Annotated in this window: 52 protein-coding genes and 2 riboswitches (2 of these 54 only partly in view); of the genes, 40 read left to right on the top strand and 12 right to left on the bottom strand. The window is 55.3% G+C overall.

What is annotated here, in order from left to right; genetic code table 11:
- From TPH_RS09345 to TPH_RS09315, 7 genes are all read left to right on the top strand, one after another.
- A protein-coding gene (locus TPH_RS09345; RefSeq protein ID WP_015050954.1) for an acyl-CoA dehydratase activase-related protein crosses the window boundary here: on the top strand, nucleotides 1-627 show its 3' portion. 372 nt of this gene lie to the left of the window's left edge; the window shows 627 of its 999 coding nt (coding positions 373-999); its start codon lies off the left edge, out of view; its stop codon occupies nucleotides 625-627.
- Nucleotides 624-1,757, top strand: a complete 1,134-nt coding sequence (locus TPH_RS09340) for an acyl-CoA dehydratase activase-related protein (protein WP_015050953.1) — start codon at nucleotides 624-626, stop codon at nucleotides 1,755-1,757. The genes TPH_RS09345 and TPH_RS09340 overlap by 4 nt, the downstream gene beginning before the upstream one ends.
- Nucleotides 1,754-2,719 carry an acyl-CoA dehydratase activase gene (locus TPH_RS09335; RefSeq protein WP_015050952.1) on the top strand — a complete coding sequence of 322 codons (966 nt, stop codon included), beginning with the start codon at nucleotides 1,754-1,756 and terminating at the stop codon, nucleotides 2,717-2,719. Before TPH_RS09340 ends, TPH_RS09335 begins: the two co-directional genes overlap by 4 nt.
- 299 nt (nucleotides 2,720-3,018) lie before the next feature.
- On the top strand, nucleotides 3,019-7,593 hold the full coding sequence (locus TPH_RS09330) for an SdrD B-like domain-containing protein (protein WP_015050951.1): 4,575 nt from the start codon (nucleotides 3,019-3,021) through the stop codon (nucleotides 7,591-7,593).
- A gap of 21 nt (nucleotides 7,594-7,614) precedes the next feature.
- Nucleotides 7,615-8,613, top strand: a complete 999-nt coding sequence (locus TPH_RS09325; RefSeq protein ID WP_015050950.1) for a multicopper oxidase domain-containing protein — start codon at nucleotides 7,615-7,617, stop codon at nucleotides 8,611-8,613.
- A 59-nt stretch (nucleotides 8,614-8,672) separates the two neighbouring features.
- A complete protein-coding gene (locus TPH_RS09320) occupies nucleotides 8,673-9,827 on the top strand; it encodes a multicopper oxidase domain-containing protein (protein WP_015050949.1) in 1,155 nt (384 codons plus the stop codon).
- Nucleotides 9,828-9,850: 23 nt separating this feature from the next.
- Nucleotides 9,851-10,858, top strand: coding sequence for a cupredoxin domain-containing protein (locus TPH_RS09315; protein ID WP_015050948.1), 1,008 nt, complete (start codon nucleotides 9,851-9,853; stop codon nucleotides 10,856-10,858).
- A gap of 216 nt (nucleotides 10,859-11,074) precedes the next feature.
- Here TPH_RS09315 and nth read toward each other — a convergent pair whose 3' ends face one another.
- The 3 genes from nth to TPH_RS09300 are packed head-to-tail and all read right to left on the bottom strand — an operon-like array spanning nucleotide 11,075 to nucleotide 12,654.
- Nucleotides 11,075-11,734, bottom strand: a complete 660-nt coding sequence (gene nth / locus TPH_RS09310; protein WP_015050947.1) for an endonuclease III — start codon at nucleotides 11,732-11,734, stop codon at nucleotides 11,075-11,077.
- A gap of 14 nt (nucleotides 11,735-11,748) precedes the next feature.
- Complete coding sequence (locus tag TPH_RS09305) at nucleotides 11,749-12,213, bottom strand: nucleoside recognition domain-containing protein (protein ID WP_015050946.1); 465 nt, start codon at nucleotides 12,211-12,213, stop codon at nucleotides 11,749-11,751.
- Between the two features lie 3 nt (nucleotides 12,214-12,216).
- Entirely contained in the window at nucleotides 12,217-12,654 is a 438-nt protein-coding gene (locus TPH_RS09300) for a nucleoside recognition domain-containing protein (RefSeq protein WP_015050945.1), read from the bottom strand.
- A gap of 86 nt (nucleotides 12,655-12,740) precedes the next feature.
- Here TPH_RS09300 and TPH_RS09295 point away from each other — a divergent pair, with 86 nt between their 5' ends.
- Nucleotides 12,741-14,108: an SH3 domain-containing protein gene (locus TPH_RS09295; protein ID WP_015050944.1), complete on the top strand. Its 1,368-nt coding sequence runs from the start codon at nucleotides 12,741-12,743 to the stop codon at nucleotides 14,106-14,108.
- Between the two features lie 89 nt (nucleotides 14,109-14,197).
- Here the strand turns inward: TPH_RS09295 and TPH_RS09290 are convergent, their stop codons facing one another.
- Both TPH_RS09290 and TPH_RS09285 read right to left on the bottom strand, forming a co-directional pair.
- Complete coding sequence (locus TPH_RS09290) at nucleotides 14,198-15,970, bottom strand: Na+/H+ antiporter NhaC family protein (RefSeq protein WP_028990912.1); 1,773 nt, start codon at nucleotides 15,968-15,970, stop codon at nucleotides 14,198-14,200.
- 262 nt (nucleotides 15,971-16,232) lie between these two features.
- Nucleotides 16,233-16,411: riboswitch (Lysine riboswitch) on the bottom strand.
- 222 nt (nucleotides 16,412-16,633) lie between these two features.
- Nucleotides 16,634-17,305, bottom strand: a complete 672-nt coding sequence (locus TPH_RS09285; RefSeq protein ID WP_015050942.1) for an HAD-IA family hydrolase — start codon at nucleotides 17,303-17,305, stop codon at nucleotides 16,634-16,636.
- Nucleotides 17,306-17,380: 75 nt separating this feature from the next.
- Here TPH_RS09285 and TPH_RS09280 point away from each other — a divergent pair, with 75 nt between their 5' ends.
- A complete protein-coding gene (locus TPH_RS09280) occupies nucleotides 17,381-18,274 on the top strand; it encodes an MBL fold metallo-hydrolase (protein ID WP_015050941.1) in 894 nt (297 codons plus the stop codon).
- Here the strand turns inward: TPH_RS09280 and TPH_RS09275 are convergent.
- A complete protein-coding gene (locus TPH_RS09275; RefSeq protein WP_015050940.1) occupies nucleotides 18,271-19,101 on the bottom strand; it encodes a DegV family protein in 831 nt (276 codons plus the stop codon). The two genes, TPH_RS09280 and TPH_RS09275, sit on opposite strands and share 4 nt — an antisense overlap.
- A 193-nt stretch (nucleotides 19,102-19,294) precedes the next feature.
- Between TPH_RS09275 and upp the strand changes: the two genes are divergently transcribed.
- The 18 genes from upp (at nucleotide 19,295) to TPH_RS09190 (ending at nucleotide 36,100) form a co-directional block, all read left to right on the top strand.
- A complete protein-coding gene (gene upp, locus TPH_RS09270) occupies nucleotides 19,295-19,957 on the top strand; it encodes a uracil phosphoribosyltransferase (protein ID WP_015050939.1) in 663 nt (220 codons plus the stop codon).
- Nucleotides 19,958-20,021: 64 nt separating this feature from the next.
- On the top strand, nucleotides 20,022-20,354 hold the full coding sequence (locus TPH_RS09265; RefSeq protein ID WP_015050938.1) for a hypothetical protein: 333 nt from the start codon (nucleotides 20,022-20,024) through the stop codon (nucleotides 20,352-20,354).
- Between the two features lie 246 nt (nucleotides 20,355-20,600).
- Nucleotides 20,601-21,947, top strand: coding sequence for an alanine/glycine:cation symporter family protein (locus tag TPH_RS09260; RefSeq protein ID WP_015050937.1), 1,347 nt, complete (start codon nucleotides 20,601-20,603; stop codon nucleotides 21,945-21,947).
- A gap of 48 nt (nucleotides 21,948-21,995) precedes the next feature.
- Nucleotides 21,996-23,003 carry an aldo/keto reductase gene (locus TPH_RS09255; protein WP_015050936.1) on the top strand — a complete coding sequence of 336 codons (1,008 nt, stop codon included), beginning with the start codon at nucleotides 21,996-21,998 and terminating at the stop codon, nucleotides 23,001-23,003.
- 148 nt (nucleotides 23,004-23,151) lie between these two features.
- The gene (ychF, locus tag TPH_RS09250) at nucleotides 23,152-24,225 is read left to right on the top strand and encodes a redox-regulated ATPase YchF (RefSeq protein WP_015050935.1); all 1,074 of its coding nucleotides are present in this window, start codon (nucleotides 23,152-23,154) and stop codon (nucleotides 24,223-24,225) included.
- 153 nt (nucleotides 24,226-24,378) lie between these two features.
- Complete coding sequence (locus TPH_RS09245) at nucleotides 24,379-24,852, top strand: chemotaxis protein CheW (RefSeq protein WP_015050934.1); 474 nt, start codon at nucleotides 24,379-24,381, stop codon at nucleotides 24,850-24,852.
- A gap of 278 nt (nucleotides 24,853-25,130) precedes the next feature.
- A complete protein-coding gene (locus TPH_RS09240; protein ID WP_015050933.1) occupies nucleotides 25,131-27,065 on the top strand; it encodes an oxidoreductase in 1,935 nt (644 codons plus the stop codon).
- A 329-nt stretch (nucleotides 27,066-27,394) separates the two neighbouring features.
- Nucleotides 27,395-27,826 carry a holo-ACP synthase gene (gene acpS, locus TPH_RS09235; RefSeq protein ID WP_015050932.1) on the top strand — a complete coding sequence of 144 codons (432 nt, stop codon included), beginning with the start codon at nucleotides 27,395-27,397 and terminating at the stop codon, nucleotides 27,824-27,826.
- Nucleotides 27,804-29,390 (top strand): bifunctional ADP-dependent NAD(P)H-hydrate dehydratase/NAD(P)H-hydrate epimerase, encoded by a 1,587-nt coding sequence (locus TPH_RS09230; RefSeq protein ID WP_015050931.1) that lies wholly within the window; start codon nucleotides 27,804-27,806, stop codon nucleotides 29,388-29,390. The genes acpS and TPH_RS09230 overlap by 23 nt, the downstream gene beginning before the upstream one ends.
- Nucleotides 29,387-30,532: an alanine racemase gene (gene alr, locus TPH_RS09225; protein WP_015050930.1), complete on the top strand. Its 1,146-nt coding sequence runs from the start codon at nucleotides 29,387-29,389 to the stop codon at nucleotides 30,530-30,532. Before TPH_RS09230 ends, alr begins: the two co-directional genes overlap by 4 nt.
- Before the next feature lie 43 nt (nucleotides 30,533-30,575).
- On the top strand, nucleotides 30,576-31,052 hold the full coding sequence (tsaE, locus tag TPH_RS09220; protein WP_015050929.1) for a tRNA (adenosine(37)-N6)-threonylcarbamoyltransferase complex ATPase subunit type 1 TsaE: 477 nt from the start codon (nucleotides 30,576-30,578) through the stop codon (nucleotides 31,050-31,052).
- Complete coding sequence (gene tsaB / locus TPH_RS09215; RefSeq protein ID WP_015050928.1) at nucleotides 31,034-31,738, top strand: tRNA (adenosine(37)-N6)-threonylcarbamoyltransferase complex dimerization subunit type 1 TsaB; 705 nt, start codon at nucleotides 31,034-31,036, stop codon at nucleotides 31,736-31,738. The genes tsaE and tsaB overlap by 19 nt, the downstream gene beginning before the upstream one ends.
- Complete coding sequence (gene rimI, locus TPH_RS09210) at nucleotides 31,722-32,231, top strand: ribosomal protein S18-alanine N-acetyltransferase (RefSeq protein ID WP_236608778.1); 510 nt, start codon at nucleotides 31,722-31,724, stop codon at nucleotides 32,229-32,231. The genes tsaB and rimI overlap by 17 nt, the downstream gene beginning before the upstream one ends.
- A complete protein-coding gene (locus TPH_RS09205) occupies nucleotides 32,200-32,430 on the top strand; it encodes a DUF3006 domain-containing protein (protein WP_081578647.1) in 231 nt (76 codons plus the stop codon). Before rimI ends, TPH_RS09205 begins: the two co-directional genes overlap by 32 nt.
- 55 nt (nucleotides 32,431-32,485) lie before the next feature.
- Nucleotides 32,486-32,617, top strand: coding sequence for a hypothetical protein (locus TPH_RS16210; protein ID WP_015050925.1), 132 nt, complete (start codon nucleotides 32,486-32,488; stop codon nucleotides 32,615-32,617).
- Between the two features lie 38 nt (nucleotides 32,618-32,655).
- Nucleotides 32,656-33,678 carry a tRNA (adenosine(37)-N6)-threonylcarbamoyltransferase complex transferase subunit TsaD gene (tsaD, locus tag TPH_RS09200; protein ID WP_015050924.1) on the top strand — a complete coding sequence of 341 codons (1,023 nt, stop codon included), beginning with the start codon at nucleotides 32,656-32,658 and terminating at the stop codon, nucleotides 33,676-33,678.
- A gap of 192 nt (nucleotides 33,679-33,870) precedes the next feature.
- A complete protein-coding gene (lgt, locus tag TPH_RS09195; RefSeq protein ID WP_015050923.1) occupies nucleotides 33,871-34,644 on the top strand; it encodes a prolipoprotein diacylglyceryl transferase in 774 nt (257 codons plus the stop codon).
- Between the two features lie 112 nt (nucleotides 34,645-34,756).
- Nucleotides 34,757-36,100: a radical SAM protein gene (locus tag TPH_RS09190; RefSeq protein WP_015050922.1), complete on the top strand. Its 1,344-nt coding sequence runs from the start codon at nucleotides 34,757-34,759 to the stop codon at nucleotides 36,098-36,100.
- A 104-nt stretch (nucleotides 36,101-36,204) separates the two neighbouring features.
- On the opposite strand, the gene TPH_RS09185 is transcribed toward TPH_RS09190, so the two are convergent.
- Nucleotides 36,205-37,479: a LysM peptidoglycan-binding domain-containing protein gene (locus TPH_RS09185; RefSeq protein WP_015050921.1), complete on the bottom strand. Its 1,275-nt coding sequence runs from the start codon at nucleotides 37,477-37,479 to the stop codon at nucleotides 36,205-36,207.
- 4 nt (nucleotides 37,480-37,483) lie between these two features.
- Nucleotides 37,484-37,679, bottom strand: a riboswitch (cyclic di-AMP (ydaO/yuaA leader).
- A 203-nt stretch (nucleotides 37,680-37,882) separates the two neighbouring features.
- Here TPH_RS09185 and nuoE point away from each other — a divergent pair.
- From nuoE to TPH_RS09135, 9 genes are all read left to right on the top strand, one after another.
- Nucleotides 37,883-38,488 carry an NADH-quinone oxidoreductase subunit NuoE gene (gene nuoE, locus TPH_RS09180; RefSeq protein ID WP_236608777.1) on the top strand — a complete coding sequence of 202 codons (606 nt, stop codon included), beginning with the start codon at nucleotides 37,883-37,885 and terminating at the stop codon, nucleotides 38,486-38,488.
- A gap of 81 nt (nucleotides 38,489-38,569) precedes the next feature.
- Nucleotides 38,570-38,968 (top strand): (2Fe-2S) ferredoxin domain-containing protein, encoded by a 399-nt coding sequence (locus TPH_RS09175; protein ID WP_015050919.1) that lies wholly within the window; start codon nucleotides 38,570-38,572, stop codon nucleotides 38,966-38,968.
- Between the two features lie 28 nt (nucleotides 38,969-38,996).
- Nucleotides 38,997-40,790, top strand: coding sequence for an NADH-quinone oxidoreductase subunit NuoF (nuoF, locus tag TPH_RS09170; protein ID WP_015050918.1), 1,794 nt, complete (start codon nucleotides 38,997-38,999; stop codon nucleotides 40,788-40,790).
- A 31-nt stretch (nucleotides 40,791-40,821) separates the two neighbouring features.
- Nucleotides 40,822-43,515: a formate dehydrogenase subunit alpha gene (gene fdhF / locus TPH_RS14810; RefSeq protein WP_081578719.1), complete on the top strand. Its 2,694-nt coding sequence runs from the start codon at nucleotides 40,822-40,824 to the stop codon at nucleotides 43,513-43,515.
- Between the two features lie 351 nt (nucleotides 43,516-43,866).
- Nucleotides 43,867-44,442 carry a hypothetical protein gene (locus TPH_RS09155; protein WP_015050915.1) on the top strand — a complete coding sequence of 192 codons (576 nt, stop codon included), beginning with the start codon at nucleotides 43,867-43,869 and terminating at the stop codon, nucleotides 44,440-44,442.
- 171 nt (nucleotides 44,443-44,613) lie between these two features.
- On the top strand, nucleotides 44,614-45,090 hold the full coding sequence (locus tag TPH_RS09150) for a flavin reductase family protein (RefSeq protein WP_015050913.1): 477 nt from the start codon (nucleotides 44,614-44,616) through the stop codon (nucleotides 45,088-45,090).
- A 64-nt stretch (nucleotides 45,091-45,154) separates the two neighbouring features.
- Entirely contained in the window at nucleotides 45,155-45,550 is a 396-nt protein-coding gene (queF, locus tag TPH_RS09145) for a preQ(1) synthase (RefSeq protein WP_028990916.1), read from the top strand.
- 86 nt (nucleotides 45,551-45,636) lie between these two features.
- The gene (locus TPH_RS09140) at nucleotides 45,637-46,344 is read left to right on the top strand and encodes a tRNA (adenine(22)-N(1))-methyltransferase (protein WP_015050911.1); all 708 of its coding nucleotides are present in this window, start codon (nucleotides 45,637-45,639) and stop codon (nucleotides 46,342-46,344) included.
- Nucleotides 46,334-47,452, top strand: coding sequence for a Nif3-like dinuclear metal center hexameric protein (locus tag TPH_RS09135; RefSeq protein WP_015050910.1), 1,119 nt, complete (start codon nucleotides 46,334-46,336; stop codon nucleotides 47,450-47,452). Before TPH_RS09140 ends, TPH_RS09135 begins: the two co-directional genes overlap by 11 nt.
- A 73-nt stretch (nucleotides 47,453-47,525) precedes the next feature.
- On the opposite strand, the gene TPH_RS09130 is transcribed toward TPH_RS09135, so the two are convergent.
- On the bottom strand, nucleotides 47,526-48,608 hold the full coding sequence (locus tag TPH_RS09130; protein WP_015050909.1) for a helix-turn-helix domain-containing protein: 1,083 nt from the start codon (nucleotides 48,606-48,608) through the stop codon (nucleotides 47,526-47,528).
- Between the two features lie 608 nt (nucleotides 48,609-49,216).
- On the opposite strand from TPH_RS09130, the gene TPH_RS09125 reads away from it, so the two are divergent.
- On the top strand, nucleotides 49,217-49,453 hold the full coding sequence (locus tag TPH_RS09125) for a hypothetical protein (protein ID WP_028990918.1): 237 nt from the start codon (nucleotides 49,217-49,219) through the stop codon (nucleotides 49,451-49,453).
- 502 nt (nucleotides 49,454-49,955) lie between these two features.
- Here TPH_RS09125 and TPH_RS09120 read toward each other — a convergent pair.
- From TPH_RS09120 to TPH_RS09100, 4 genes are all read right to left on the bottom strand, one after another.
- Entirely contained in the window at nucleotides 49,956-50,750 is a 795-nt protein-coding gene (locus TPH_RS09120; RefSeq protein WP_015050907.1) for an ABC transporter ATP-binding protein, read from the bottom strand.
- Nucleotides 50,737-51,675: an ABC transporter permease gene (locus tag TPH_RS09115; protein WP_015050906.1), complete on the bottom strand. Its 939-nt coding sequence runs from the start codon at nucleotides 51,673-51,675 to the stop codon at nucleotides 50,737-50,739. Before TPH_RS09115 ends, TPH_RS09120 begins: the two co-directional genes overlap by 14 nt.
- 93 nt (nucleotides 51,676-51,768) lie before the next feature.
- Nucleotides 51,769-52,818 carry an ABC transporter substrate-binding protein gene (locus TPH_RS09110; protein WP_015050905.1) on the bottom strand — a complete coding sequence of 350 codons (1,050 nt, stop codon included), beginning with the start codon at nucleotides 52,816-52,818 and terminating at the stop codon, nucleotides 51,769-51,771.
- 354 nt (nucleotides 52,819-53,172) lie between these two features.
- Nucleotides 53,173-53,829, bottom strand: a complete 657-nt coding sequence (locus TPH_RS09100; protein ID WP_015050904.1) for a CDP-alcohol phosphatidyltransferase family protein — start codon at nucleotides 53,827-53,829, stop codon at nucleotides 53,173-53,175.
- A 1,163-nt stretch (nucleotides 53,830-54,992) separates the two neighbouring features.
- Here TPH_RS09100 and TPH_RS09095 point away from each other — a divergent pair.
- The 3 genes from TPH_RS09095 to yunB form a co-directional block, all read left to right on the top strand.
- A complete protein-coding gene (locus TPH_RS09095; protein ID WP_015050902.1) occupies nucleotides 54,993-56,144 on the top strand; it encodes an iron-containing alcohol dehydrogenase family protein in 1,152 nt (383 codons plus the stop codon).
- A gap of 201 nt (nucleotides 56,145-56,345) precedes the next feature.
- Nucleotides 56,346-57,581: a tyrosine--tRNA ligase gene (gene tyrS / locus TPH_RS09090; protein ID WP_015050901.1), complete on the top strand. Its 1,236-nt coding sequence runs from the start codon at nucleotides 56,346-56,348 to the stop codon at nucleotides 57,579-57,581.
- Between the two features lie 63 nt (nucleotides 57,582-57,644).
- Nucleotides 57,645-57,671: the beginning of a sporulation protein YunB gene (yunB, locus tag TPH_RS09085; RefSeq protein WP_015050900.1), read on the top strand. The gene runs 666 nt beyond the window's last position; the window shows 27 of its 693 coding nt (coding positions 1-27); it begins with the start codon at nucleotides 57,645-57,647; its stop codon lies beyond the right edge, outside the window.

Here is a 57,671-nt window from a genome sequence, read left to right as displayed (position 1 = left end):
CTTTTTCGCATCTGCAGGGAGCTCGGAGAGAGGTTTAGAGCCGATTTCTCCACCGTCGTTCGGGCCTACTGGCGTGCCAGGGGTGTTTTCCGGCGCTATCAGCAGCTGCTCTTACAGGGGAATATGCCGGAGAAGGCCATGGAGTACCTAGAGAAGGGGTTAAAGAAACGTCCAACTGTTGCCGCGAAGAGGGGCCGGTCGGGCATTTCTTTGGCCGTCCTGGGTTATCCCTACACCGTCTATGATCGCTTCACCAACCTTGACCTGATTAAACGCCTGGAAAGCCTCGGGGTGTCTGTGCTCACTGCCGAAATGGTACCGCCCCGTTCGCTGCTGAGGGAAGCAGGGGTAATGCCGAAGCATATGTTCTGGCACTATTCCAACCGCGCCCTGCATGCCGCCTTTTATTATCTGAACAGAGGTCTGGTCGACGGAATAGTGCACGTTACGGCATTTGCATGCGGCCCTGATGCCATGCTGGATAGGCTGCTCGAGTATGCAGCCCGGGAGCGGGGGCGGGTGCCTTTTCTTGCCGTTTCCATCGATGAGGAAACTGGGGCCGGGGGCATCCAGACCCGTCTGGAGGCTTTTGTAGATATGTTGAAAAGGAGAAGAGGGCTGGAGTGAAAATTACCTTTCCGCACATGGGCTACTCTTATATTGCTTTTAAAATGTTAATCAGCGACCTGGGTTATGAGCCGGTGATCCCGCCGGAACCCAGCAAGAGGACCTTCGACCTGGGTGTCCGGTATGCGCCGGAGTTTGCCTGCATCCCCTTCAAGGTATTGCTGGGCACCTATTTGGAAACCATTGAGATGGGGGCGGAGATGGCGATATCCTCAGGTGGCGTTGGCCCCTGCAGGGCGGGGTACTACGGCGTCATGCACCAGAAGATCCTCGATGAACTCGGGTGCAACTTCACGGTGCTGATCTTCGACCCGCCACGTTCCAATATCCTGGACTTTATCAAGAAGCTGAGGATGGTCAAGCCCCGGCGCATGTCCTGGCGCCGCTTCTGGCAGCTGATCAAAAAGGGGTATACCAAGCTTGAAGCCATTGATGAAATAGAATATCTGATGTATGAGGTCATGCCCTATGAGACCGTCAAGGGGGAGGCGGAAAAGGCCTTTAAGAAGGGGCTCTCCATGCTCGACCAGGCCTATACTCTGGAGGAGATTGAGGAGGCGCGCCACGAGGCCAGGAAGCTTATCTCCAGGGTGCCCCAGGACAGGAGCCGCGATCCCTTAAGGGTCGGGATTGTGGGGGAGATTTACGTCGTTCTGGAGCCTGCGGTGAATTTTTACATTCAGAAGCTGCTGGGTGAGAGAGGGGTTTATAGCAACCGCTCCATCTGGCTGACTTCTTACACTCAGAAGAATGTCGTCAAGGAGGGGAATGTCGGGGAACGGGATATCCATAAAGTTGCCCATCCCTATCTAGGGGTAATGATCGGCGGCCACGGCATCAACAGCATCGGGGAGACGGTGCTTTATGCCAGGGACGGCTATGACGGCGTCATTCAGCTGGCGCCCTTTTCCTGCATCCCCGAGATCGTGGCCAAAGGTATTCTCCCCCGTGTCAGCAGAGAACTGGGGATCCCCGTCATGACCATTTTTATCGATGAGCAGACGGCGGTAACCGGTGTCTTAACGAGGCTGGAGGCCTTTTTGGATTTGCTTCAGAGGAAGCGAGAGCAGAAAAAAGCTAGGGAAAAGCGACTTGCAGTAAGTTCGCCTGCTGGGAGGAATAGCTGGTGAGAGACGGATTTTTGGGGCTCGATGTGGGTTCGGTGAGCACCAACTTAGTTGTTATCGATGAACAAGATGAAGTGCTGGCCTCCCTGTATATCAGGACCAAAGGACAGCCGATCAGGGTTATCCAGGAGGGCATGGAACAGCTTAAAGACCAGGTTCCCGGTGATGTGGTGATCCGGGCTGCGGGTACGACGGGAAGCGCCAGGCATCTGGCAGGCGTTATGATCGGAGCCGATGTTATCAAAAACGAAATCACCGCCCATGCGGTGGCCACCTCCCGGTTTGTCCCCGGTGTGCAGACCATTTTGGAGATCGGAGGGCAGGACTCCAAGATTATCATTCTGCGGGACGGGATCGTCACCGACTTCGCCATGAATACGGTTTGTGCCGCCGGAACCGGCTCCTTTCTGGACCAGCAGGCGGCCCGTCTGAACATTGCCATTGAGCAGTTCGGGGAACTGGCGCTGAAATCGGAGAACCCGGTGCGGATCGCCGGGAGGTGCGCCGTTTTTGCCGAGTCCGACATGATCCACAAGCAGCAGCTCGGCCACAGCGTGGAGGATATTATTGCCGGCCTCTGCGAGGCGCTGGTGCGCAACTACCTGAACAATGTCGGCAAGGGTAAGGAAATCCTCCCTCCTATCGCCTTCCAGGGGGGTGTCGCCGCTAACGCCGGGATGAAGCGAGCGTTTGAGAAGGCCCTCCAGCAGGAGGTGATCGTTCCCAAGTATTTTTCCGTGATGGGCGCCCTGGGGGCGGCAATCCTGGCCCGGGAGGCGGTGCAGCGCACGGGCGGCGCTACGAAGTTCAAGGGGTTCGAGGTGACCGATTTCAAATTCCAGGCGCGCAGCTTTATCTGCAAGGGCTGCCCCAACATGTGCGAAGTGGTGCAGTTCTATCAGAACGGCGAAGTGATCGCCCGATGGGGCGGTCGGTGTGGGAAGTGGGAGGCCAAAGTGGGCTGAGGAGCCAGGCGCTCTATCTGCGATGCAGAAGAAATCAATTTTGACGCTGAAAACCGACCTTCAAAGGCGGGGTCCCTCAATCCCCGCCTGTTTGATTTATTTTACCATCCTCTAATGGGTTCTTCTAAGACCATCTTCCAGCTACTCGAATTACCTCGGCGTATTTCCTGATAAGTATTTCGGCTGGTACCGTTTAACGCTTTGATTCATATATTATAGAAAATTTTTTTCTTTGGTCCAGGACAGTTTAGGCAAAGAGAATCGTTAATTAATAAACAGTTGAGGAGGCTGTTATTAAGGTGAACGGTCCTCATGACGGAAATGTGGATAACGGCAAACTTACTGTTATAGCCAGAGATGTTATCACCGGTGTCCCCGTTTTAACATTCAAATACATTGTCAACGAAAACAACGTCGGCGATCCCCAGGTCGAACTTCCTGAAGAAGAACGTGATCCGAGTTTGTTTCCTTCATTAAGACCGGGGGCCAGTCACAGTCCGGTGGTTGCTGTGGGAGAAGCTTCGGATACCTCACAACCGGTGGTGTCACTCCCCAACGGCCGATACCTGGTTTCTGTATTGGCTCCAGGTTACAAGTTGGGCGGTAATTGGGTGACAACGACCGGTACCGACAAAACTGTGGAAATTAAATTGCATCCCAATCCTTTACCCCTTTCCAGAATAAGGGTGCATGTCTTTCACGACAACAGGCCGGTTAACGGAGAGGACGACGTGCCGCTGGAAAGTGGGTTGGAAGGGTTCAGAGTAATAATTACAGATGCAGTCGGTGAGGTGACTGTAGACTATTTCGGTAACCCGCTTGGTACGGAGTATGAACGGGATGCCTCGGGCAACTTGATTCTTGACCCCGGTACAGGTAAACCCGTTCCTGTTCCGGGTACAGGGGGAAAAATCCTTACTGATAGTAACGGGGACGCTCTGATCGACAACCTTCCTCCCGGAAAATACGGGGTGCAGGCCATTCCGCCGGACGGCACGGATTGGATCCAAACGACTACCATTGAAGGGACTCATACAATAGATGTCTGGATAGAGGAAGGTAATGACGGTTACAGCCCCAGGGAGGGTTTCCGGATGCCCTTGGTATGGATAGGGTTTGTCAGGCCGATGGAATTCGGCCCGCCACGCCCCTGGGAGACAGGGAGAATTACCGGCAGGGTGCGCACCATCATTGAATTCATCCCTCCTTTCAGACCGCTGACTCTGGGGGATCCCGTGGACCGCCCCTGGATAGCGCTCAGCGACATCGGAGCGAACGACCAGCAGGTTTATACCGGGCGCGGGGACGGCAACGGCAACTTTACCATCGAGAACGTTCCACCGGGGCTTTATCAAATGGCTATCTGGGATGAACCTCTGGATCATATTATCTCTTTTCGCACTGTTCAGGTGGGCCGCGGTGAAACGGTCGCTATGGGTGATATCGGTATACCCAGATGGTTCGGGTATATCAAGGGCACCGTATTTAACGACAGCAACGGGAACGGAGTCCGTGACCCCGGGGAAAGTGGTGTCCCTAGTGTTGAGGTTGGCACCCGTTTTAAAGACGGCAGTATTCAGTACCGGACGATAACGGATATGCACGGGGATTATAGCTTAGATGAGGTTTTTGAATTGGAACGATTTGCTGTGGCAGAGGTGGGTTTTACCCGTCTGGGATATACCGGGGCAACAGCTACGCCCGATTACGGCATCCCGGTGCCTGATCCTGTGAACCCCGCCGTTTTGTGCCGTGATGCACGCGGTAATTACGTCAGGTGTTCTCAGACCTACACAGATGTTTTAACCCTGGCCGAGCTGACATGGGCGGCCAAAACCAACCGTATTGACTGGGGCAAACGGGTTTACAAAAAGGGAGAGAACGGGGGTATTTCCGGCATGGTTTATTATGCCACCATGCGCAACGAGACCGACCCCAGGTATGCAATCGCCGAAGATTACGAACCCGGGATTCCGAACGTAACCCTTAACCTTTACGCAGCAATTACGGATTCGGACGGCAAAGTGGTTCAGGGAAACCTTATCAACACCGTTACTACAGAGGCCTGGGAACACCCCACCGGGTGCATGGATCCCGACGGCAACGTTGACCAGAACTGTACCGAGGTTCCCAACATCTCCAACCAGATCAGACCCGGGGGGTTTGACGGCGGTTACGCCTTTGAGACCTGCTGGGATCCTTATTACAGCCACCCCGATGCGGTAGAAATACCGCTTCCTTCCGGCACTTATATCGTGGAGGTGGTACCACCCACCGGATATAAGGCGATTGATAGGGATGGCTCCGTCAATACCGATCAGGGGGATGAATTCGCAGGAAGTGCCCAAACTTTTCTCATGCGCATGGCGCCCCCGCCTTACTACCCGGCACCTCCCGGCATTGATACCACCAAGAAGATCGTAAGGGTTTCCGAAGGGCTTAACGCCACAGCCGACTTCTTCCTGTATACCGATGTTCCCATTCCCGGCCGCATTGTTGGCTTCCTGCTGGATGATGTCAACCTCGAGACCAATCCTGGTTTCATATACTACGGTGAAAAAAGAGGTATCCCCAACACCCCCGTGGGCATCAGGGATTTTGCCGGCAGGTTGATAACCACGGTTCATTCCGATGTCAACGGCATCTTCGAGGTGCTGTTACCGTCCACCTACACCCGTAATGTACCTACCCCCTCCGGAGTGGCCCCGGGGATGTACCAGGTCATCGGGAACGATCCTGGGGATCCGGACAATCCCAATGAGCACTACAACCCTAATTACCAGACCCTGAAGATGGTTTTTGATGTCTGGCCCGGGAAAACAACTTATGCCGATGTGGCCTTATTCCCGATCACGGCTTTTGTCGGAACGCCCGGAGCACAATTCTCGCAGCCCCCGCAATGTGCTGTTCCGGCAGATACACCTCAAATATTCCGGGTCAGCCGTATCCAGGCAAACGTGATGCACCAGAATGATGATAACCGGACTGTTACCATACTGGGCACGGGTTTCGGGGATTCTCCCGGTAAGGTAACCTTGAACGGGAAGGAAATCGACATCCTGGAGTGGACCGACCGGCTCATTCGTGTCCTTGTTCCCCGGGGATTCAATGCCGTACCCCCGGGCCCTACGCAACTGCTGGTAACCAACGCCGCCGGAAAAACCAGCCCGACAGGCATCACCTTTCACCTGCGCCGGCAGGGGGTATACTGGCCGCCCGTCATTACGGTGAAAAAGGATGGCACACAGGATTTTACCACTATTCAGGATGCTATAGACAGTGCGCCTGACGGGGCAATTATTGTCGTATCAGCAGAAACTTATTACGAAAACCCGATCCTGTACAAGAACGTCAAGCTCCAGGGTCGGGGACCCGGAGGCATCAGGCCGGACGGATCCGCAGTTGCGGGAACCGTCATCGATGGCCGCTTCTTTCTAACTTATCGCGACAGGTGGCTTGACAAACTGTCCGGTATTGAATTTGACGGGCCGGAACTGGTGCCACCAGACCGGGTAAAAGAGATAAGCAGGGGCCAGGTATTAACTGTGGTTGCCAGAGCAGGGGCGTTCAGCGGTGCCTTTAGACCCCAGGTGGACGGTTTCAGGATCACCGGGGCAAGGGGTGAAGAGGGCGGCGGAATATATGTTAATGCACATTGCAGTTATCTGGTTATCAGCAATAACATTATCCAGAGCAACGGTGGTGGTTTCGGCGGGGCTATTACCATCGGAACGGCCTATGTCGGAGACAATTACAATGATAACATTTACATCCACCACAACCGCATCCTGAACAACGGCGGCATCAGCCTGGCCGGTGGTATCGGTATCTTCAACGGTGCCGACAACTACGAAATCGCTTATAACGATATCTGCGGCAATTACTCCGCTGAATACGGTGGAGGCATATCCCACTACGGTTACAGCCCCGGTGGTAAGATCCACCATAATCGTGTGCTGTTTAACGCCTCCTTTGACGAGGGTGCAGGTGTGTTTGTGGGCGGGGAACAGCCCGTCCCCCCGGAAACACTGACTGCCGGCTCGGGGGAGGTCGATATCTATAATAATCTCATCCAGGGCAACCTTGCCAACGATGACGGCGGGGGGATCCGGTTGCTGCAGCCCCTGGATTACCGGATCAACATTTACAACAACGTTGTTGTCAACAATGTTTCCACCGACCTGGGGGGTGGCGTAGCTCTTGATGATGCCTCCAACGTCGTAATTGTGAACAACACCATTGCCAAGAACATCACTACTGCCACGGCGGAGGACAGCGACGGCAGGCCTCACGGCGCCGGGCTTGTAAGTGAACCTCACAGTGCTGCTTTCCGGGCTTACCTCGATGTAGTGCACCCCGGCTCTCCCGGTTACAGCGATCCGGTCCTGTTTAATAATATTTTCTGGGATAACAGAGCCGGTACTTTTAATCAGGATCTGAACAACGGCAGGGGGGGCATCGGCGGCATAGGGGCCGCCGGGGACCCGCAACCTGTTAACATTATGGATTTAGAGGTTTTTGGGGGCCCTGCTCTGTTTAATCCTCAATACTGCAGCTTGTCACGATCGTATGACGGAGGCAGCAACAATATCTACGTGGATCCGGAATTTGTGAGTGAGTACGATACTGAGGTAACGGCTGTAGCATTCAATATGGAACCGGACTTCAAGTCGGTCAGGATAGTGACCGTTGATCCCGAACTAACCGGTGATTACCATCTTACCGGGGGTTCCCCGGTGATCGACCGGGGTATCGACAGGGTCGCCGGAGAGACTGAAACCTTTAATGCCCCGGAAAAAGATTTCGATGGCAATACCAGGCCCCAGGGAACGGGCTACGATATCGGGGCCTATGAGCACATGCTCGTTCCTTAGCCCTGGAAAGGAGCGTCGGAGATGGCTACAGTAAGAAAGCGTTTTGGTGCAACAGACGGGTGGGTTGTTATGCCCGACAGTACCAGGCACTACATATTTGGTTTTGTGGATATTACCGGTGTTCCTGAAGACCGGATTTTTGAATACCGCGGCAGGGCTACCCTGCTTGCCCCGTTGCTGCAAGTCTACGAGGGTGATGAGGTTTATTTAACCCTGACTAACCTGGGTTTTCCGAACCGGCCGGATTTGGATGACACCCATACCATACATTGGCATGGTTTTCCCAATCAAATTCCTATATGGGATGGAGTTCCCGAGGCGTCGATCTCCGTTCCGGTAGGCCGGGATTTCACCTATTATTATCGGCCGCTGGACCCCGGTACCTACATCTATCACTGCCATTTTGAACCTGTAGAGCATATCCAGATGGGGATGGTAGGTCCCCTGACGGTACGTCCCCGGCTGGAAATAGATCTGGGAGGGAAGTTCGCCTACAATGACGAAAGCACCGCCTTTGACAGGGAAGCTCTAGTTTTTCTGACCGAACTGGATGCCGAACCCCATTACCTGCTGGAAAATGTCCAGGAGTTCGATTGGACGGAATACAGCCCGGAATACTGGTTAATCAACGGGCGGAGCTATCCGGACACGGTCAGACCCGCCGCTGACCCGTCTTTGCCTATGCAACCTTATTCATCCCTCATTGAGGCTTACGAGGGGGAGAAGGTGTTGCTGCGTTTTGTAAACCTTGGATATCAGCAGCACAGCATCCAGGTGCTGGGGATATCTTTGAAGGTCGTGGGGCTTGATGCCCGGCAGCTGCGGGGATATAACGGTGAAGACCTCAGCCGCTGGAGGAATGCAATCTTTATTGCTGCGGGGCAAACTGTTGATGCGATCTTTACTGCTCCGTCTGCCGGAATCTATCCCCTTTATAACCGCAACTGGCACAAGAATACCAATGCGGGGAAATCGTTTGGCGGGATGATCACGGAAATCAGGGTATTGCCGGCGCCTTAGACGTGGAACGGGTGCCGGCATAACCAGTAACACCTATGAGAATAAAAGGAGAGAGCAAGATGCCTGTAATAAACCTTTGGGCCAAGGAAGGCTATTTGAGCACCCCAGACGGCAACAGCATCTATTTTTGGGGTTTTGCAAAAGAGGAAACCGGTCCTGCGCTGCTGCCGGGCCCTCATATTATTGCTAAGCAGGGGGAAACGGTGACCGTTAACCTGTTCAATACTCTGTCCGAACCTGTTTCCGTTTTCTTTCCGGGCCAAACGGCAGTCATGGTGGAGGAACGACCGGTTCAGCCTCAATATATCAACGGCCGGTTGAAGTCCTTTGTCAATCATGCCGAACCGGGAGGAACGGTTTCATATACGTTTACACCTACACATCCCGGAACATTCGTATACGAGAGTGGCTCCAGCCCCCACAAACAGGTTCCTATGGGGTTGTATGGAGCCCTGGTGGTGCGGCCTGCCGATTACAATCCGGATGTCAGGGAATACAGGACGGCATACGGCGCCGGGACGGATACGGAATTTGAGCGGGAATACCTGTTGATAACAGGGGAAATTGACCCCCAACTGCACCAGGCCGTGGAAGAGGGCAGGCCGTATCTTGTTAATAGATATCTACCCCGCTACTGGACTTTGAATGGACGTTGTGCCGTTGACACAATGATGATGGACGACGTGGATTACCTTCCTCACCAGCCGTATGGTTCCATGGTCATGGGGCAGCCTGGTGAAAAGATACTGATGCGGTATATCGGTGCCGGCGTTGATAACCACCCCCTTCACCCTCATGGCGCACATACCAGGGTAATCGGAAAGGATGGGAGGCTGCTGAGGAATGGCGGTACGGATCTCTCTTATCAACGCTTCACCGTCCTGGTCGGTGCGGGTCAGACCTACGATCTGATTTATCGCTGGGAAGGCTTGGGATTCACCCCTGATAACCCCATCCCTACAACCCTACCCAACTTGAGGAATATGGGTATCGGCGATGCCGGATGGACGATGTGGAGCGGCAGTCCTTACTTCGGGGTAAAAGGTGATATCCCGGTAGGGGTTATTTCGTACAATGAGTTCGGTGAGTATTACTTTATGCTGCATTCCCATGAAGAGCTGCAGATAACCAACTGGGGTGAATTTCCCGGCGGGATGATGACCTGGATTGCCATTTATCCTTCGCTTTCCCCTGATATCGGGGTGCTGAAGTAATCTGCGGAAAGGAGCGTCTATGCATGGCGATTGTTATCAAGAATTTTCAGGTTGCCGCCGGGTTGCTGTCCTTACCTGGCAAAAGCATCCCCTTTTGGGGTTTAACCGGTGAATTGTTCGGCTTTCCCCAAACTCCGGGTCCCTTCATAGAGGCTGTGGCCGGCGACCGAGTGGTTGTAAACTTAGTTGCTAATTTCATGAAGCCTTTAGGGGAACCGCTGTCCCTGATTTTTCCCGGGCAGGAAAATGTGATGGTAACCAAATTTCCGGGCGGCCCTTTTATCCCTCAGCCCGTCCAGCCCCAATATTCAGGAAGGATCATGATCTCATTGGCCGATTATCTGGACGAATCCTCCGATCTGTTCATAGTCTATCAGTTTAAAGCTGTAAAACCCGGCATCTATCTGTATGAAAGCGGATTCAACTCCGAAAAACAGGTGCAAATGGGTATTTACGGCGTTATTGTGGTGAGGCCACCCGGCTATAATACGCCGGGTCATCCCAACTATAAGACGGCATATGGTTCCGGGACGGGTTCTTTTTATGACGTTGAAAAGGTACTGGTCCTGGCCGAAATCGATAGCACAATGCACAATAGCGTTGTCCCCGGAGCCTACTACAATATGTTGAGGTTCAAACCTGACTACTGGGTGATTAACGGACGCTGTTTTCCCGATACCCTTAACGGCAACAATAACTCCGGCCAGCCGTATGGGTCCGGCGTAAGCTGCCGGGTTGGGCAACGGGTGCTGTTAAGGGTTATCAATGCCGGTTTTCAGAACCACACTTTTTATCTGGGCGGTCTTGTGGGCAGGGTGATTGCCGAGGATGGCTTCCCCCTGGCAAGCCCGTCGTTGGATGCCACCTATGAAATAACGGGCATTACCCTGGGTTCAGGGCAAAGTGCCGATATCGTCATTGCTCCGACCACTCCCGGGCAATACTACCTGTACGATAGAGAATACCATCACCTGGTGAACAATGACCAGTTTCCGGGAGGGATGATGACCAGAATTGATGTCAGCGATTAGAAAACGAGCGAATTAACAAAATCACCGGATGACCCTATGTGCAGTCACGAGCTTTTTGGCTCTTCGAGATACCGATAAATATTCTCCCGGTGGATGCATTCCGTTTAACTAACTATCCCCGTTCCTTGGAAATGGTCGTGGCCCGGAGCCGGTCCTGGTTAAAGCCACGTAACAATCCGATCTGGGGTTCTCAGGGTCAACCGTGTTTCGGAGTTTTCACTTAAGTGAAGCTGAAGGGGAGCTTCTGCAGATGTCCCGTAAAACGCAGGAGGGGCATTCCGGTTTCCTCGCCCGGCAGAACCGCCGTCCGTGAAAGATCAGGAGGTGGTGGGCTCTTCCCCAATCCCTTTCCGGAAGCAACTCCTTGAGCCTCTTCTCCGTTCCCTCGGGGTGCTTCTCCGAGCATAGGCCGATCCTGTTGGCAACCCTGTGGACGTGGGTGTCCACTCCGAGCCCCGGTTTGCCGAAGGCGTTGGCGAGGACGACGTTGGCGGTTTTTCTCCCCACCCCCGGAAGCTCCAGAAGGGGGTGGAGGTCGCTTGGCACCTCTCCGCCGTGTTCGGCAGCTATCTTTTTGGCTGCGGCCACGAGATGGGCGGCCTTCGACCTGTACAGCCCTGTTGACTTGATGACGTCTGCCACCTCATCTACACTGGCGCGGGCCAGCGCCGTTACATCCGGATACCTTTTGAAGAAGATGGGTGTTACCCTGTTTACCTGTTCATCGGTGGTCTGGGCGGAAAGGATGGTGGCCACCAGCGCCTGATAGGGGTTGGAGAAGTGAAGGCGCGGTCCGGCGTCCGGATGTTCTCTGCTCAGGCGTTTCAGCACTTCTGCGGCCAGCCTTTTTTCCCGTTTTTCCTCATCAGAAGCCATATCTTCCTTCCTTTCTATCCCAATTCTAGCCTCTGTGTGGGGTGGCTCCTTCGGATGAGCAAACATGCCAGGAGTCTGGTGATGGCCACTCCTGCTGCTAACCTGACGCCGATGATCACAACTGCGCTGGCCCCGACTGCCAGGAATAACAGGGTATCTTCGATCATGCCGTGGCAAATGCTAAGAAAAATGTTCAGCAGGTAGTTCTCTGCGGCGGGTATTTTCCCCTCTCTCACAGAGCGGATGATCAGCCCCGATCCGTAAACCAGCCCGAAAACGAGGCCGGCGAGGAGGGGAAAGGTGGCGGCCGGGGAGACCCCGAGGAGAGCGGTTAAGGGCCTGAACAGCTTCGCCGATCTTTCCAGGAGGTCGGCCTCGCGGGCGAGCTCCATGACGACCATTAAGGGAATGACGATACAGGCGATCTTCAGCATGCTGTTAATACTGCCGGTAAGGGCTTCTTTGAGAATTGCTTCCATTCGCTACATCACCTTATTCAATAATATTCCCATGATGAAGGCAACGGCAAGTCGCAGTACGGTCACCAGCCAGAAGGGAACCCCCGTTTTCTGGCTGACGGCGCTTTCCATGGGTATGCTGTGGCAGATCAACACCATTGTGGCGATGATGGTTATCTGCTTGGGGCTCAAAGGGAGAGAGTGCACGAGCGGCAAAAGGGCGGCGATGGCTGCGTAGACGTTGACGAACGCCCCCATGATCAGGGCTACGACAGCTTCTCCAGGTACCCCTGCCAGCCCCAGTGCAGGCTGAAAAAAGGAGGCGATCATGGATAAGAAAGGGGTGTTTTTCAGAATGGTAATGACGAAGTAGATCGGGATGATCAATTTCGCCAGATTCCAGGTTGTATCCAGTCCTTCCTGCAACCCTGTGGCAACCGCTTTTTTGATGTTCATCATCATGATCACCTCAGTGCGCAATAAATAAATTATAGCATTAGGTCATAATTTAAAACAGGGGTGAAGATTTTTCCAGGAGGTAGGGGCTGATGAAAGAAGGGTTCTCCCTCTGCGGCCACCACAGGGGTATTGCTTCCGGCCGGAGCCGCTCTAAGTCTCCACTGCCTGCCGGAGAAGTACTGACGCCGGAGTTTTGGATCCGGAAACTGCCCGACCCCGATGGGATTATCCTTAGTGAAGGGGAGATTGCGGCCTATAATCTGGAGGTCAGGAGAAGGCTTTCCGGGATTGTCCTGGATCTTGCGTCGTACCCTGAGGAGATGGCCGGAGAGGAGCTAAAGCGGCTGTTGGAAGAAAGGAAGCAGCCGGACAGGGAGCTTTATCTTGGGGGGCGCCGGCTGGGGGCCTTCTTTTGGGAAGAGCTGTCGCGGGAGATGAACCTGCAGGGGATCAGAGAGGTTAACAGGGTGCACTATGCCTGCACGGTGAGGCCCACCGGCATCAGGGCATTTCCTGCAGCAGCGATGATCACCGAGCGCCCGGAGGAGCGGGAGTTCGATCTCTTTCAGGAAACCGCCCTCGACCCGGCAGAGCCGGTGATCGTCCTGCATGAGAGCGCCGGTGGGGAATGGTTCTTTGTGCAGGCCTCCTTTTCCAGGGGCTGGGTGGCTGCTGCCGACCTGGCCGTTGCCCGCAGCAGGGAGGCCTGGCTTGATTACCTCGAGAGTAAATCCTTTCTGGTGGTTACCGGGAGCAGGTTGAGGCTGGGATACAACCCCTGTTCACCGGAGGTTTCGGAACTGGAGTTTTTGATGGGTTCCCGGATTCCTCTTGCCGCACCGGAAGAGATCCCGGAGGCGGTCGACAACCATTCACCCGCGGGCAACTATGTGGTGAAGCTGCCGGTAAGGGGGAAAAACGGGGAGCTGGCCTTTAAACTCGCCCTCGTGCCCCGGGTTGCTGACGTCTCCGAGGGCTATTTGTCCTATACCCGTGCCGGCATAATCAGGCAGGCCTTTAAGATGCTGGGGGAGCGCTACAGCTGGGGTGGGCGCTTCAATTTGCGGGATTGCTCGGCCTTTGTCAGGGATGTTTACCGCAGTTTTGGGTTTCAATTCCCCCGGAACTCCAGGGAGCAGGAGCTCGTGCCCGGGAAGGGCGTTTTCTTTGCAAATGCCGGTGAGGGAGAGAGGAAACGCCTGCTCGATCGGCTGCTTCCCGGAGCGACCCTGCACATGCCGGGGCATGTGATGCTTTACCTGGGCAGGCACCGGGATGAGTATTACGTGATCCATGCCATCGCCTATTATGGGGACAGGGAAAAGAGGAATCCTGACGGCACCCTGGCGGCGGTTCCCGTCAATGAGATTGCGGTTACTACACTATCCCTGCCCCGGAGGGCCTCAGGCCAGCAGCTCCTGGCAGCCTTGACCCTGGGGAAGCAGATCGAGAGGTAGGAGCACCCCGGTGTTGCCGGTCTCTCAATAAAGCACCGGCCCTCTTTTGCCTGGGGCCGGTGCTTAAGATGTCAGGAGATAGGTCTCTCTTACTCCTCTTTTTGGGCTGCCGTTTCCAGTCGCCCTTCCAGAACCTCTGCCGGGACCTTGCTCTCCACCGGCTGACCCAGGAAGTAAACCGTTAACCCGGTCAGGATAATGGATACAGGCAGGACAATGGCAACGGGGATTCCCAGTCCCACGGGAAGATACCCAAAGACGAGGGTCAACACTCCTACTACCAGGGCATACCACATCTGGGTGTTGACGTGAGCGATGTGATCGCAGGCGGCTCCCATGGAAGAGAGGATGGTTGTGTCCGATATGGGTGAGCAGTGGTCACCGAAGATGGCTCCGGTGAGCACCGCTCCCACGCACATGATGACATATCCGCTCTCGGGATTGATCGCGTAGGCCAGGGGGACGACCAGAGGCATGAGAATTCCCATCGTGCCGTAAGAGGTACCTGTGGCAAAGGAGATCAGAGAACCCAGGACGAAGATCAGAGCCGGCAATGTAAAGGGTGGAATGGCGTCAGAGAGTATCCGGGTCAGATAGATGGCAGTACCCAGTTCTTTGATGACCCCTCCCAGCGACCAGGCCAGAAGGAGAATAACTCCGGTGATGACGAGTGATTTCACTCCTGTAACCCAGGTTTCGATGGCCTCTCCCAGAGTAAAGATCTTTTTGCCCACCCCTATGGCCATGGCCACGATGCCGGCGAAGATGGCCGCCTGGAAGAGGACCACACTGGCGTCAGCGGCTCCGAAGCACTCCCTGATGGCGGTGAAGGAAAGGGGTGCGGTCTGGATGAGGTGGATTAGCTGCTCGTCCTCACCACCCATAATGGCTCCGTGGCCGTTGAAATAAAAACCGAAGAGAGAGCCGAAGATCAGGACGCCGATCGGGATGATGGCATCCCAGATGCTTGTCTTCTGCCCGGGCCGGGGCTCAAGTCCCGTGGCTTCGGTCGACACCATCGGTTTGGCGTTGTCATCAAGCACTTTGCCGGTCTCCCTTGCTCTCCGCTCGGCTTTCAGCATCGGCCCGAAATCCCTCAAGAATAAGGCCATGAAAAGGATGAACGCCAGGATCAGGATGTTGTAAAAGCGGTAGGGAATGCTGGCGCAGAAGATGGCGTAGGAGTTGACTGCTTGTCCGACGGAAGCGTAAGCGTCTTTGATCAGGCTGATCTCGTAGCCGATCCATGTGGAGATGAGAGCGATACCGGCTATCGGGGCTGCCGTGGAGTCTATGATAAATGAGAGCTTTTCCCGGGAAATCCGCAGCCTGTCGGTAACCGGCCGCATGACCGGGCCTACAATGAGGGAGTTGGCGTAGTCGTCGAAGAAAATAAATATTCCCATCAGCCACGTGACGATCTGGGCGCTCCGCGGGCCCTTTGCTCTTCTGGCCAGGGCTTCGGCCACCGCCCTGGCGCCGCCCATTCTCTGAACCAGTGCGATAACACCGCCGATGGCCAGACACTGCAGGACGATACCGGCATTCCAGGGATCGGCCAGAGCATATAAGACCTTGTCCACAAAGAGGAGAAAACCCTTAAATAATGCCTCGAAGACGTTGAAGCCGTTCAGTTCCAGTAAGAAAGTTCCAGAAAAAACGCCTAGAAATAGAGAGGGGACGGTTTCTTTCGTGATAAAGGCCAGGACAATTGCTAAAAGCGGCGGCAGCAGCGTCCAGAACCCATACCTCTGAGCGTTGGCAGCCGCAGGGTCGCTCTCCGCAGCAAAGGCACAGGCAGCGGTGGTCAGTAAAAACAGGAATGTGAAAAAGACGCTCATGAGCAGAATTCTTCTCTTCATATGCTCCTGGTTTCCCGGACACCTCCGGCGCTCTCTGACGAGCGGGCATGGCTGCCGAAACACAGGACTTTCGCCTCCCTTCATGAGAATAATGCTCAGAACAACGCGACGGATTGCTCACTTGCTTTGTGCTCTTTCCGGGAATCCCTCCTTTTGCAGATAATGATAAAGATGGCCGTTTGGGAGGCCATCTTTTTAGCAGATCCTAGATAAAAGCCTTGAGCGTCTCACTCAAGGCTTCTCACGGTAGGTGTGTTCCACTTTGAATGATAGCTCTCCACAATTTGATGATATTTGTGACAGTCCTGCACATATTCTGTGCAGGCCCAGCATACACCCTTAAAGCGTCGGGTGTACACTTCGGCGGCATTTCCTTTCCCTGTGCTTCATCGTGCTTACCTCTGCAGAGGTACTCTTAAATGCCGCGCCTCTATCATCCATATCTATATTTAGTTTTTATGATTTTTCCCGTTCTGTCTTTATTTTGCCCTTATTTGCTCTGTAAGTCAACCGTTTGCAGTTCGTGAATTCTTTTTTTAAGTTCTTAATAGTCTGGAGCGATTACGATTAGTTAACGATCGGTCCACATGAAAAAGGGTATGGCCGACGGCACCGTCCGGCGGAGATTCAGCAGCGGTTTTTAAGAGATCCAATCCCCTATCGTTAATCTAATCCGGCGGGTATTCGCTCGCCTGTTAACAAAGCTGCGCAGAGGCGGTTCAATTCATCCCAGGACCGGACGAAGAAATCGGGTTTCTTCTCTTTGAGCTCTTCTTCAGATGCTATTCCCCAGGCCACGGCGACCGTGGTAACCCCGGCATTTTTCCCCGTCAGGATATCGTAGACGCTGTCACCGATATAGGCGGCTTCTTCAGGAAGCGCCTGCAGGATTTCGAGAGCGACGAGGATGCCGTCCGGGTCCGGTTTCGGCCGCTTGATATCCTCCACCGTGACCACCACCTCCGGGTATCTTTCAAGGCCGGTCAGAGAAAGGCCGTCCTGGGTGGGGCCGCGGCGTTTGGATGTAACCACGCCGATCCGGCAGCCCATTTTTTGCAGGTTGGAGAGGGTTTCTTCCGCCCCGGGGTAGGGTTTGAGCAGCCTTTTTTGATTCTTCCGCTGGAATTCGGCATAGATCTCCAGGAATTCCGCCGCCCGTTCCCCGGCATAAAAGGCGGCCACATCCCTTAAAGGGAGGCCGATGGTTTTCAGCACCTCGCCATTCCCCCAAGGAATTTCCATTTCTTCAAAAACGTGTTGAAAGCTGAGCTTGATCAGGGGAATGGAATCGATCAGGGTGCCGTCCAGGTCAAAGAGGACGGTTGTTATCGGCACTTGCTTGCCTCCTTTCCCTCATCAAGGATTGTCGTTCGTGATCAGAATCTGTTATGATTGAACAGGGTGTTGAAAGTGGATCTCATCAGAATCCAGGGGAGTACATACTACCTTCCGGGTCCTACCAACAGCGGTGTTTATGTCTTCGAGAACAAAGAGTGCCTGCTCATCGATCCCGGAATCAACAACAGCAGGGCAAAGAGGATCGAGGAAGTGCTGACGGCAAACGGCCTGCACTTGAAATACATCATCAACACCCACGCCCACCTTGACCACTGCGGCGGAAATATTTACTTGAAGAAGGCTTATCCCGACTGCCTGGTTTGCGCTTCGGCAAAGGAAAAGATCTTCATGGAAAACCCGTTCCTGCTGGCCGTGATGCTCTATTCGGCCAAACCCCTGCGTGGCCTGGAGCGCAGCCCCCGGCGCTTCCCGGTAGATGTCGTCCTGAAGGAGGGCTCCATCCGGCTTCAGGATCAAACCTTTGAAATAATCCCTCTTGCCGGCCATACCTGGGGGCAGATCGGGGTCATCACTCCCCAGAGGGTTTGTTTTGTCGGGGACTCCGTTTTCGGCCACGGCACCCTCGATAAATACTCCCTCCCCTATCTCTTCGACGTCGAGGAAAGCGTGGAGACCTTAAACTACCTGCGGGAAATCGAAGCCGGCTCTTTTCTGATCGCTCATGACGAACAAGGGATAATTTCCCGGGAGGAAATGGCGTCACTGATTGCCAGAAACCTGGCCAATATAGATAAGTATCTGCAGCAAATCCTCAAGCTTCTCGACCGCCCCTTGAGCAGGGAGGATGTTCTCAAGAAACTGGTGTTAATGAATGACTTAAAGCTGAACCTGATGGAATACCACCTGCTCTTATCAACCGTTTCGGCATTCATAAAGTACCTTAATGACAGGGGTCTGATCACCTATTCGATTGAGGGAGGCAACCTCTTTTATTCCCGATTTTAAAAGGAGAGAACCAATCCTCCGGGCCCGGCATAGGTGCTGATCGTGGGCCCCATTTCATTGATAATGACCTCGGAGGAAGGAAATCTTTTCTTGATCTCTTCTTTTAGAAATTCGGAGTCCGCAAGGTTTTGGCAGTGGGAAATGCCAAAGCGCCGGGAGCAGTTATGCGCGTCCTGAAGCTTTTCAGCTATTCTCTCCAGCAGCCGGTGCAGGGCCTTCTTTCTCCCATGGATTCTTTCCAGCATAACTACCTTCCCTTCTACTCCTGTTAGCAGAACCTTGATGTTCAAAATCTTCGAGAGGGCGCCCTGAAACCTACTCAATCTACCCCCTTTGACGATATTCTCCAGGGTGTAGAGGAGTATGTAAATGTTCATGTTGTTTCTGTAGCGCTTCAGCTCTTCAATAATGCTTTCCCGCGACAGCCTTTTTTCCGCCAGTTCGGCCGCTTTGATAACCTGCAGCCCCTGTCCCAGGGTTGCCGCCTGGCTGTCAAAAACGGCCACATCGCAGCCCGACATCTCCCTGGCCAGGCAAGCGGACTGATAGGTTCCGCTCAGCTTGGAGGAGATGGTAATGCAGATGAGTTCCCCTTTTGGGGCCAGTTCCCGGAAGGCGCTGGCGAAGCTGGCTGCCGCCGGTTGGGAGGTTTGGGGCAGCGTGCTGGAAGAGACCATTTTTTTATTGAATTCCTCCGTCGTAATGTCTATCCCTTCTCTGTATTCTACCCCGTCGATAGTGACGGTAAGAGGTACAATCCGCAGGCGATGCTTTTTGACTAGTTCGTCCGGCAGGTCGGCGGCGCTGTCGGTGATAATTTGAATCAAAGTGTTTCCTTCCTCCTCTTCTGGATTCGTTTTTGTTCTAAAACCGGCATCCAGAGCTATTATACTTGATCCCCTCTGTTTGTTGAAAGCCCCTAAAAAGCGGGGCGGTGTTTCCGGGTAAAATACACTTGATGAAGAAGCTTTTTAACGCCGCAACGGCGATTATACCACGAAGAAAGGGCGGGCGGGTGTTATGTTGAGAGAACCCGTGATTTTAAGACATCCTCTGGCAGAAAGCTGCCTGCGGGTGCTGCGTAGCAGGGAGACCAAAAGCTCCGAATTCCGCAGGGCTTTATTCCGGTTGGGAGTGCTGCTGGCCGTTAAGGCCGCCGAAGGGCTGAATGTAGTGCGGGAGACGGTCATCACGCCTCTCGGTGTGAGGGCATTGTCTTGCTCCGTTGTTGAAGAAAGGCTGCTGCTGGTTCCCATCCTCCGGGCGGGGCTGGGATTTGTCGAAGCTTTTCTTACGCTGCTGCCTGGAGCCGGGGTTGCTCACATCGGGATTGCCCGGGACGAGGATACACTTAAGGCGCGCTCCTACCTGGACGCCGTTCCTGCTGCACCGGATGATTTTGACCATGTCTTTCTGCTCGATCCGATGTTGGCAACGGGAAACAGCAGTGTCCTGGCTTTGGAGATGATCACCGCAAAGGGTTACAGAGAAGAGCAGGTTACTCTCGTCTGTGCCCTGGCGGTGGAGCAGGGCATCAACAGGGTGCGGAAGGAGTTTCCCGGCACTCAGATCGTTGCCGCCTCTGTTGATCCCGGTCTGAATGAAAGGGCCTTTATTGTACCGGGGCTGGGAGACGCCGGTGACCGGCTTTTCCAAGCGGGAAATAATGTTTCTGGAAAGTAACAGTTCGACCGGTTAACAATATTATGAAAAAGAGTTGTTCATTCCCCAAGGAGGTGGTGGCACTGTGGAGCCAATCGGTGATCAACTGGGCATGCATTATCCGGTTGAACCCCTGGATTCCATGTACCCCGAAATATATTACCGCCTCTACCCGATGATCAAGCAGATGTGCGAAATGCACGACAATCCCTCGAATCCCGAATTATACCCCTATCCGTCGCGAGCGGGTGTGGAGCGGATGGCCGACCATATTTACAGAAAGGTTTTGGCGGATCATAGCAGTGATTATCCGGAAAGAGAATATGCCGCCGAGCAGTTGGGAAGGGGAGGGTTGCTGAGGCCGCTGATCCTGATCCTTTTGATCAGGGAACTGCTCAGAAGAAGGGGATCATATTAACGGATGAGGCTGCGGCAAGGTAAGAGGATTACCTGCCGCATATTTTTTGTTATTTTTCTCCACAAGGAAAATGTTTTTGTTATACTATAAGAAGATGTTCTGCAGTAAATTTTAGCTAGAATGGGCGGCTGTTTGGGCCGCCGCTTAAGGCGGCTGTGCCTGGTATCCAGGCGTTGGCCGTGACGATGGAAGTATCGATTATACACGATAAATATACGCTTTGTAAGGGAAAGGAAAATCGGTACCATGGAAGCATTGAGCGATATTGTCGGTCTTTTAAGCGATTTTGTTTGGGGGCCCTGGATGCTGGTCTTACTCGTTGGGACAGGCCTTTTTCTTACTATACGGCTGCGGTTGATGCAATTTTCTACCTTGCCTTACGCACTCCAACTGGCCTTTTCGCCAGCCCGGCAGGACCGCCTCTCCACAGGGGATATTTCCCATTTTCAAGCCCTGATGACCGCACTGGCTGCAACCATCGGCACCGGGAATATCGTGGGTGTGGCCACTGCCGTCGTCATCGGGGGGCCCGGTGCTGTCTTCTGGATGTGGGTGACTGCCCTCGTCGGAATGGCGACTAAGTACAGTGAGGCGGTGCTGGCTGTTAAGTACCGCGTTATCGATGAAAAGGGGGAAATGGCCGGTGGCCCCATGTACTACATCGAGCGCGGCCTGGGCTGGAAGTGGTTGGCCGTTCTGTTCGCCCTCTTTGGTACTGTGGCTTCCTTCGGTATCGGGAACCTGGTGCAGGTAAACTCTGTGGCCGGAGCAGTATACGACACCTTTGGCGTGCCCAACTGGGCTACGGGAATTGTCCTGGCCATTCTGACCGCCCTGGTCGTTCTTGGAGGTATTAAGAGCATCGGGAGAGTCGCCGGTATGCTGGTCCCCTTGATGGCCGTTTTTTACATCCTGGCAGGCCTGTATATCCTGATCACCCATGTTAATCTACTTCCTCAAGCTTTGGGGTTGATCTTTAGCGAGGCTTTCTCTAAAGAGGCGGGATTTGGCGCCCTTTTGGGCACCACAATCCGCTACGGTGTTGCTAGAGGTGTCTTTTCCAATGAGGCCGGTCTGGGTTCGGCCCCGATAGCGGCTGCCGCTGCCAAAACCGATCATCCGTGCCGGCAGGCCCTGGTCTCCATGAGCGGCACCTTTCTGGATACCATTGTTGTTTGCTCGATTACGGGCATTTCCCTGGTCATGGCTGGCCTCTATTCCTCCATTGATCAGGCGCAGGCTGCCGCCCTCACCAGCCGTTCCTTCGAATACTTTCTCCCCGGCTTCGGCAGCCTGATCGTCACGGTAGGACTCATTTTGTTCGCCTACTCCACGGTCTTGGGGTGGTCCTATTACGGGGAGAAGTGCTTCTACTATCTGGTGGGCTACAAGGGGCTGCTCCCCTACCGGCTGATCTTCAGCATCACCGTGTTTTTTGGGGCCGTCTGGCAGCTGTCGCTGGTCTGGAATATCGCCGACGTTTTCAACGGGGCGATGGCGATTCCCAACCTCATCGCTCTCTTGGCCCTCTCAGGGGTCGTTGTCGCCGAGACGAAAGAGTTCATGAAGATCCGTGAGCGGGAGAAGCTTTAGATTTAGCTGATCGGCGTTATCTACCATTTATTGGATTGGAGGTCAAAAATGGAGTACAGAGAACTGGGAAGAACAGGGTACAGGGTCTCTTTAGTAGGGTTTGGAGGGATTCCCATTCAAAGGATTGACGGCGCGGAAGCGAAAAAGGTGGTCGGCCGCGCTCTGGAGCTGGGCATCAATTTCTTCGATACTGCCAGGGGCTACACGGATAGTGAAGAGAAGCTGGGAGTAGCTCTGAAAGAGCACCGGGATAAGGTGATCATTGCCACGAAGTCCATGGCGCGAGACCGGGAAGGGATGGCCGCCGACATCGAGAAGAGCCTGCAGGCCCTGGGTGTGGACTGCATCGACCTCTATCAGATGCACAACATCAAAGACGAGGAGACGCTGGAGAAGGTCCTGAAGCCCGACGGGGCCTTGGCCGCTTTGAAAGAGGCCAGGGATCAGGGGAAGATTAAGCATATCGGAGTTACTGGGCATGTTAAAGAGCTGCTCATTAAGGTCGTGAAAACGGGTGAAGTGGAGACTGTGCAGTTTCCCTTCAATGCAGTCGAAACCAACGGCGTGCGGGAGCTCTTAGATCTGGCGACGGAAACCGGTGTCGGGGCGATCGTTATGAAGCCCCTGGCCGGAGGTGCGTTGAGTAACGCTAACTTTGCCCTGCGATATCTGCTGGAATATCCGGTGTCCACTCTCATTCCCGGAATGGACTCCGTACGGCAGGTAGAAGAGAATGCTGCCGTCGGAAGCAATCCCCTGCCTCTCAGCGCTGCCGAGAGGGAGGAATTGCAGCGCGAGGTGGCCAGCCTGGGGATGCAGTTCTGCAGGAGGTGCGAGTACTGCCTTCCCTGCCAGCAGGGAATCGACATCCCGTCGGTGTTTCTGTTTGAAGGCTACTACACCAGGTACGGATTAAAGGAATGGGCAGTCGAACGCTACCGTGCCTTGAAGGCCAAACCGGAGGATTGCCTCGAATGCGGTGAGTGCGAAGAGAGATGCCCTTACAACCTGCCCATCCGCCGCATGTTAAAGGAAGCGGCGCAGAAGCTCGGTTAGAGATGGCCTGTTAAGGCAGAGCGGCCGCCGCGCTACTCCGTTCTGCTCAGCAGGGCGGTTCTGCTGTTTTAGCTTCCAATAGATATTTTGGGGGATTGTTTATTCCTGGTAATTCTGTAGAATTAAGTTGTGTTGAGGTGAACAGGGAATGGCCCTGACCTGCGGTATTGTCGGGCTGCCTTTGGTCGGCAAAACCACACTTTTTAATGTCCTGACCCAATCCGAAGAGGAAACTTCGACCTTTGCCGGGCGCACCAAGACCAACGCCCGCCTGGCCCGAATCCCTGACGAGCGTCTGGACTTTTTGGCGTCGCTTTATCATCCCCGGAAGGTTACGCCGGCCACCCTGGAGGTGATCGACGTTCCCGGATTAAACCGGGGAGCAGGTGCTGCTTTCCTGGCCGCGGTGCGGGATGTGGATGCCCTGATCCACGTTGTGCGTGCCTTCCGCAACGAAGCAATTCCCCATGTTGATGGGACCCTGAACCCGGTGCGTGACCTGGATACCATCAACGTCGAGTTGTTCCTGGCCGACCTGCAGATGGTAGAGACCCGGCTGGAACGGATTGCTGCTTCCAAGAAAGTTAAGGGGGCGACGCTGGTTGAGCAGGCTGCCCTGCGCCGCTGCCAGGAGGCCCTCGAGGCGGAGAAGCCGCTGCTGGAAGCGGGGCTTACCGAAGAAGAGTGGAAGGCCGTGCGCTCCCTCGGCTTTTTAACCATGAAGCCCATGATCATCGTGGTAAATATCGACGAAGACCAGATGCATCAGGGGCACTTCCCTGGCGAGGCGGAGGTGTGGGAGTACGCCGCGACCAAAGGGATACCGGTGCTCACAATCTGTGCGGCGCTGGAGGCCGAGATCGCCCGGCTCGACGCGGAGGAAAGGGATGTGTTCCTCCGGGAGATGGGGATCGAGGAGCCGGGGATCAACAGGGTTGCCAGAGCAATTTACAGGCATCTTGGCCTGATATCCTTTCTTACTGCCGGAGAGGACGAGGTGCGCGCCTGGACCATCAAGGAGGGGTCCACCGCCCGCATGGCTGCCGGCAAGATCCATACGGATCTGGAAAGAGGTTTTATCCGGGCGGAGGTCGTTAAATTTGAGGACCTGGAAAGGCTCGGTGATATGAACAAAGTCAAAGAAAAGGGTCTGCTCAGGCTGGAGGGAAAGGACTATATCGTTCAGGATGGCGATATTCTGAATATCAGGTTCAATATCTAGTCCTTGCGCCGCTCGCTGGCGGCCTTTTCATTTACCTGGCCCGAAGCGGGAGTTGAAGCCCGGTCAAAGAAGGAATTGGCCGCTTTTGTTAGAACTATTGAAATTTATAAGAGAAATCAAATTATAGGGGGTGAACCTCTCGAGGGTATACAGATGGCGAACGAAAATGTGGAAATCCAGCTCGTTGTTTTTCGGCTAGGAGACGAGGAGTACGGAGTCCCTATTACCCAGGTACAGGAAATCATTCACTTCAGCAAGCCAACCAGAGTACCTAAATCCCCGCCCTTCATTGAGGGGGTCATCAATTTGAGGGGTCGGGTAATTCCCGTCATTGACCTGAAAAAGAGATTTGAGGTGGAGGCCGCGCAGTATACCGAGGAGGCCCGGATCGTCGTCGTGGAAATCCACGGTCACACGGTCGGTTTGATCGTGAGCGAGGTTTCCGAGGTGCTGCGCCTGCCCCAGGCATGCATCGAACCGCCGCCTGCAGTTATTGCCGGGATAACGGCAAATTACCTGCAGGGGGTCGGCAAACTGGAGGACAGGCTGCTGATCCTGCTCGATTTGAACAAGATCCTGACCGCAGAAGAGGAGAATCAGCTGGTGCAGTCGGGAGAAGCGGTTTGATATCATTACCTCCGGCCTTATTTTTTATAGTTCTGTTTGAGTGTTTTCGCTCGACAGAACTTTTTTTTATTCGATTCGGGGGCTCTCCCCTCCGTATGTCAGTTCAGTTCACCGACGATGCTGGCTGATCTGCAATGTAGTGTACTTTTACTTTTGCGAACGGTCTGCTTTGCAGTATACCCAGCAACGATTGCCTGTTTCTCAGGAGTCTGGCCAGCATAAAAACTTCAGTTTTACGAATAATAACCCCGAAAAAACTATTATTCGGGGTGATTTGAATGAATTTTCAGCTGCTTTTTTCTCCAATCAAAATAGGAACTATGGAGGTTGCCAACAGGTTTGTTGTTCCACCCATGGGCACCAACCTGGCTAACCCCGATGGAACGGTAAGCGAAGAATTAATCGCCTATTGGGAAGCCAGAGCGAAGGGCGGCTGGGGGCTGCTGATCGTAGAAATAACAGGAGTAGAGCCTTTAGCCAAAGCTATACCCAATCAATTGGGGCTCTGGGACGATAAATTTATACCCGGTTTCAAAAAACTGGTAGATGCTGTACATCGCTACGGCACCAAAATTGCAGTGCAGATTCACCATGCGGGCCGCCAGACATCCTCTGCTATCTTAGGAGGAGAGCAGCCTGTGGCCCCATCTCCTGTTCCCTGTTTTGTCACCCGGGAAACACCGCGTGAACTGTCTACCGAAGAGGTCTATCAATTGATTGAGAAGTTCGGCGATGCTGCAGCACGCGCCCGGGAAGCAGGGTTTGATGCCATAGAAATTCACGGTGCCCACGGCTATCTGGTGGCTCAGTTTATGTCACAGCACACCAATAAACGGGTAGATGAGTTCGGCGGTTCCCTTTACAACAGGATGAGGTTTCCGGTAGAGGTCATCAGGAATGTGCGCAGAAAGGTTGGGGGCTCATTCCCGATTATCTTCAGGATGAGCGCCGATGAGAAAGTAGTAGATGGGAGGAACATTGAGGAGTCAATAGCAGTTGCCAGTATTGTTGAAGAGGCGGGTGTAAATGCACTGCATATATCGGTCGGTGTTTATGCCAGCATGCCGTATATCGTACCCCCTCCGGATGTGGCTCCGGGCTTTAATTTATCAAATGCCGCTGAAATCAAGAAAGCGGTGTCAGTACCGGTAATAGCTGTTGGCAGAATCAATGACCCCGTCCTGGCCGAACAGGCCATCCGGACGGGCAAAGCAGATCTGCTTGCCTGGGGCAGGCAATCCCTCGCAGACCCGGATCTGCCCAATAAGGTTGCCGCAGGGCGCATCGAGGAGATATCACCCTGTATCTCCTGCAACCAGGGCTGCATCGGCTATATCTTCAACCCCGATAAAATGAAGTGTTCCTGTTTGGTGAACCCCTTCTGCGGTAGAGAATACAAAATGAAAATCGAGCCCGCCGCGCAGTCCAAAAAAGTTGTTATTGTAGGTGGGGGGCCGGGCGGCCTCGAAGCTGCATGGATAGCCGCAGCCCGCGGACATCATGTAGTGCTTTTCGAGAAAGAGCAGTCTCCCGGGGGCCAGTTCAGAGTGGGAGCCATCGCCCCCGCCAAACAGGATTTGACCAAAGCGATTAATTATTACACCTATATGGGTAAAAAGTGCGGGGTTGATTTCAGATTTGGGACTCGGGCTGATGCCGGACAGGTCCTGGCAGAAAAGCCGGATGTCGTCATCGTGGCAACAGGCGGGGAACCGAGCATTCCGGAAATTCCCGGAATCGATAATCCAAAGGTTGTAACTGCTACTGACATACTTTTGGGCAAAAAAGCTGCAGGGAAAAAAGTCTTGATCATCGGTGGTGGATTGGTCGGCAGCGAAACGGCAGACTTTTTGGGTGAACACGGGCACGAAGTGACGATTGTAGAAGCGCTGCCGGAAATTGCGGAAGATGTCCAGGAATCGGTAAAACATTTCCTGCTTCTGCGCTTAAAGAGGCATGAGGTCCGAATTGAGACGAACGCCAAAGTAATCGAGATATTGCAGGATGGTGTTAAGGTCGAAAAAGGCGGCCGGGAAAAGCAGTTGACAGGTTTTGATACCGTCGTAATTGCGGTCGGCGCCAAATCTGTTAACGATTTAAAACCACAACTGGAGGGAAAAGTGCCGGAGCTGTATGTGATAGGTGATGCCTCCAGGCCGAGAAAAGCAATCGATGCCATTGAGGAAGCTGCAAGTCTGGCAATTAAAATATAAATGTTGTTACTTGCCCCTGCTGAAGGAAAGGCTTGCCCTGCTTGGAGCAAAAAAAGCGTTAGCTGAATGAGCCTATCCGCTGCAATCTTAGTGTCCCGGAAGAGTAACTCCGCCCTGTTTTTCCATTGCTCAACAGCGAAACAGTGATATAATTCAGGTGAGGTTGGTCCGAACCGCATGAGCAGGAGAATTTGATGGTGCCGGGTGCCTGCCTCCTCTCGGTGAGAGGCACCTGCATCATATTTTGTCGCGTGTAGTTTCCTACAGGATGTTGGACGCAGAGCAGATAGCAACTTGTAAGTTGCCATAATTTGTGCTAAGGTGAAATCGTGATTTTAGGTATCGGTATCGACGTGATCGAGATTGCCAGGGTGGAAAACGCCCTGGCCAGGTGGCGCCGCCTGCGGGAGCGCCTTTATACCGCTGCGGAGCTCGAATACTGCGCAGGGCGGGGGAGGCCGGGGGCCTCTCTGGCCGCCCGTTTTGCGGCTAAAGAGGCGGCCCGGAAGGCTTTAAGCCCGGTTATGCCCGGTGTGGTGCCCTGGCGGGAAATCGAGGTGGTCATGGACCGGGGGCGGCCGCAGATCGCCCTCAGGGGAAGGGCCGCCCGGCTCGCCAGAGGGTGCGGGGTAGAGAGCCTGCCGGTCAGCCTCACGCACAGCAGGGAATATGCCTGTGCTGTTGTGCTGGTATTGGGAAAGAAGAACGGCAATACTGTTAGAGAAGGTGGGGGATCGGATGAGACTCGTCCAGGCCGATGAGATGCGGGAACTCGACCGGGAGGCCACGCGGCGCTTCGGCATCCCCGGTTTGCTTCTGATGGAAAACGCCGGGCTCAGCATCGTCGATGTGATCCTGAAGCGCTTCTGGGATAATAAGCCGCAGGGGAAAAGGATCCTGATCCTTGCGGGGCCCGGGAATAACGGCGGGGACGGCTTCGTGGTAGGAAGGCACCTTTTTAACAGGGGCGCGGAAGTAAAGATCCTGATCACCGCTCCCCCGGATTCTTACGGCGGTGACGCCGAGGTGAATTTAAAGATCGTCTCTGAGATGGGAATACCCCTGCGGGTTTTGGAGCCGGAACGGCTCCGGGAGGTCGAAGAAATGCTTGCCGGCGCCGACCTCGTTCTCGATGCCCTTTTCGGAACCGGTTTTCGCGGTGTTCCCCGCGAACCGGTGGCTTCGCTGATCAGGCTTGTCAATAAAGCCGGGAAAGCGGTGGTGGCGGTGGACCTGCCGTCAGGTCTGGAGGCGGATACGGGACGCGTCGCCGGAGACTGCGTGCGCGCTCAAGTCACGGTTACCATGGGGATGCCCAAGATCGGGCTTTATCTCGAGCCGGGTGCGCAGTATGCCGGAGAGGTCGTCGTCGGTGATATCTCCTTCCCTCCGGAATTAAAGACGGAAGAAGGAGGAAACTATTACCTGGTCGATGAAGAGATGGTGGCGGCGGCGCTGCCCGAGCGCCTTCCCACCCAGCATAAGGGGGACTTCGGGCACGTGCTGGTGATCGGCGGGACGCGGGGCTATACCGGCGCCGCCGCTCTGGCGAGCAATGCTGCCCTGCGCAGCGGGGCAGGGCTGGTGACGGCAGTTGTGCCTGAAGACCTTTACCCCGTCGCTGCGGCCAAGCTGACCGAAGTGATGACCTTCCCGGCTCCGGGGAAAGACGGAGGGTTTGACGCCGGCGCCTGTGCCGCGCTGATGGGGCTTTTCGGGCGGGCAACCGTCTTGGCCGTCGGCCCCGGCCTTGGGCAGGGGGAGGGAACGGTGTCCTTTCTCCGGGAGCTCCTGGAAAGGACGGACCTGCCCGCGGTTCTCGATGCCGATGCTCTCAACATTCTGGCCCGCGACAGGAGAATTCTTACCGACCCGCTGTTTGCCGAGCGCAGAAAGCGATGGATCCTTACCCCTCACCCGGGGGAGATGGCCCGCCTCTGCGGAACGGGTGTAGGGGAGATTCAGTCCGACCGCATCGGTGTTGCGGTGCGGGCGAGCAGGGAATGGGGAACAACGGTGGTCCTCAAGGGTGCCCGCACGGTTATCGCGGCGCCGGGGAGCCCGGTTTTCATCAATCCCACCGGCAACCCGGGGCTGGCGTCGGGGGGCACCGGAGATGTGCTGGCGGGGTTGGTGGCCGGATTGCTGGCCCAGGGCATAGCCCCTGTTGAAGCCGCTTTTTCCGGAGCCTTTATCCACGGGCTGGCGGCCGACCGCATCGCCCGGCAAAAGGGGATGGCCGGGCTGGTGGCGGGTGACCTGCTGGAAGAGATCCCGGTCGTGCTGGAGCTGCTGGCCCGCCGGAAACGGAGCTGGCGGGGATGAAGCGCCCCGCCTGGATCGAGATCGATTTATCGGTGCTCTGCAGCAATGTGCGGGAGCTGCGCCGGATCACCAACCCCCGGGCGGACGTTATGGCCGTCGTCAAGGCCAACGGCTACGGGCATGGGCTGGAAGAGGTTTCCCGGGCGGCTCTGAAGAGCGGTGCCTCCTGGTTGGGCGTAGCCCTGCTGCAGGAGGCACTGGCATTGCGGGAAAAGGGGATCACCGCTCCTATTCTGGTGCTCGGTTATACCCCGAGGGAATACGCCGAAGATGTCGTCCGAAATGACGTCAGCCAGACGGTGACGGCCTGGGAGGACGCCGTGGCCCTGGCTGCCGCCGCCCGTCGCCTGAGAAAAAGGGCGAAGGTCCATATAAAGATCGATACCGGAATGGGGCGCCTCGGTTTCTATCCGAACCGGGACACCCTGGAGGTGATCTGCCGCCTGGCCCGGCTGCCGGGGCTCGAGGTGGAGGGCATATACACCCATTTTGCGACGGCCGATGAGGAGGATAAGTCCTATACGGAGGAGCAGTTCGCCAGATTTCAGCACCTTCTGAAAGAACTGGCGGCGCGCCAGCTGTTCATCAGGTGGAAACACTGCGCCAACTCCGCTGCTCTTATCGACCTTCCCTTCACCCATCTGGATCTGGTGCGGCCGGGGATCGCCATTTACGGCTATTACCCGTCCTCCCACGTCAGGCATGACCTGATCAGCCTGAAGCCTGTGATGAGCCTGAAGGCGCGCCTGGCCTTCGTTAAGGAGGTCCCTGCAGGGAGCAGAATTAGTTATGGTGGCACCTTTATCACCAGGCAGAGGACGCGCATCGCCACAGTGCCTCTTGGCTACGGGGATGGCTACTCCAGGCTTTTATCCGGCAAGAGCGAGGTTCTCGTCAAGGGGGTGCGCGCTCCTGTCGTCGGGCGGATCTGCATGGATCAGTTGATGGTGGATGTCGGCCATATTCCCGATGTGAAACAGGGTGATGAGGTGGTTCTGCTGGGCAGGCAGGGTGAGGAGGAGATTACCGCCGAGGAACTGGCAAAGAAGCTGGACACCATCACCTATGAAGTGCTGTGTATGCTCAGCGTCAGGCTGCCCCGGATCTACCTGAATGGGTCTGATTCTTGTTGCCGATGCTGATTAAGGATATAATTAACCTCAAGACTGCAGGTGGTGAGTTTCCTTGTGGGAAATCCGGTCCTCCGGCCCGGCGGCTACGGAAAAAGTGGGGTATGCGCTGGGCAGGCTCCTTAAGCCCGGTGATACTGTTTCCCTGGTTGGTGAGCTGGGAGCGGGAAAGACGGTGTTCGTACACGGGGCCGCCGCCGGACTGGACGTAGTGGACACCGTTTCCAGCCCGAGCTTTCTCATCGTCCAGGAATACCGCGGCCGTTTGACGGTTTTTCACTGTGATTTCTACCGCCTGGATTCCTATCAGGAGCTTGAGGATATCGGCTGGGATGATTACTTCAGCAGGGGCGGTGTTATTCTGATCGAATGGGGTAACCGGATTCCGGAAGCGCTTCCGGAGAGCTACCTGGAGGTGGTGATCGATCGCGGCCGGGTGGAGAACGAGCGGTTGCTCCGCTTTATTCCCCATGGCAGCCGTTATGGAGGGCTGGTAAAGGAGTTGGCAGACCGATGCGCGTCCTGGGAATAGAAACCTCTACCCCGCTGGTTTCAGTTGCGGTGGCGGAGGAAGGGGCGGTTCTGGGGGAGTTCGCCCTTACCACGAAACAGGGGCATATGCAGCATCTGCTCCCTCTGATCGACTCTCTGCTCCGGGGACTCGATTGTTCTCTTGAAGAGATAGACGGATACGCAGCAGCGGTCGGCCCAGGGTCTTTTACCTCCTTACGGGTAGGCCTCGCAACCTGCAAGGCGCTTGCCCATGCCACCGGCAAGAACGTGGCGGGAGTCCCCACACTGGATGTCCTGGCTCGCGGGCTTCAGGGCACAAGCGGGCTCATCTGCCCGCTGCTGTGTGCCCGCAGGGATGAGGTGTATACGGCTTTTTACGTCAGTTCAGGTGCAGGTATCAAGCGCCTGAGCGGCTACCTGGCTCTCAGACCGTTAGATCTGGCACAGAGGCTTGGCAGGGAGCTGGTGGCTGGCGTCACCTTCGCAGGGGACGGTGCCCTCGAATACTGGGAGATATTCCGGCAATACCTGGGTGACCGGGCGGCTCTGGCCGATCCCTCCCGGATGTGGCCACGGGCTGAACTGGTTGCAGTGATGGGACTGGAAGTCTTAAAGGAAAAGGGGGGAGAGGACCCGGGAGCGGTACGTGCTCTTTACGTCAAACCACCTGCTGTACGGTGTCAATCAGATGGGAAAGATAGCTGACCGCGTTGCGGTGCGTTATATGGAAAAAGGGGATCTCGATGAGGTGCTCCGGATCGAGCGGAGTTCCTTCCCTGCTCCCTGGACCGAAACGGCTTTTCTTAGTGAACTGGAGAATAAATACGCCCACTACTTTGTGCTCCTGCTGGAGGGGAGAATTATCGGCTACGCCGGCATGTGGATGTTTGCCGGGGAATCTCACGTCACCACCGTTGCCGTTGCCCCTGAGTACCGGTCCTGCGGCTACGGCAGGATGCTCATGAACCTCTTGATCGATTACTCCAGGGAGCATGGGGTTGACACCATGGTTCTCGAGGTGAGGGTATCCAATATTCCTGCCATTAAGCTCTACTCCAGTCTGGGATTTCGGAAGATCGGCATCCGCAGAAACTACTATGCGGAGACGCGGGAAGACGCTTACGTAATGCTGCTCCAACTGCGGGGTTGGGAAAACCGGGAGGAGGATGACCAGGGTGATTATCAGGGGGGTAGTTGACCGAATCGAGGGTGAGCAGGTGGTTGTGCTTCTCGGTGACGAAGGAGTCGTCCTGCACCTGCCGCGCCAATTTATACCTGAAGTCCGAGAGAGCGATCTCCTCAGTTTGGATATCCGGGTGGAGGTGCCTGCTGAGGAGGTTAGGAAGATGTCGCCGAAGAGCCTCCTGGAGCGCCTGGCCTGGCGCCCCGATCGATAATTCCCTCTTAAGACGCACATAATAACCCTAAAAACCCGGAATGGAGGTGGCTTTGGTGCCAGGCGCAGAAAAACTCTCCGTAGAGCGGGGGAAGAAAAAAGCCGGGCGGATTGCCGGGGACTGGCCGGCGGATACCGGCAAGAACCCGGACGACCTGGAGTTCGATCGAGAAGACGAGGATTTGTGATTCTTTCGTTAAGCTTTGGAATTAAGGGAGACAGGAGAATGCCAGACACCTGGGTACTGGGCATCGAAACGAGCTGTGATGAGACTTCAGCCGCCGTTGTCGGGGACGGCCGTGTGATTGCGTCCAGTGTTATATCTTCTCAAATAGCGGTGCACAGGCGGTTCGGGGGGGTCGTTCCCGAGGTCGCCTCGAGGCAGCATCTGGACAGGATCACCTTTGTTGTGGATGAAGCCTTAAAAGAAGCCGGCCTTGGCTTTTCCAGCATCAGCTGTCTGGCCGTCACTGTGGGGCCCGGTTTAATCGGGGCCTTGCTGGTCGGCGTTGCTGCAGCCAAGGCCTATTCTTATGCCTTGAAGATCCCCCTTGTACCGGTGCACCACCTGGAAGCCCACCTTTATGCCAACTTTCTCGCCCATCCGGAGCTGGAACCGCCCTTCGTCTGCCTGGTGGTGTCAGGGGGGCACACCAGCCTTATTCTCCTGCAGGATCACCTGAAGTACCGGCTGCTCGGCGCAACGAGGGATGATGCGGCAGGTGAAGCCTTTGATAAAATTGCCCGTGTGCTTGGGCTTCCTTACCCGGGTGGGCCTGCTTTGGAGGAACTGGCGGCCGCTGGAGACCCCTGTGCAATTCCCTTTCCCAGAGCCTGGCTTGAGGAGGGCAGTACGGATTTTAGCTTCAGCGGCCTTAAGACTGCTGTGATAAATTATCTTAACCGGCTCAGAGAAGAGGGTACCTCTCCTTACCTGCCGGATGTTGCGGCGAGTTTTCAGGCAGCAATTGTGGACGTGCTGGTCGAAAAAGCGCTCCTAGCGGCGAAAAAGGCGGGCGTTGGTAAAGTCGCCCTGGCGGGAGGGGTTGCCTCCAATTCCACTCTGCGGCGGCATTTTGAAAAGAGGGCGGCCGAGGAAGGGCTGGATTTTTATTTCCCGGAGAAGAGGCTTTGCACGGATAATGCGGCAATGGTGGCCTGTGCTGGATATTATCACTATCTGGCAGGCCACAGGGCGTCCCTGTCTCAGGAGGCGTTCGCTCATTATCCTCTGGTGCCTTGTGAATAAAGGTTTAGGAGCAGTCCTGGGCGGGTCCCAGGTGGTAGACATAATAACCTAGGTCCTGTTACTTTTGGGGATAAATGAAAGGGTGCCTTCCGAAAGGCCGCAGAAAAATCCACATAGCTATCCCCATAGCATGTGGATAACTTTGTGGATATGTGGATATTTTCAGCATATTGATTGGCGGGTGGGGTTGTCATGCGACCTGTTCTCATACATCTGGGTAATTTTAATATCTACAGCTACGGTTTTTTTGTTGCTCTGGGAATTATCGTTGCTACCCTTTATTTGATGAACAGGGTGAAGAGGAGGGGGGGATCCCCGGAAACGGTTATCGACCTGGTCCTGGTCACGGTGATATCCGGGGTCATTGGCGCCCGCCTAGCCTATATTTTACTTTATGACCCCCGTTATTATCTGGAACACCCCGGGCGCATTTTCATGCTGCAAGAAGGGGGGCTGGCCTTTTACGGTGCCTTTATTTTGGGATTATTAGCGTCCGTCATTTTCCTGCGCAAGGCGAAAATCCCCGTCCTGGGTTTTCTCGACCTGGTGGCGCCGGCTGTGGCCCTGGGTTATGCGGTAGCCCGCATCGGGTGTTTTTTAAACGGCTGCTGCTACGGTCGACCCACCGACCTACCCTGGGGTGTGGTTTTCCCGGTGGTAGACGGGTTGCGGCGCCACCCCACGCAGCTCTATTCCGTTCTGGCGGGACTCCTGATCTTTGCCTTTCTGGAATGGAAAACCCGCAAGGGTATCCGCTTTCAGGGGCAGATTTTTTCCCTTTTTCTCATTCTTTACGGCCTTTTAAGGGCCGGAATTGAGCTTCTGCGCGAGAACGCCCAGATCACCGGCGGCCCGGCAACGGCATCTCTAGCGGCTTTAGCCCTGGCGGCGGCAGGTGCTGTCTTCTATTTCGTTTTGAAAAGGCTGCCCCGCGAAGGCTGTGCCGCCCGAAGGGGAGGCAGCTAGAATGAACCGGCCGCGGCAGCATGATCATAAGATACCGCGGCGGGAGGATTTCTTATCTGCGAGTGATTAAGGAGCTGTTGCTGTACGGCCGATCGGATGGAGGGAATACCCGGTGCTCGGTGTGCTTTTGACGCAGTCGGTTCGTTATGAAAACATCCTTCCCCTTACCTCAACCTGTAATCTCCGCTGCCTTTTCTGCAGCAATGCCCAAAATCCCCCGGGGGTTGAGGTTTTTTCCATTCCTCCTCTCCCCCTGCCTCTGGTCAGGAGATTGATTCCCCTCTTAAACCCGCACCGCAAGATCATCATCGGGGAGGCCGCTTCCCGGATCAGTGAAGGCGAGCCTCTGACGCATCCGGAGTTTTGGAAGATCATGGAGCTGGTACGCAAATATTATCCGCGCACACCTGTACAGATTACCACGAACGGAAAACTGCTCAACCGTGTCGGGGTCGAACGGCTTTCTGAACTGCAGCCCGTAGTGGTCAACCTTTCGCTGAACAGCGCCACACCATCAGGTAGGCGGATCTTGATGGGTGATGATTCTGGTAGCGTTCTGGCCGCGGCATCCTGGATGGCCGAACTGGGGATGCCCTATCACGGGAGCATTGTCGCCTGCCCGCAACTGGTGGGGTGGGAAGACATCAGAAGAAGCTGGCGTTTTCTCCGGGATAACGGGGCGAGGACGGTGCGCATCTTTCTCCCCGGTTTCACAAGATACGCTCCCCGCTTCCTTCGCTTCCCGCCGCAGGAGATGTACCGCCGGCTACAGGAGTTCGTGGAGGAAGAGGCCGCCCTCTCGGCAACACCCCTCATCATGGAGCCCGCTCCAGTGGGGGGAGATGCAGAACCCTTCAGAGCTGAGGTGGAAGGGGTCATTCCGGGATCGCCTGCCGCCGCTGCTGGTATAAGAAGAGGGGATGTGATAAAGAGGGTGCGCGGTAAGGATGTGCGCTCCCGGGTTGAGGCTTACAGGCTGCTCGAACGGTTGAGGTGCCCCGTCCTCGACATCGAGGGCAGGGGGCGGGTTTCTTTTCGGAAAGGGAGGGGGGAAGCGCCGGGAGTCGTTATGAATTACGACATCGATAGGGATCTGGTCAAAAGGCTTGCCGGTGCGATCGCGAACAACCGGGCCGGGAATGCGCTCTTGCTGGCCTCAGTATGGGGCAGGCCGCGCCTGGAAAGCATCCTTCCGGAGTTGTGCCGTTCCGGGGCGCAGGTGCAGATCCGCGCCGTTCCCAGCGTCATTTTTGGGGGGTCTATCGCCTCTGCGGGGCTCCTTACCCTCTCCGATTTTCGAAGGGCGCTCAACAGGGTTGTCGAGGAGGAGGGCGATGTTTTCGATCTCGTGCTGCTACCCGGTATTGCCTTTGACCGGTGGGGAAGAGACCTCCTCGGGCGCCCCTGGTGGGAACTGCGGCGTTGCACCAGAGGGAAGGTAGATATTGTCACCTGAAAGGCAGGGAAGTGGAAGGCCTTCCCCCTCATTTTTGGGAAAGGCCTTCCTTCGTTAAAGATAATCGATTTGGTTAAGCCGGACTCCTGAATTTTCCGGTGTTGCTACTTGTAGAAGACGTGGTTGCCGATTCTTCTCACGTAGGTGAGGGTGGAGAAGAACTCTCCGTAGGCCTTGTCCGGATTGAAGAAGAAGAGCGCTCCGTCTACCGGGTCCCACCCGGCGATGGCCGCCTCTGCAGCCCGGATGCACATGGGGTCCGGTGTGATGTAGATCGTGCCGTTCATCACCGGTTCGAACTGCCAGGGCTCGTAGATGACCCCGGTAATGGTGTTGGGGAATCTGGGGTCGGCCACCCTGTTGAGCACGACGGCGCCGACGGCGACCTGTCCTTCGAAGATCTCTCCGGCGGCCTCAGCCGTGATCAGCTGGGCGAGCAGGTAGGCCTCCTGCTGCGAGACGCTGTAGCTGCCACGGGAGGGCGGGTTCGTTTGCGTTTGGCCCGACCGGCTTCCCGGAATCAGGATGGTCTGACCCGGGTAGATCTCCGTGGAGTAGAGGCCGTTGGCCGCCATCAGCGCTTCAACCGTTGTACCGTAGGCCCGGGCGATCAGATAGAGGCTGTCCCCATATTGAACGGTGTACGAGGTCCCGGAGGGCGTGCTGCCACCGCCGTTTCCGGGGATGGTGAGAACCTGTCCCGGGTAGATCTCCGTCGTCCGGAGATTGTTGAGAGACATTATCTCCTCCACCGTTGTCCCGTAGGAGACGGCGATCAGGTAAAGGGTATCCCCGCTCTTCACCGTGTATTGAAAAGTGGACCCGCTGCCCGGTGGTACGCTGCTGCCGTCATCCCCCGATTCCGGCAGGGTGAGAACCTGTCCCACTTCGAGATGTGTTGTTTTTAAGTTGTTGAGGGAGATGATGGCATCGACGCTGGTGCCGTGATCCCTGGCGATCAGGTAAAGGGTATCCCCCTTCTTGACGGTGTAGGCTTTTCCGGGTTTGGCTGCCGTCACAGGCGGGAGCAGGATGACCTGCCCTGGGTAGATGCTGTCAGTCTTCAGGTTGTTGAGAGACATCAGGGCGTCGACACTGGTGCCGTGAGCTTTGGCGATCAGGTAAAGGGTATCCCCGCTTTTGACCGTGTACCGGTCGGGGATGACGATGATCTGTTCGGGTTCGATGTAGGTGCCGGAAAGGTTATTGGCCCGCATCAGATCAGATGGGGTGAGTCCGTAATCGCGGGAAATCAGGTAGAGGGTATCGCCTGGCTCGACGATGTGGTAGTCGGCGGCATGTCCGACGCCGGCAAAGGAGAGAACACCCAAACCCAAACCGACTAATGACAACAGCAGCTTGCGCAACGATACTCTCAAAAGCTCTTCCTCCCTTTCTTTGCCTCCGGGGTAAGCTGATGGGTTCGGTTGAAAGGTTGTCCCTACGCTACCGGACTAGCAAGCTTCCGGCAGCGATTCACCCCTGGGCACGCCGTGCAGGCGTTGCCCGAAAACGGTTCCCCCGTACCGCACTTTGCTCCCAGTTTTGTTTTTTTGTGCGGATTCGGCATATTTTTTTGTAATTGTGGCATTGTTTACATAATAAATCAAGCGGTAATATTAACCAGTTAACTGATCGGAAATACTTTGCAGGTTTTTTCATCATTCCAGGAGGTTTTTTCGTTTCCCTGTCGAATAGACTTCTTAAAGAAAATAGGGTTAAGCTCCGAAATTCCCAATAGCTTTCCCGATCTGCTCCCTTGAGCGGGTCGGAAAAGAGGTTGTGAGCGGAAGACTTTATAATGCCCTGCCGTTAACGGAGACGGTTGTTCCCTGTTGTCAGGATGATGATCCTGGCAACAGGTTATTTAAAGCAAAGAGAAGGGAGGGGGATCAGATGTCTGAAGCCTGCTGTGCGGAACCTGCCGGGGATGCCCAGAAGGAAAAGGAACTGCAGCAGCTTTTTGAGAAGTGGCGTGGTGTGAAAGGGGCTCTTATTCCGATCCTGCAGGGAGCACAGAGCATTTACGGATACCTGCCGAAAGAGGTGCTTCTGCGGATAGCCAAGGAGTTGAAGCTGCCTCCAAGCCGGGTATTTGGGGTCGCTACTTTTTATGCCCAGTTTCACCTCAGCCCGCGCGGGCGCAACATTGTCAGGGTTTGTCTTGGTACGGCCTGCCATGTGCGCGGCGGGGCCAGGATTTTTGAGCAGATGCAGAAAGAGCTCGGCGTCGGCAATGGGGAAACGACTCCGGATCTGCGCTTTACGCTGGAGACCGTTGCCTGTTTGGGCTGCTGTGGTTTGTCTCCGGTCATCATGGTCAACGACGATACTCATGGGCGCCTGACTCCGGACAAGTTGAAGGGTATTGTCGAGCGGTATCAATAGTTTTTCAACCTCTTAACTCGCGAAGGGAGGTGAAGACACCAGGTTCCGCCATGATCCTGATGGGGTCGTGGAGGTCGGCGTTTGCCGGTTGAGACCGGGTGCGGCACTATGAAGCTGAAAAGCAGGGAAGAACTGATTAAGTATCGTGAGGAAGCCAAAAAACAGATGCTGGAACGGAGTATGGAGAAGACCAGCATCTTCGTCGGAATGGGAACCTGTGGTATTGCGGCGGGGGCGCGCGAGGTAATGGCGGCGATTCTCGAGGAGGTCAACAAGCGCAACCTGCAGGTTAATGTCATTCAAACGGGCTGTATAGGGATGTGTGAACAGGAACCGCTGGTAGACGTACAGCGGCCCGGAGAGGATCGCATCACCTACAGGAAGGTCAGGCCGTCGGATGTGCCGAGGATCATCGTCGGCCACGTTATGCACGGAAAGATCGTCGAAGACCTGGCAATAGCCCGCTTTGAAGAGATCTAGCGGATTTTCTGAGGAAGGAGGGATTGAGGTGCACTTGGTCAGAGCCCATGTTCTGGTTTGTGGGGGTACGAATTGTACTTCTTCGGGTTCCCAGCAGGTTCGGGAAGCCTTCAAAAGGGAGCTCGAAAAAAACAAACTGGAACAGGAAGTTAAACTTGTTGAGACCGATTGCCACGAATTCTGTGAGACGGGCCCTCTGGTGATCGTTTATCCTGAAGGTACCTTTTACGTCAGGGTGACACCAGAAGATGTTCCGGAAATCGTAAGCGAACACTTGATAAACGGCCGTGTTGTCAAACGCCTGCTTTACAAGGCTCCTGTTGACGAGACCCGAATTCCGACCTACAAGCAGCTGGATTTTTACAAAAAGCAGTGCCGTGTTGCCCTGCGGAACTGCGGCTCAATCGATCCGGAGAAAATTCAGGAGTACATTGCCAGAGGGGGCTATGAATCTTTAGAAAAAGCGATTTTTGAGATGACTCCGGAACAGGTGATCGAAGAGGTTAAGCGTTCCGGGCTGCGCGGCCGTGGAGGTGGTGGTTTCCCCACCGGTTTGAAGTGGGAGTTCTGCCGCCGTTCGCCGGGGGACCTCAAATACCTGATCTGCAATGCCGACGAGGGTGACCCCGGTGCCTTTATGGATCGCAGCGTTCTGGAGGGCGACCCCCACAGCTTGATCGAGGGGATGGCGATTGCCGCCTATGCCATTGGGTGCCGGGAGGGCTACATCTACTGCCGTGCCGAATACCCGCTGGCCATCAAGCGGTTGAAGATCGCCATTGCCCAGGCGGAAGAGCTCGGTTTGCTGGGGGAAAACATCCTGGGAACGGATTTCACCTTCAACCTGCACATCAAAGAAGGGGCCGGAGCGTTTGTTTGCGGCGAGGAAACGGCTCTGATGGCTTCCATCGAGGGCAAGCGGGGGATGCCCCGGGTAAGGCCGCCTTTCCCGGCGCAGCGCGGTTTGTTTAACAAGCCGTCCAACATCAACAACGTGGAGACCTATGCCAATGTGCCGGTGATCATCGCCAGGGGGGCAGATTGGTTCGCCGCCATGGGCACCGAAAAGAGCAAAGGGACCAAGGTGTTCGCCCTGACCGGGAAGGTGAACAACACCGGTCTTGTCGAGGTGCCGATGGGAATTACCTTAAGGGAAATCATCTTCGAAATCGGCGGCGGTATAGTTGGGGGCAAAAAGTATAAGGGTGTCCAGATCGGAGGGCCTTCGGGTGGCTGCATACCTGCCGAACTGATGGATACACCCGTTGACTACGAGTCGCTGATCCAGGCGGGAGCCATGATGGGTTCCGGCGGCCTCGTCGTCATGGACGAGACGACCTGCATGGTCGACCTGGCTCGCTTCTTCCTGAACTTCACTCAGGCTGAGTCCTGCGGGAAGTGTACCCCCTGCCGGGAGGGAACGAAGCGGATGCTGGAGATCCTCACCCGCATCTGCAACGGTGAAGGGGTTCCCGAGGATATCGAGACCCTGGAACGGCTGGGACGGGTGATCAAATCCACTGCCCTCTGCGGTCTCGGAAACACCGCACCCAACCCGGTGCTTTCCACACTGCGTTACTTCCGGCATGAGTACGAAGCCCACATTTTCGACAAACGGTGCCCGGCCCATGTCTGTACCGCACTGCTGGTATTCAGTATTGATGAGGAAAAGTGCATCGGCTGCGGGCGCTGCCTGAGAGCCTGCCCGGTTGGTGCAATTTCCGGCGCAAAGAAAGAGCCCCATAAGATCGATCCTGAGAAGTGCATCAAGTGCGGCACCTGCTTTGAGAAGTGTAATCAGGGCGCCGTTTTACGACTGTAAGGTATCATAGGGGAAAAGGAGTGTGAGAAAAGTGGCTCTTGTTACCGTCACCATTGACGGACAGACGGTACAGGTCCCGGAGGGCACAACGGTATTGGAAGCCGCCCAGTCCATCGGGATTAAAATCCCGGCCTTGTGCCATGACCCGGACCTGACTCCGGTTGGGGCGTGTCGGCTCTGCGTCGTAGAGATAGAAAATATGCGCAATCTCCCCGCTTCCTGTGTGACGACGTGCACCGATGGCATGGTGATAAGGACGAATACACCCCAGATCAGAGAAGCGCGCAAGACAATACTGGAGCTCCTTATTGCCAATCACCCCCTGGATTGCCTGACCTGTGAAAAAAGCGGGGACTGCCTGCTTCAGGAGTATTGCTACGAGTACGGTGTGACCGGGGATATCTTCGGGGGGGAGAAGCACAGCTACCCCCTTGAAGACAGCAACCCCTTTTACATCCGCGACATGAATAAGTGCATCGTTTGCGGCCGTTGCATCCGGGCCTGTGAGGAGATCGTGGGGAGAAGCGTCCTGGATTTTGCCTACCGCGGTTTTAGGACCAAACCGGCACCATTTATGGATACCCCCATGATCGATTCCGACTGCGTTTACTGCGGCAGCTGCGTCGCCGTTTGCCCGGTCGGTGCCCTGACCGAGAAAGGGATGATCGGAAAGGGCCGCAGGTGGGAGGTCCAGAAGGTGAAGACGGTTTGCCCGTACTGCGGCACCGGCTGCACCATTGACCTCAACGTCAAGGACGGCAGGGTTATCGGGGTGACCGGCAACCCTGAAGGGGATGTCAACGGGCGCTTCCTGTGCGTCAAGGGGCGTTTCGGCTATCAGTTCATCCACAGCGAAGACCGTTTGCGAACACCCCTCATCAAGAGGAACGGAAAATTCGAAGAGGCGACGTGGGACGAGGCTATCAACCTCGTTGCTGCCAAGCTGAAAGAGACAAAGGATATGTACGGCCCCGACAGCATAGCTGTTCTCAGTTCGGCCCGCTGCACCAACGAGGAGAACTACCTGTTAAGCAAGTTCACAAGAGCGGTGATCGGTACCAACAACATCGATCACTGCGCCCGCCTCTGACACGCTCCCACAGTCGCCGGTCTGGCGGCAGCTTTCGGGAGCGGAGCGATGACCAACTCTATTAATGAAATAAGCGGAGCCGATTTCATCTTGGCCTGCGGTACCAATACCGCGGAATGCCATCCGGTGATCGGCTACAAGGTCAACAAGGCCGTTCGCAACGGGGCAAAGCTGGTTGTGGTCGATCCCCGGGAGACGGACTTTGCCCTGATGGCGACCGAGCATCTGCAGCTGAAGCCGGGTACCGACATAGCCTTCTTCAACGGGCTGGCCAACGTGATCATCAACGAGAATCTTTGGAACAAGGAGTTTGTCAACAACCGCACTGAAAACTTCGAAGCTCTGAAGGAAACCGTTGCCAAATACACTCCGGAATATGTCGAAGGGATCACGGGAATCCCTGCGGAAAAGATTAAAGAAGTGGCCAGGGCTTACGCCGGAGCCGAACGCGCCACCATCCTTTACACCATGGGTGTGACCCAGCATATCTGTGGAACGCATAACGTCTTTGCGGTGGCCAACCTGGCCATGCTCTGCGGCCAGATCGGCCGGGAGTCGACGGGCGTCAACCCGCTGCGCGGCCAGAACAACGTTCAGGGAGCCTGTGATATGGGAGCCCTTCCCAACGTTCTGACGGGCTACCAGAGCGTTGCCGACCCGGCGGTGCGGGAGAAGTTCGGGAAGGCCTGGAACTGCACCGTCCCCGAGAAAGCGGGCCTTACCGTCGGGGAAATGATGAATGCCGCCGCCCAGGGGGACGTCAAGGCGATGTTCATCATGGGTGAGAACCCCGTTTTGAGCGACGCCGATATCGGCCATGTGGCTGAAGGGCTGGCAAAGCTCGACTTTCTGGTGGTTCAGGACATTTTCCTGACGGAGACCGCCCAGTATGCCGACGTGGTGCTCCCCGCCGCCTGCTTTGCAGAGAAGGACGGTACCTTTACCAACACAGAGCGCCGCGTCCAGCGGGTGCGGAAAGCCGTAGAGCCGCCGGGAGAGGCCCTGGCGGACTGGGAGATCATCTGCAGGCTGGCTAATGCCATGGGTTACCAGATGAGCTACTCATCACCGGCGGATATCATGGACGAGATCGCCGGCCTGACGCCGTCCTACGGAGGCATTTCCTTCTCCCGCCTGGAGCAGAAGGGGATCCAGTGGCCCTGCCCGACGCCGGATCATCCGGGGACGCCGTTCCTGCATGCCGAGAAGTTCAGCCGCGGCCTGGGCAAGTTCCACGCTGTGGAGCACGTTCCGCCGGACGAGCAGCCTGACGAGGAGTATCCCTTTATCCTCAGCACCGGCCGCCGCCTGTACCACTACCATACCGGCACCATGACCAGGAAGGGCGTTCTGAATGACTTCATGCCTGCCGATTACCTGGAGATTAACAGCGCTGATGCCGGACGCCTGGGTATCAATGATGGGGATAAAGTCAAGGTGAAGTCGCGGCGCGGTAGTATAAAGATCACCGCCAAGGTAACGGATACAGTGCCGCCGGGTGTCGTCTTCGCCTCCTTCCACTTTGCGGAGACACCGATAAACAGGCTGACGAACCCGAAATTCGATGCCATTGCTAAGATTCCGGAGCTGAAGGTCTGTGCTGCCAAGGTCTGTGCCGTCAATGTGACCAAATAGCGGTTTGGTCGAAGAACGCCGGTCCCTCCTCGAGGGGCCGGTTTCTTGTTTTTCTTAAAGAGGCCTTTAGGAAAAATGTTTCGGATCATCCCGGCGCTGGCACCTGGCCTGGCTGGAACCCTGCCGACAGTTAGCCGTTAGCACCCGGTCGCCGGCCGCGCTGGAAACTGCTTTCCTTTCCGGCGAGCGGCTCTATCCAGCCTTGTCTTCACCTAGGTAAATGTCGTTCTCTTGCTCTGCTGCGGTGCCAGAAAAGCCGCCCTCCATGCTGCCCATCCCGCTAACAAATACTGCCGGGCATAACCGGAGTCATTCTCCATTAAATTGTTACAAAAAAGGTGGGGTGAGAGGATGATCTACATCAGGAAGAGGTTCTTGTTGTTTCTGACGATATCCGGCGTGCTGGGAGTTTTGCTCTTTGCCATCGGTGCCGAATCGGGGGTGATCGCCGCCGTTTCCAACCGGATTGCCCCCGAAGTTGAGACGAAGAGTTACCGCTATCAGGACGTGCCTTTAAGAATTTCCCTTCCGGCGACCACTGCCGTCACCGAGGACTATTACAGCAGCGGGGAGCTGCTTCTCAACTCTTATCTGCAGGATGATGCCCTCAACTATCGCGGCTATATCCAGATCTGGAGGGTGGCTGACCCGGAAGGCTTTATCAGGCGGAGCAAGATGAACAGCAACTATAACTTTACCTCCTTTGAGCACCGAAAAATAAGCCATCAAAGGTATCAGGGCTTTCTCGTCTCCTGGGCGGCGCAGCTTCAGGACGGCAGGCACGTTTCCGGTCGGGATTACATCCTGCAGAAGAAGGGAGAGAGCAGCCAGTTTCTGCGCATCTCCCTGGTTGCCGAAGGGACGGCCTTCCCGGAGAAATTGAAAGAGGTCGGCGAGAGGATGTTCTCCTCTTTGGCCTGGAATTAGTCGCGAGCGGAAATGGCCGGGGCGGTTTTTGGGAACACCGGAGTTTTCGAGGTGGGCAAGGTGCCGGATTTTTGGGCGAGGGTTTCCGCCGGTGATGCCAGCATTGCTTGATCTTCTTCCAGAGTTAATTAAAATTGTATAGGGAAGCTTGTAGAGGGGGGTTTTCTGCTCATGGGCGCAATCCGTCAAGCACTGCAAACACTACCCGCTCCAGTAGCCTTGATCGGGGCGAAGGATGGGGATAGACACAATATCACCACCGTTGCCTGGATCTGCCAGGAATCAGGGGATCCTCCTCAGGTGATGGTCTCCATTGCACCACAGCGCTTCATTCACGATATGATCGTCAGATCAAGGGAGTTTATGGTCACCGTCATGGGTGAGGGAGATGAAGAGGCCGCCCTTTTCTGCGGGACGAAATCCGGGAGGGATGTGGACAAAGTTAAGGAACTGGGACTCCCCACCGAGCCGGCTGAGGTGATTGGTGTCCCCAGAATTAAGGGCGCCCTCGCCAACCTTGAATGCAGGCTTGTTGACAGCCTGGTTTCCGGCGATCACACCATCTTCGTCGGGAAGGTGGTGGCGGCGACCTTCCTGGAAGGGCGGCGCCCCTTGGTCTGGAGCCGGGGAAAAATGGGATTGCTGTGAATGCATTGTTTATGCTGGATCCCTAAATCTTATATAAAAAGGAGAGTATCCGGTGGAGCAGAGAGTGGAAGATAAATACGCGCGGCGCTGGGATGTCGATTCTTACGACACCATCGCTACAGAAGTTCTGGAAGCTATTCCTTTTGAGTACCCGGGGAGCAAAACCGACGTGGTTTACACCGATCCCGAGTTTACATCGGTATGCCCCTGGACCGGGCTGCCGGATTTTGGAACACTGACGATCACCTATGTGCCTGGAGATAAGCTGGTAGAACTCAAATCTTTGAAGTACTATCTGAATTCCTTTCGCAACGTGGGGATTCTCCAAGAGCATGTTGTAAACAGAGTCAAAGAGGACCTTGTCAAGCTGTTAAACCCCGTCTCTTTGACGGTGGAAGCCGAATTTCGGCCGCGCGGCGGTATCAGCACCTATGTTCGGGCAGATTACCGGCGCGCTTAAACCTCTGTTGTTCGTCATCCCCTGCCTGATGATGCAGTCGATGATGCCTGCCCCCCCGGATTTCCTTAAAAGAAGGGGGAACGCCCTTGAAAATACCGGAGAGGATTATCAGGATTGCCGGTTTTATCCCTAAAGGCACCATTGCTGCCGATATCGGTACGGATCATGCTCTCCTGCCCGTTTTTTTGATTCAAAACGGCATTTGCCCAAAGGTGATCGCCTCCGACCTCTATCCCGGCCCCCTGGAAACGGCGAAGGCCAACGTTCTTCTTTTTGGACTCAATGCGTTAATAGAGATCAGGCAGGGTGACGGTCTGCAGCCGCTGAAGCCGGGAGAGGCTGACGTGATCGTGATTGCCGGGATGGGGGGGGTAAAAATCAAGGATATTCTCGCCGCCTCCCCTGACGTTCTCAAGTCCGCGCGGCGCCTGGTCTTGCAGCCCCAGAGCGCGGCCGGTTGTCTGCGCCGCTGGTTGCTGGAGAATAACTGGTCGCTCGTGGATGAGGATTTGGTTCTGGAAGGCGGGCGATTTTACGTGATTATCGTTGCCGAGCCCCGTCCTTTCGACTCCTCTGATGCCGGGAGTGAGGATGACCAGCTCCTCGAGATCGGGCCGCGTCTGGTGGAGAAAAGGCATCCCCTGCTCGTCCCGTTTCTCCAGGAGAAGATGAAGAATATGGAGAGCGTTTTGAAAGCTCTGCGCTATGCCCGTACGCCCGCAGCCAAGAAGATGCGGCAGGAATGGAAGAAGAAAATTGATTTTATTAAGGGGGTAATTGAAGATGCCGGTTGAATGCCGGACCGTTATCGATTGGATGCAGGAATGGGCGAGGCCCGAGTTCGCCGAGGAGGGTGACCGGATCGGGCTGCTGGTTGGGTCACCGTCACAGAGGGTAAAAAAGCTTCTGGTAACCCTGGAGGTTACGGATGAGGTAATTGCGGAAGCGTCTGCCGTTGGTGCCGATTTGGTCGTTTCCCACCACCCCCTGTTCCGTGATCCCCTAACGTCTCTCAGGGACGATCTTTATCCCGCCTCCCTCGCCTGCAAGCTGGTCAAGGCAGGGATTGCCCTGTTTGCCGCCCATACCAACCTGGACGCAGCTCCGGGGGGAGTCAACGACATCCTGGCGGAGCGCCTGGGTCTGATCGATGTGGAACTGCTGCTGTCTACTCACGAGGAAAAGCTCTACAAGGTTGTCGTTTTTGTTCCCGAGGGGCATGAGGATGAAGTGCGCCGGGCGATGTGTTCCGCAGGCGCAGGGTGGATCGGCAACTATTCCGACTGCACCTTTCAGGTGGCCGGCACGGGTACCTTCCGCCCCCTGGAGGGGACGAGCCCGTTTATCGGTGAGACCGGCAGACTGGAAAAGGTCGGGGAACTGCGGATCGAAACGATCGTCCCCGAAAGGAAGCTGCCTGAGGTCCTGCAGAGGATGATTGCCGTCCATCCCTATGAGGAGGTCGCCTATGATGTTTACCCCCTCAAAAACCGCGGGAAGGAAACCGGCCTGGGGAGGGTGGGCAGGCTTCCTGAAAGAATGACGCTGGCCACCTTTGCGGGGCATGTCAAGAAATGCCTGGAGCTGGACGCCGTCAGGTTCGTAGGGGAACCCGACAAGACCGTCTCCAGGGTTGCCCTCTGCGGGGGGAGCGCCATGGTTCTGCTGCAGCATGCCGTAAGGGCCGGCGCCGACGTCTATGTGACTGGGGACGTCAGGCACCATGGAGCTCTGGAGGCCATGGCCCGAGGGATTGCCCTAGTGGATGCCGGACACTACGGGACGGAACGGGTCGTCGTTCCTGCCATCGCCGGCTATCTCGAAGGCAGGGCTAAGGAGGCCGGCTGTGATCTGGAAGTGGTGATTTCTCGGGTCAAGACCGATCCTTTTCGCCATTTATAACTGAGCTGGTTAACTTATGCCGGCTTTATCTTTGGCAGCTTTTTCCCCCGGCATAAAGCGCTGGGGCGGCCGCTTAGATCTCCGCCGTAAGGAGAGTCAGAACTGCCCCGAATTCCGGATTGTACATGGACTCCTCATAAACTTTTTCTTCCGGGGATGCATCGAGAAACCAGTAAGACGCGGGAACGTATCCGCCGCGGGATGTTTTCTGCGCCGGGGGATCGGAGAGAAGCCCAGCGGCGAAAGAGTGGGGGTGAAGGGTTTCCACAACCGGCCTGTTCCCCTGAAAGGTCTTATCAATGGTCATGCTGCCGGTGTTGACCAGGGTGTATCTTTTGCCGGTATATTCGATCAGGGCGTTTGCCAGGGCGAAGAGGGACACCCGGTATTTTTTGTGCGCTAGCTGCTCCAGCTGCTCAAGGGACGGCCTTTTTTCCAAGATCTCCTTTTCCAGGTGCAGTTTCGGCATCAGCAGGGCTGCAGCGAACCTGTTGGCCTCCATTTCCATGACATCTTCGGTTTTCAGCGATGACGTGCCGTGTCTGCGACAGAAGAAGGCGCTTTTTAGATGCCAGGGGATGATGTGGTGGCCGAGTAGGTGGGCAATTGTGAACCTCTTGCGGATCTCACTCCCGGATTTCTCGTCGAGAAGAATGATGCTGCCTTCGGGAGCTTTAAAAAGAATTCCTTCGTGCTCCAGTCCGGAAGTTTCGATGATTTTGATGCCGAGGCTTTCGGCAATGAATTGGATGTCTACGGGCGGCGCGCTCTGTCCGGTTTGGGACAGCAGGTAATCTGCATATTCTCCCGCGTCATCGAAAACGGGAGCCTCCAGCGATAGGCTCTGGTTGATTAAAAAGTAGGCGAAATTCAGTATTTTAACCCTTTTCTCTTCCGTTAAACACTGCATTGTTTTGATTATGGCCTTGATAGTTGGGTCGCTCGTTAGCTCCCCGGCTTCACTGCTCCCTATCAGATAGTCGGTCGATACTTTCAGTGCTCCGGCCAATTTGATCAAGGCTTCGTAGCTCGGACGCCGCTCACCGGATTCGTACTGGTTGATGGCGGCCGGTCTAAGCCCCGCTTTTTCGGCGAGCTGTGTTTGATTGAGATTCAGTTCTCTCCTCCGCTGCGCTATCCTCCGGCCAATCGACACGACCGATCCTCCTTAACAGTTTGGTTGCCAATATTATAACATATGAAAAAAATGAGCAACAACAATCAAAAAAAGGAAGCGGCTTTGTCTTTTTAAAAATTTTCAAATACTGGTTGACTTGGTATTTAACATATGTTAAAATATAGAACAACAAAATGTTAAACGATAATATATCCGCTGGCTGTCAGCTAGAAAAAACAAGACTACGAGTGATCGTGGTCTTGTTGAATGTGCGCCTGGCATGGGCGTTAACCTGGTGGAGAAGGGCGAAGATCTAGATTTCCCCGCAAGGGGTCTGCCCGCGGGAGGGAGTGGCGAAGCCACGGGGGACTGCGGGAGGGCCGAGACCTTCTCCGGCAAAAAGCGGAGCGGCACCTCGCGGAGACCAGAGTATTTATCTTCGTCAAGCTTGGTGAACCGCCGGATGCGGACCCGCATGTCTGGTGGTGTGAGAGGACGGGGGCTAACCGTCCCCTCCTACTCGATTTCAGTAGCTGTTTAAACCAGGAGTTTTCGGCGATTAACACCTGTGGGTCGGCAGTGCGGTAGTATACGGGAAGACCGGGAGGAAGGCAAGGTACGGTGCTTCTTCCCTGCAACAGGAGGCCTTGCAGCTATTCTTTTATGAAAGGTGGAGCGGTCAGGACATGGAGGGGAGAAAAACACTCATGGAGGATAAGGGCTTGACCCGGCAGAGGGATGAAGGAGGCAAGGAGGACGTGAGGTGCATTTGCAACAGGCTCATCTGTGTGTGCAACGGCAGCACGCTGGAGATCAAGTGCTCCAAGTGCAAGCGGCTGATCCAGATCGAGACCGCTGGAATAATGGGGGTTAAGATCTGCTGAATAGAGTGGTTAAAGCGGGTAACAGGATTAATTTAATAAACTGGAAAGAAGGGAAGAGCCTCACAACTCCACAAAAGCCCAAGCGAGGCAATTGAAGAGGAGGTCGAAGAGCCTCCTTTATCATTGTTTCTATGAAGACGGGAGGAGATGATCCGGGGTCTAGGGTAAGCTACCGAGATCCCCCTTAGGGGAGCCGGCATTCTTTCCTGCGGGGTTCTTTTTTTCTATAAATCCCTAGGGAAGCGGTGCAGTTTGAAGAGGGTGTTTACGTAAGGGAGGACGCAGAAGAGGAGTAGCGGTGAGACGGGAGCGTTTCCCGCAAAAACTCCCCAGCAGCCGAAGGGCCTTCCCTGGCGCAATATTGTGATTACGCCGGCGGTTCGGTAAAGGGGAGATGACCATACTAGGCTATTGCGGTGTGAAGCAGCCCGGGCCGGTGCCTCATTGTTACTCCTTTGCTCTTCGTGAGAAAGGAGCTGATTCAGAACCGGCCCTCCGGCATTCAGCCGAGCAGCATCCTGTCGTTGTCGAACTCCGTTCCTATTTTGCGGTTGAATTGCTCTATCAGCCACTCAACGGTGACTTTTTCTTTATCCTTGCTGTTTAAATCCATGATAATTCTGCCTTCGTGCATCATAATGGTTCTGGTGCCGTATTCAAGGGCGGCCTTGATGTTGTGGGTGATCATGATCGTGCAGAGCTTTTCTTTCTTCACGATTTCGTCGGTCAGTTGCAGGACCTTCTTGGCAGTCGCCGGATCGAGGGCGGCCGTGTGCTCATCGAGCAGCAGCAGCTTCGGTTTGACGATCGTCGCCATGAGCAGGGTAAGGGCCTGACGCTGCCCGCCGGAAAGGCAGCTGACCTTTTCCTTGAGCCTGTCCTCAAGCCCCAGCTCCAGCAGGGCGAGCTTCTCTCTGAAGAGAGCTCTGTCGGCCTTAGTTATTCCGGCTTTCAGATTCTTCGGTTTCCCCTTGGCGTAGGCAATGGCCAGATTCTCTTCTATGGTCATGTCAAAGGCTGTGCCTAGCAAAGGGTCCTGAAAGACCCTCCCGATATATTGGGAGCGCTTATACTCCGGCGTGTAGGTGATGTCCATGCCGTCGAGGAAGATGCGGCCTGAGTCTATTTCGTAAACACCGGCTATACAGTTTATGAGTGTCGACTTTCCCGCTCCATTACCCCCTATGACGGTGACGAACTCACCCTCGTCGAGAAAGAGGCTCAGATTGTCAATGGCGACTTTTTCGTTGATGCTCCCCTTGTTAAAGGTTTTGCAGATGTTTTCAACCCTGAGCATTGCATCTGCCCCCCTGGTAACCAGCGGAGTTGGCCCTTCTGTTTTGGAATGAGAGAACCTTCTGCTTGATTACGGTCATCGACAGGGCAACCGCTACGATCGCTGCCGACACCAGCTTGAGATCTGTTGGCGGCATACCCAGCCACAGGGCGACGGCGATCACCAGCCTGTAGACGATGGCACCGAGCACCACCGCCAGAAGCCTGCGCATCAGCGTTTTCACGCCGAACAGAACTTCGCCGATTATGACCGAGGCAAGTCCGATGATTACCATTCCGATGCCCATGCTCACGTCGGCAAACGTCTGATACTGCGCTATGATGGCTCCTGACAGAGCAACGAGGCCGTTCGACAAGGCAAGCCCTATCAGTATCGTAACATCTGTGTTCACCCCGAGTGCTCTGACCATTTGCTGATTATCCCCTGTTGCTCTCAACACAAAGCCCAACCTCGTTTTCAGGAAAAAGTACAGCAGAAGTACGATCAGGACGAGTATTAGCAAGAGAAACAGCAGCACGGCGTACTGTACCTGCGCAAATTCCTGCAGAAAGCTGAACATCAGAGGCTTGTTTAGGAGAGGGATATTCGGCTTGCCCTCCATAACTTTAAGGTTTATCGAGTAAAGCGCCAGCATCATCAGTATGCCTGAAAGCAGGGGCTGAATTTTGAGCTTAGTCGTCAGCAGTGCGGTGCAGGTGCCGGCAATCCAGCCTGCCAAAAAGGCCACAGCCAGCCCGCTGAAGGGCTGGCCGCTGCAGACCATTACCGCCGACACGGCGGCACCCAATGTGAAACTGCCATCTACCGTCAGGTCGGGTATGTTCAGCGTTCGGAAGGATATGAAAACGCCGAGCGCCATAATCGCATAGATGACGCCGAGTTCCATTGAGCCCTGTAGTGTTGCTGCCAATGATGTTAGCGACATACCGGGTATCGCCTCATTCTATAAACTAAATATATAAATAAACTGCCATGAACATTGGTGCCGCCGCTGGCGGCATGGTGGTCTACTGATAAACTATTTTCCGAAGATCTGTTTTGCTTCCTTGACTATATCATCCGGGAAAGTAATGCCTATCGCCGCAGCCGTTTCCTGATTGAGATAGATGTCCATCTCATCCATTAGCTTGACGGGCATGTCTGCCGGGTTCTTTCCGTTCAAGATCTCGATCGCCATCTTCGCAGTTTCTTCTCCCAGAACCTGATAGTTGATTCCGTAAGTCGCCAGCCCGCCGTCTTTGACCATAGAATCGGCGCCGACGTAGATCGGCTTCTTTGCCCTTTTGGCAACCTGGGCGACGACCGGCATGGCTGAGGCAACGGTGTTGTCAATCGGTGAGAAGAGGATGTCGGCCTTTTCCGCAAGGGACTGAGTCACCTGCTGTACCTCCGAGGTGTTGGTGACCGTGCCCTCGATCACCGTCATTCCGTTCTTGCTCGCGTACTCCTTGAGGTCGTTGATGACCGACACCGAATTGGCTTCTCCAGAATTGTAAAGCGCGCCGATGGTCTTAAAACCGGGTGTGATGCGTTTGGCCAGCTCCATTATCTTCTCTGCGGAAACCGCGTCTGAAGTTCCGGTCACATTGGCACCCGGCCGGTCAAGGCTGGCCACGAGGCCTGAGCTGACGGGATCGGTGCAGGCTGCAAAGAGCACCGGTATCTCCTTCGTTTCACCGGCTGCTGCCTGTGCCGAGGGGGTGGCGATGGCCACGATCAGATCGTATTTATTTCTGGCAAACTTCTGACAGATGCTCTTCAAGTTGGTCTGGTCGCCCTGGGCATTCTGGTAATCGATTTTGATGTTCTTTCCGTCCTGATAACCTTCCTCTGCGAGCTTTTGGATGAACGATTCTCGGATGGTGTTAAGTGAGGGGTGCTCCACGATCTGGACGATGCCGATCGTCTTGACGCCGTCTCCGGTAGTGGACTGGGCATCGTTGGATGCAGCACCCGTCGAATCGCCGTTGCTGCATGAGGTGAAAACTCCGACGCATAAGAAAAGGAGGGATCCCAGCAGAACTGCCTTCAACAGCTTTCTCAGCTCAACTGATTTTGACCTTCTCATCTCGCCTCTTCTCCTCTCTTTTATTTAATAATGTATCGCCTATCACCCGCCCTTATGAAGACGGGTGCAGTCGCCCACCGTTCCTTACATTTATGCTGCCCTTATCCATCCGTTAACGCCGGAAATGCCTTTCCTTTCTTCGCTCCATTGTGGCTGAAAATTCGGCGTTCCCGGTTCTCTTTGGCCGGAAATGCGTTTTTTTTCTCCTCTTGTCACCGGTTTGAAGTGATGGTAGCACAAGAATTGCAGATCTGTCAATGTTTTTAAAGCTTTTTCTTTCTTAAAGCAGGGCATATAAACGAACTCACAATTGGTTTTGGCTCTCCACGATGCGCTGCCCTGTTGTGCCCGCATTTATCTCTTGGCGATCACATTGGCGATTCCCTGAAAAAGAAACAGCCACACCAAAACGATTTCGATATAAAGGCTGCCCAGGCCGATCCGGTGCCAGATTGCTCTGTCGGTCATCTTGCTGAAAACGATCAGCATAAATCCCAGCAGCACGGTGACGAATTGCAGCCGCTCGATGGTCGTTGACCTGGAGTTAGCCGCCCCCATGGCGATGGCCAGTGCCCGCTTCCTCCCGTCGTCTGTGCTGAGGCGGGCGACGCGAATCCTGTCCGTTATGAGCACGCCGATCTGCGGGGCAGCCATGAGGACGATTACTATTGCCGGCAGTAATCCGGTTAGCAGGGCCAGCACACCCGTCCAGATCCCCAGACACCAGTCTGCGATCTGATCCAGATAAGCCCCTTTGCGCGAACACTGGCTGCGCAGCCGCGCCAGCGGGCCGTCGATGAAGTCGGTCAAGATGGCTGCGGTTAAAATCCAGATCTGCGGTGCCAGGGACTTATTAAATAGATATAAAATAAATGCGGATGAAACCAGAATCAGGCGCGTCCCTGTGATGTGATTGGGGCGAACCCAAGTGGGAAGCAGCGCCAGCAGGGGCTTCACGGCATTATCGCGGATCCTTTCCTCTGCGTCTGTAAGCCGCTCTGAGAGGTTCATTCTGGTAACTTCCTTCCGAATCAGCGCCGGTCGTCGGAGCGGTGTTGGCGGTGCTGAAAAGCATTATCAGCCGGCCAGGCGGTTCTCGAGAGGCCTTCTATCGTCCTGTTTATCGATCGGTTTCCACTTCATAATTTATGAATAAAAACCGGTCAGAAGTAACGATAAGCCGTTCTTAAACTTACGGGATCTGTCGCCTTGATGACGAAAGCATAGGATAGAGTCGAAGACCGCCCATCTTGGTTTAAATTCGTCGCATAATTTGGAAATCCTGGTGGGCAAGTCGACCAAAAAGCCCTCTGCCCCTGTAGTATCTCTCCAGAGGGTAATTGTAGTTCTGCTGCTCACGCTGGGCGTAGCTGTTGAACAACTGCTTGAGTGGGGATCCTATGACTGCTGTGCATAGGACTTGTACTTGGCTATGTAGACCTCCTCATGCTTTTGCTGGTCTTGTAGAAGCGTTCTTTCTTTCTGGTTCAACTGATTGGCCATTATACTATGACCTGCCTTGAAAATAGACCGCATACCCTGCCGGCCTACCGCTCGACTCCCGATTCCAGGCCGGACAGGACGACGGCTCGCTTCGGGACAGCTCTGGGATGCTGCGTAACAAGTTGCAAACTGCTTCTGCCAATCGCAGCGTTTAGCCTCGCAGCAAATCCATTCCATCGCAGGTCAAGGGGTGTCTGTACTCGCATCCCGACCTGTCATCCTCGCTTCGCCTGTCCTGTTACCCGCCTTCCATAGGTCGCTCGCAGGTAGACCCGGCGGGGATTTTCATACTCTGTTGGTGCCGCAGGAGCGCGGCGTGAGGGTCTGCCCTGAAAATACGCTTCGGTTTATCCTTGCGCTTGCTCCCGGATCTTTCGGTTTAACCGCCCTAAAACTCGTCGATAGATAAGCAGCCGACCGGCTTTTCGTTTCCCTGCCGCAGAGTCGCCTATCTCGACATCCTGTCTCGATCCGGCTGCCGTTTGCTGCTCCTTCGTCAAGGGCGAGTAACAACCCCCGTCAGGTCGCTGCGCCGGCAAGGATAAACCCTTTTTTCGTTTGAAAAAGTAGAACATCACTATGGTGGTGATAGAAGCCAAAAACCCGGTACTTTTCAAGATTCGGCAGGGTTATAATATCTCCAGACGGATTCAGATGCGAGGTGATGGCTGGTGCTCTTTGACTTTTTGGTGACACCGCGGATTATCTTCGGGCCGGGGAGCAGCGGCCGCCTGGGGGTAGAGGCGAAAAGCTTCGGAAAGAAGCTGCTGCTCTGCATGGGGAAAAAGTCCCTGCAGTCCGGCGGGATGATCGAGAGGGTGGTCGGCCCGCTGAAGGCGGCGGGGTTGGAGGTCGTTTACTTCGGCGGAATCGCTCCGGAGCCGACCCTCTCTGTTGTTGCGGAGGGGCTGCAGATCGCCCGCCGCTACGGAGTGGAGCTGGTCATCGGAGTCGGGGGCGGGAGCGTCATCGATGTGGCCAAGGCGATCGCCGGTCTCTACTTCCAGGAAGGCCGGGTTGAGGATTATTTCACAGGGGCACGAGAGCTGGGAGAAACGGTGCTCCCTTGGATCGCCGTTCCCACCACCGCCGGTAGTGGAGCGGAGGTTACCAGGAACGCCGTGCTCAGCGATCCGGCAAGCGGCCGCAAGCAGAGCATCAGAAACGACTCCTGGACGGCGCGGGTCGCCGTCGTGGATCCTGTTCTGACGATGACCATGCCCCGGCGTTTAACCGCACAAACGGGGATGGATGCCCTGACCCATGCCCTGGAGGCCTATACCTCGCGCTGGGCAACCCCTCTGACTGACTGCCTGGCCCTGGAAGCGGCTGTTCTTATCTGCAGGAATCTTTATTCTGCTTACAGGAAAGGGAGCGACCGGGAGGCGCGCCAGCAGGTGATGTTGGGCAGCCTGATGGCCGGCATGGCCTTGAACAACGCCCGGGCGGGGGCGGTGCATGCCCTTGCTCATCCGGTTGGAATCCGCTACGGGATCCCGCACGGAATGGTCTGCGGGATTCTGCTGCCCTTTGTGATGGAATTCAATTTGACGCATGCAGCGGAGAAGTATGCGCGGCTGGCCCGGGAGTTGGGGATCGTTTCCGGCGATGGCGGTGCTGAGGAGGCGGCCGAGCGCCTGCTGCACTTTGTGCGGGCGCTCAAGCAGCGGCTGGAGCTTCCCGCCAGGCTTGGTGAAGTGGGGCTGGAGGAATCTGACATCCCGGAGCTGGTGGAGGCTGCCCTGGAGTCGGGGTCGCTGGCCGCCAACATTCGCAAGGCCGCCTTTTCCGATCTGGAGGAGATCCTCAAGAAAAACCTCTAAACGACTTTACCTGTGGCAACAGGAGAATAGGGGTGTAAGGTTTTCAGAGGGTTTTTGATTTGTGTTTGGAGCGTGCTTTGCGGCAGGACTCGCGGGCATTGGCTTTCCCCGCTGCAAAAAGAGAGGTTTTTTCTTGCCGGTTAGCAGAAAAAATGGTATGTATTATTGCAGATGTGAAAAGCAGGATGGGAGGATTTTGGTGTGTCACGTCTGATTAAGGATTTGCAGAAGCAGCTGGAGGTTATCCGGAGGGGAGTTGTAGAGATCGTTCCTGAAGATGAGCTGATCCGGAAGCTGAAGCGTTCTCTGGATGAAGACAGGCCGTTGAGGGTCAAGTTGGGGATGGACCCTACCGCTCCGGACATTCACCTGGGGCATACGGTTGTGCTTCACAAGCTGCGGCAGTTCCAGGAGCTGGGCCATGAGGTGGTGCTGATCCTAGGGGATTTCACAGGACGAATCGGAGACCCGACCGGAAGATCGGAAACCCGCGTCCAGCTGACGGAAGAGCAGATTAAGGAGAATGTCGCCACCTACAAGGAGCAGGCGGGGAAAATCCTCGACATGGACCGGACACGAGTTGTTTTCAACAGCACCTGGCTGGCGAAGCTCACCTTTGCTGATGTGGTAACGCTGGCGGCGAAGTACACGGTTGCCCGGATGCTGGAGCGAGACGATTTTGCCCGCCGGTACCAGGAAGGCATCCCCATCGGCATTCACGAGTTTCTCTACCCCTTGATGCAGGGCTACGACTCTGTTGCTCTCAATGCAGATGTTGAGCTGGGGGGGACCGATCAAAAATTCAACCTCTTGGTCGGACGGGATCTGCAAAGGGAATTCGGCCAGGAGCCCCAGGTGGCAATCATGGTGCCGATTTTGGAGGGCCTTGACGGTGTCCAGAAGATGAGCAAGAGCCTGGGGAATTACATTGGAATCTCCGAGCCCCCAAAAGAGATTTACGGGAAGGCAATGTCCCTGCCGGACGAGCTGATCGTTCGTTACTTCGAGCTGGTAACCCCGGTATCTATAGAGGACGTTAGGGAGATTAAAAGCGGCCTGGAAGAGGGGACGCTGCATCCGCGCGATGCCAAGATGCGGCTCGCCCGCGAGCTCGTCAGGATGTTTCACGGCGAAGAAGCTGCTCAGGATGCCGAAAAGGAGTTTGTGGCCGTCTTCCAAAAGGGGGAAATCCCCAGCGATATGCCGGTTGTCGTTCTCGAATCCGAAGAGCTGGGTGATGACGGCGGCATCTGGTTGCCTAAGCTGTTGGCGTTGGCAGGTCTCGTCGAGAGCACTTCTGCGGGTAAAAGGTTTATCGGCCAGGGTGCGGTAAAGATCGATGGGGAGAGGATCGTTGATCCCGAGGCGCGCCTCATCGTCAAGGACGGGATGGTCATCCAGGTCGGCAAAAGAAAATTTGCGCGCATCGCCTTGTAAATTTTGCGGTGAGACACCTTCTCGGTGGCGTAAACATATAATGTAGGGTCCTTTCCCGAGGAGGTGGCAGCGCTGTTTCGACGGGTGCAC

The sequence above is a fragment of the Thermacetogenium phaeum DSM 12270 genome (assembly GCF_000305935.1).
Classification (GTDB): domain Bacteria; phylum Bacillota; class DSM-12270; order Thermacetogeniales; family Thermacetogeniaceae; genus Thermacetogenium; species Thermacetogenium phaeum.
This window is presented reverse-complemented; position numbering and strand designations above follow the sequence as displayed.

Excerpts from the sequence above, each read along its gene's own strand:
- TPH_RS09325 (WP_015050950.1), top strand. The coding sequence starts at position 7,615 with ATGGCTACAGTAAGAAAGCGTTTTGGTGCAACAGACGGGTGGGTTGTT.
- TPH_RS09320 (WP_015050949.1), top strand. The coding sequence starts at position 8,673 with ATGCCTGTAATAAACCTTTGGGCCAAGGAAGGCTATTTGAGCACCCCA.
- TPH_RS09315 (WP_015050948.1), top strand. The coding sequence starts at position 9,851 with ATGGCGATTGTTATCAAGAATTTTCAGGTTGCCGCCGGGTTGCTGTCC.
- nth (WP_015050947.1), bottom strand. The coding sequence starts at position 11,734 with ATGGCTTCTGATGAGGAAAAACGGGAAAAAAGGCTGGCCGCAGAAGTG.
- TPH_RS09305 (WP_015050946.1), bottom strand. The coding sequence starts at position 12,213 with ATGGAAGCAATTCTCAAAGAAGCCCTTACCGGCAGTATTAACAGCATG.
- TPH_RS09300 (WP_015050945.1), bottom strand. The coding sequence starts at position 12,654 with ATGATGATGAACATCAAAAAAGCGGTTGCCACAGGGTTGCAGGAAGGA.
- TPH_RS09295 (WP_015050944.1), top strand. The coding sequence starts at position 12,741 with ATGAAAGAAGGGTTCTCCCTCTGCGGCCACCACAGGGGTATTGCTTCC.
- TPH_RS09290 (WP_028990912.1), bottom strand. The coding sequence starts at position 15,970 with ATGAAGAGAAGAATTCTGCTCATGAGCGTCTTTTTCACATTCCTGTTT.
- upp (WP_015050939.1), top strand. The coding sequence starts at position 19,295 with ATGTTGAGAGAACCCGTGATTTTAAGACATCCTCTGGCAGAAAGCTGC.
- TPH_RS09260 (WP_015050937.1), top strand. The coding sequence starts at position 20,601 with ATGGAAGCATTGAGCGATATTGTCGGTCTTTTAAGCGATTTTGTTTGG.
- TPH_RS09255 (WP_015050936.1), top strand. The coding sequence starts at position 21,996 with ATGGAGTACAGAGAACTGGGAAGAACAGGGTACAGGGTCTCTTTAGTA.
- ychF (WP_015050935.1), top strand. The coding sequence starts at position 23,152 with ATGGCCCTGACCTGCGGTATTGTCGGGCTGCCTTTGGTCGGCAAAACC.
- TPH_RS09245 (WP_015050934.1), top strand. The coding sequence starts at position 24,379 with ATGGCGAACGAAAATGTGGAAATCCAGCTCGTTGTTTTTCGGCTAGGA.
- TPH_RS09240 (WP_015050933.1), top strand. The coding sequence starts at position 25,131 with ATGAATTTTCAGCTGCTTTTTTCTCCAATCAAAATAGGAACTATGGAG.
- TPH_RS09230 (WP_015050931.1), top strand. The coding sequence starts at position 27,804 with ATGAGACTCGTCCAGGCCGATGAGATGCGGGAACTCGACCGGGAGGCC.
- alr (WP_015050930.1), top strand. The coding sequence starts at position 29,387 with ATGAAGCGCCCCGCCTGGATCGAGATCGATTTATCGGTGCTCTGCAGC.
- tsaB (WP_015050928.1), top strand. The coding sequence starts at position 31,034 with ATGCGCGTCCTGGGAATAGAAACCTCTACCCCGCTGGTTTCAGTTGCG.
- rimI (WP_236608778.1), top strand. The coding sequence starts at position 31,722 with ATGGGAAAGATAGCTGACCGCGTTGCGGTGCGTTATATGGAAAAAGGG.
- TPH_RS09205 (WP_081578647.1), top strand. The coding sequence starts at position 32,200 with ATGACCAGGGTGATTATCAGGGGGGTAGTTGACCGAATCGAGGGTGAG.
- tsaD (WP_015050924.1), top strand. The coding sequence starts at position 32,656 with ATGCCAGACACCTGGGTACTGGGCATCGAAACGAGCTGTGATGAGACT.
- lgt (WP_015050923.1), top strand. The coding sequence starts at position 33,871 with ATGCGACCTGTTCTCATACATCTGGGTAATTTTAATATCTACAGCTAC.
- TPH_RS09155 (WP_015050915.1), top strand. The coding sequence starts at position 43,867 with ATGATCTACATCAGGAAGAGGTTCTTGTTGTTTCTGACGATATCCGGC.
- TPH_RS09150 (WP_015050913.1), top strand. The coding sequence starts at position 44,614 with ATGGGCGCAATCCGTCAAGCACTGCAAACACTACCCGCTCCAGTAGCC.
- TPH_RS09135 (WP_015050910.1), top strand. The coding sequence starts at position 46,334 with ATGCCGGTTGAATGCCGGACCGTTATCGATTGGATGCAGGAATGGGCG.
- TPH_RS09120 (WP_015050907.1), bottom strand. The coding sequence starts at position 50,750 with ATGCTCAGGGTTGAAAACATCTGCAAAACCTTTAACAAGGGGAGCATC.
- TPH_RS09115 (WP_015050906.1), bottom strand. The coding sequence starts at position 51,675 with ATGTCGCTAACATCATTGGCAGCAACACTACAGGGCTCAATGGAACTC.
- TPH_RS09110 (WP_015050905.1), bottom strand. The coding sequence starts at position 52,818 with ATGAGAAGGTCAAAATCAGTTGAGCTGAGAAAGCTGTTGAAGGCAGTT.
- TPH_RS09100 (WP_015050904.1), bottom strand. The coding sequence starts at position 53,829 with ATGAACCTCTCAGAGCGGCTTACAGACGCAGAGGAAAGGATCCGCGAT.